The sequence below is a fragment of the Peribacillus sp. NPDC094092 genome, assembly GCF_050279365.1.
GTDB lineage: Bacteria > Bacillota > Bacilli > Bacillales > DSM-1321 > Peribacillus.
The window spans coordinates 1-57,671 of sequence record NZ_JBNNUC010000001.1; the positions used below are offsets into that span (position 1 = coordinate 1).

General features: G+C 38.7%; 48 protein-coding genes, 1 other RNA gene and 1 pseudogene (1 of these 50 running past the window's edge). 39 read left to right on the plus strand and 11 right to left on the minus strand.

Features of this window, described 5'->3' with window-relative positions; all coding sequences use genetic code 11:
* From ACQKNS_RS00005 to ACQKNS_RS00015, 3 genes are all read left to right on the plus strand, one after another.
* The coding region (locus tag ACQKNS_RS00005) for a fumarylacetoacetate hydrolase family protein (RefSeq protein WP_427640552.1) at window positions 1-369 on the plus strand (369 nt) is incomplete at its 5' end.
* 278 nt (window positions 370-647) lie between these two features.
* The gene (locus ACQKNS_RS00010) at window positions 648-995 is read left to right on the plus strand and encodes a PadR family transcriptional regulator (protein WP_427640553.1); all 348 of its coding nucleotides are present in this window, start codon (window positions 648-650) and stop codon (window positions 993-995) included.
* Window positions 982-1,971: an HAAS signaling domain-containing protein gene (locus tag ACQKNS_RS00015; RefSeq protein WP_427640554.1), complete on the plus strand. Its 990-nt coding sequence runs from the start codon at window positions 982-984 to the stop codon at window positions 1,969-1,971. Before ACQKNS_RS00010 ends, ACQKNS_RS00015 begins: the two co-directional genes overlap by 14 nt.
* A 175-nt stretch (window positions 1,972-2,146) precedes the next feature.
* Here ACQKNS_RS00015 and ACQKNS_RS00020 read toward each other — a convergent pair whose 3' ends face one another.
* Window positions 2,147-2,680, minus strand: coding sequence for an IseA DL-endopeptidase inhibitor family protein (locus ACQKNS_RS00020; RefSeq protein ID WP_427640555.1), 534 nt, complete (start codon window positions 2,678-2,680; stop codon window positions 2,147-2,149).
* A gap of 656 nt (window positions 2,681-3,336) precedes the next feature.
* Here ACQKNS_RS00020 and ACQKNS_RS00025 point away from each other — a divergent pair.
* The 5 genes from ACQKNS_RS00025 to ssrS all read left to right on the plus strand — a co-directional run bounded on the left by ACQKNS_RS00025 (window position 3,337) and on the right by ssrS (window position 8,360).
* Window positions 3,337-3,729, plus strand: coding sequence for a sporulation protein (locus tag ACQKNS_RS00025; protein ID WP_427640556.1), 393 nt, complete (start codon window positions 3,337-3,339; stop codon window positions 3,727-3,729).
* A gap of 21 nt (window positions 3,730-3,750) precedes the next feature.
* Window positions 3,751-4,632 (plus strand): mechanosensitive ion channel family protein, encoded by an 882-nt coding sequence (locus tag ACQKNS_RS00030; RefSeq protein ID WP_427640557.1) that lies wholly within the window; start codon window positions 3,751-3,753, stop codon window positions 4,630-4,632.
* 458 nt (window positions 4,633-5,090) lie between these two features.
* Window positions 5,091-6,344 carry an MFS transporter gene (locus tag ACQKNS_RS00035; protein WP_427640558.1) on the plus strand — a complete coding sequence of 418 codons (1,254 nt, stop codon included), beginning with the start codon at window positions 5,091-5,093 and terminating at the stop codon, window positions 6,342-6,344.
* A gap of 207 nt (window positions 6,345-6,551) precedes the next feature.
* Window positions 6,552-8,054, plus strand: a complete 1,503-nt coding sequence (locus ACQKNS_RS00040) for a UDP-N-acetylmuramoyl-L-alanyl-D-glutamate--2,6-diaminopimelate ligase (protein WP_427640560.1) — start codon at window positions 6,552-6,554, stop codon at window positions 8,052-8,054.
* Window positions 8,055-8,173: 119 nt separating this feature from the next.
* Window positions 8,174-8,360: non-coding RNA, 6S RNA (gene ssrS / locus ACQKNS_RS00045), on the plus strand.
* A 159-nt stretch (window positions 8,361-8,519) separates the two neighbouring features.
* On the opposite strand, the gene ACQKNS_RS00050 is transcribed toward ssrS, so the two are convergent.
* Window positions 8,520-9,062, minus strand: coding sequence for a ribonuclease H-like YkuK family protein (locus tag ACQKNS_RS00050; protein WP_427640561.1), 543 nt, complete (start codon window positions 9,060-9,062; stop codon window positions 8,520-8,522).
* Between the two features lie 669 nt (window positions 9,063-9,731).
* On the opposite strand from ACQKNS_RS00050, the gene ACQKNS_RS00055 reads away from it, so the two are divergent.
* The 4 genes from ACQKNS_RS00055 (at window position 9,732) to cobA (ending at window position 16,437) form a co-directional block, all read left to right on the plus strand.
* Window positions 9,732-10,937, plus strand: coding sequence for a nitrate/nitrite transporter (locus ACQKNS_RS00055; protein WP_427640562.1), 1,206 nt, complete (start codon window positions 9,732-9,734; stop codon window positions 10,935-10,937).
* Between the two features lie 48 nt (window positions 10,938-10,985).
* Entirely contained in the window at window positions 10,986-13,298 is a 2,313-nt protein-coding gene (nirB, locus tag ACQKNS_RS00060; protein WP_427640563.1) for a nitrite reductase large subunit NirB, read from the plus strand.
* A 100-nt stretch (window positions 13,299-13,398) separates the two neighbouring features.
* Window positions 13,399-15,549, plus strand: a complete 2,151-nt coding sequence (nasC, locus tag ACQKNS_RS00065) for an assimilatory nitrate reductase catalytic subunit NasC (RefSeq protein ID WP_427640564.1) — start codon at window positions 13,399-13,401, stop codon at window positions 15,547-15,549.
* A 117-nt stretch (window positions 15,550-15,666) separates the two neighbouring features.
* Window positions 15,667-16,437, plus strand: a complete 771-nt coding sequence (gene cobA / locus ACQKNS_RS00070; RefSeq protein WP_427640565.1) for a uroporphyrinogen-III C-methyltransferase — start codon at window positions 15,667-15,669, stop codon at window positions 16,435-16,437.
* A 187-nt stretch (window positions 16,438-16,624) separates the two neighbouring features.
* On the opposite strand, the gene ACQKNS_RS00075 is transcribed toward cobA, so the two are convergent.
* Complete coding sequence (locus ACQKNS_RS00075) at window positions 16,625-16,981, minus strand: MerR family transcriptional regulator (RefSeq protein ID WP_427640566.1); 357 nt, start codon at window positions 16,979-16,981, stop codon at window positions 16,625-16,627.
* Window positions 16,982-17,156: 175 nt separating this feature from the next.
* On the opposite strand from ACQKNS_RS00075, the gene nirB (ACQKNS_RS00080) reads away from it, so the two are divergent.
* The 7 genes from nirB (ACQKNS_RS00080) to ACQKNS_RS00110 all read left to right on the plus strand — a co-directional run bounded on the left by nirB (ACQKNS_RS00080) (window position 17,157) and on the right by ACQKNS_RS00110 (window position 24,003).
* The gene (gene nirB, locus ACQKNS_RS00080) at window positions 17,157-19,574 is read left to right on the plus strand and encodes a nitrite reductase large subunit NirB (RefSeq protein WP_427640567.1); all 2,418 of its coding nucleotides are present in this window, start codon (window positions 17,157-17,159) and stop codon (window positions 19,572-19,574) included.
* Between the two features lie 16 nt (window positions 19,575-19,590).
* A complete protein-coding gene (gene nirD, locus ACQKNS_RS00085) occupies window positions 19,591-19,908 on the plus strand; it encodes a nitrite reductase small subunit NirD (protein ID WP_427640568.1) in 318 nt (105 codons plus the stop codon).
* A 190-nt stretch (window positions 19,909-20,098) separates the two neighbouring features.
* Complete coding sequence (locus ACQKNS_RS00090; protein ID WP_427640569.1) at window positions 20,099-21,718, plus strand: family 14 glycosylhydrolase; 1,620 nt, start codon at window positions 20,099-20,101, stop codon at window positions 21,716-21,718.
* A 525-nt stretch (window positions 21,719-22,243) separates the two neighbouring features.
* Complete coding sequence (locus tag ACQKNS_RS00095) at window positions 22,244-22,669, plus strand: OsmC family protein (RefSeq protein WP_427640570.1); 426 nt, start codon at window positions 22,244-22,246, stop codon at window positions 22,667-22,669.
* 335 nt (window positions 22,670-23,004) lie between these two features.
* The gene (locus tag ACQKNS_RS00100) at window positions 23,005-23,325 is read left to right on the plus strand and encodes a hypothetical protein (RefSeq protein ID WP_427640571.1); all 321 of its coding nucleotides are present in this window, start codon (window positions 23,005-23,007) and stop codon (window positions 23,323-23,325) included.
* Window positions 23,326-23,536: 211 nt separating this feature from the next.
* Window positions 23,537-23,866, plus strand: a complete 330-nt coding sequence (locus ACQKNS_RS00105; RefSeq protein WP_427640572.1) for a hypothetical protein — start codon at window positions 23,537-23,539, stop codon at window positions 23,864-23,866.
* Complete coding sequence (locus tag ACQKNS_RS00110; RefSeq protein WP_427640574.1) at window positions 23,827-24,003, plus strand: hypothetical protein; 177 nt, start codon at window positions 23,827-23,829, stop codon at window positions 24,001-24,003. Before ACQKNS_RS00105 ends, ACQKNS_RS00110 begins: the two co-directional genes overlap by 40 nt.
* A 204-nt stretch (window positions 24,004-24,207) precedes the next feature.
* On the opposite strand, the gene ACQKNS_RS00115 is transcribed toward ACQKNS_RS00110, so the two are convergent.
* Complete coding sequence (locus tag ACQKNS_RS00115) at window positions 24,208-24,408, minus strand: hypothetical protein (protein WP_427640575.1); 201 nt, start codon at window positions 24,406-24,408, stop codon at window positions 24,208-24,210.
* A gap of 679 nt (window positions 24,409-25,087) precedes the next feature.
* Here ACQKNS_RS00115 and ACQKNS_RS00120 point away from each other — a divergent pair.
* From ACQKNS_RS00120 to ACQKNS_RS00165, 10 genes and pseudogenes are all read left to right on the plus strand, one after another.
* A pseudogene (locus tag ACQKNS_RS00120) lies at window positions 25,088-25,321 on the plus strand (ArsR/SmtB family transcription factor); the annotation flags it as partial.
* A gap of 93 nt (window positions 25,322-25,414) precedes the next feature.
* Complete coding sequence (locus ACQKNS_RS00125; protein WP_427642084.1) at window positions 25,415-25,807, plus strand: SRPBCC family protein; 393 nt, start codon at window positions 25,415-25,417, stop codon at window positions 25,805-25,807.
* Window positions 25,808-25,865: 58 nt separating this feature from the next.
* Window positions 25,866-26,453: a YdeI/OmpD-associated family protein gene (locus tag ACQKNS_RS00130; protein ID WP_427640576.1), complete on the plus strand. Its 588-nt coding sequence runs from the start codon at window positions 25,866-25,868 to the stop codon at window positions 26,451-26,453.
* A gap of 735 nt (window positions 26,454-27,188) precedes the next feature.
* Window positions 27,189-29,069 (plus strand): transporter substrate-binding domain-containing protein, encoded by a 1,881-nt coding sequence (locus ACQKNS_RS00135; protein ID WP_427642085.1) that lies wholly within the window; start codon window positions 27,189-27,191, stop codon window positions 29,067-29,069.
* Window positions 29,070-29,093: 24 nt separating this feature from the next.
* Complete coding sequence (locus ACQKNS_RS00140; protein WP_427640577.1) at window positions 29,094-30,470, plus strand: sigma-54-dependent transcriptional regulator; 1,377 nt, start codon at window positions 29,094-29,096, stop codon at window positions 30,468-30,470.
* A 162-nt stretch (window positions 30,471-30,632) separates the two neighbouring features.
* A complete protein-coding gene (locus ACQKNS_RS00145; protein ID WP_427640578.1) occupies window positions 30,633-31,637 on the plus strand; it encodes a TAXI family TRAP transporter solute-binding subunit in 1,005 nt (334 codons plus the stop codon).
* Between the two features lie 19 nt (window positions 31,638-31,656).
* Window positions 31,657-32,757 (plus strand): ABC transporter substrate-binding protein, encoded by a 1,101-nt coding sequence (locus ACQKNS_RS00150; RefSeq protein WP_427640579.1) that lies wholly within the window; start codon window positions 31,657-31,659, stop codon window positions 32,755-32,757.
* 46 nt (window positions 32,758-32,803) lie between these two features.
* The gene (locus ACQKNS_RS00155) at window positions 32,804-33,934 is read left to right on the plus strand and encodes an ABC transporter ATP-binding protein (RefSeq protein WP_427642086.1); all 1,131 of its coding nucleotides are present in this window, start codon (window positions 32,804-32,806) and stop codon (window positions 33,932-33,934) included.
* Entirely contained in the window at window positions 33,898-34,842 is a 945-nt protein-coding gene (locus ACQKNS_RS00160) for an ABC transporter permease (protein ID WP_427640580.1), read from the plus strand. The genes ACQKNS_RS00155 and ACQKNS_RS00160 overlap by 37 nt, the downstream gene beginning before the upstream one ends.
* Window positions 34,842-35,648 carry an ABC transporter permease gene (locus tag ACQKNS_RS00165; protein ID WP_427642087.1) on the plus strand — a complete coding sequence of 269 codons (807 nt, stop codon included), beginning with the start codon at window positions 34,842-34,844 and terminating at the stop codon, window positions 35,646-35,648. Before ACQKNS_RS00160 ends, ACQKNS_RS00165 begins: the two co-directional genes overlap by 1 nt.
* Window positions 35,649-35,710: 62 nt before the next feature.
* On the opposite strand, the gene ACQKNS_RS00170 is transcribed toward ACQKNS_RS00165, so the two are convergent.
* Complete coding sequence (locus ACQKNS_RS00170) at window positions 35,711-36,352, minus strand: hypothetical protein (RefSeq protein ID WP_427640581.1); 642 nt, start codon at window positions 36,350-36,352, stop codon at window positions 35,711-35,713.
* A gap of 109 nt (window positions 36,353-36,461) precedes the next feature.
* Between ACQKNS_RS00170 and ACQKNS_RS00175 the strand changes: the two genes are divergently transcribed.
* Together ACQKNS_RS00175 and ACQKNS_RS00180 are read left to right on the plus strand one after the other, a co-directional pair.
* Complete coding sequence (locus ACQKNS_RS00175; protein WP_427640582.1) at window positions 36,462-37,868, plus strand: FAD-binding oxidoreductase; 1,407 nt, start codon at window positions 36,462-36,464, stop codon at window positions 37,866-37,868.
* Window positions 37,865-39,196, plus strand: coding sequence for a (Fe-S)-binding protein (locus ACQKNS_RS00180; protein WP_427640583.1), 1,332 nt, complete (start codon window positions 37,865-37,867; stop codon window positions 39,194-39,196). The genes ACQKNS_RS00175 and ACQKNS_RS00180 overlap by 4 nt, the downstream gene beginning before the upstream one ends.
* A gap of 285 nt (window positions 39,197-39,481) precedes the next feature.
* Here the strand turns inward: ACQKNS_RS00180 and ACQKNS_RS00185 are convergent, their stop codons facing one another.
* Window positions 39,482-40,111, minus strand: coding sequence for a homoserine/threonine efflux transporter (locus ACQKNS_RS00185; RefSeq protein WP_427640584.1), 630 nt, complete (start codon window positions 40,109-40,111; stop codon window positions 39,482-39,484).
* 136 nt (window positions 40,112-40,247) lie between these two features.
* On the opposite strand from ACQKNS_RS00185, the gene ACQKNS_RS00190 reads away from it, so the two are divergent.
* The 4 genes from ACQKNS_RS00190 to ACQKNS_RS00205 all read left to right on the plus strand — a co-directional run bounded on the left by ACQKNS_RS00190 (window position 40,248) and on the right by ACQKNS_RS00205 (window position 44,552).
* Window positions 40,248-41,075, plus strand: a complete 828-nt coding sequence (locus tag ACQKNS_RS00190; protein WP_427640585.1) for a TrmB family transcriptional regulator — start codon at window positions 40,248-40,250, stop codon at window positions 41,073-41,075.
* A 589-nt stretch (window positions 41,076-41,664) separates the two neighbouring features.
* Window positions 41,665-42,477: a methyltransferase domain-containing protein gene (locus ACQKNS_RS00195; RefSeq protein WP_427640586.1), complete on the plus strand. Its 813-nt coding sequence runs from the start codon at window positions 41,665-41,667 to the stop codon at window positions 42,475-42,477.
* A gap of 469 nt (window positions 42,478-42,946) precedes the next feature.
* A complete protein-coding gene (locus tag ACQKNS_RS00200; RefSeq protein WP_427640587.1) occupies window positions 42,947-43,645 on the plus strand; it encodes a GntR family transcriptional regulator in 699 nt (232 codons plus the stop codon).
* On the plus strand, window positions 43,635-44,552 hold the full coding sequence (locus ACQKNS_RS00205) for a DMT family transporter (protein WP_427640588.1): 918 nt from the start codon (window positions 43,635-43,637) through the stop codon (window positions 44,550-44,552). The genes ACQKNS_RS00200 and ACQKNS_RS00205 overlap by 11 nt, the downstream gene beginning before the upstream one ends.
* A 347-nt stretch (window positions 44,553-44,899) precedes the next feature.
* On the opposite strand, the gene ACQKNS_RS00210 is transcribed toward ACQKNS_RS00205, so the two are convergent.
* On the minus strand, window positions 44,900-45,271 hold the full coding sequence (locus tag ACQKNS_RS00210; RefSeq protein ID WP_427640589.1) for a cyclic-phosphate processing receiver domain-containing protein: 372 nt from the start codon (window positions 45,269-45,271) through the stop codon (window positions 44,900-44,902).
* A gap of 394 nt (window positions 45,272-45,665) precedes the next feature.
* Here ACQKNS_RS00210 and ACQKNS_RS00215 point away from each other — a divergent pair, with 394 nt between their 5' ends.
* Window positions 45,666-45,845 (plus strand): hypothetical protein, encoded by a 180-nt coding sequence (locus ACQKNS_RS00215; protein ID WP_427640590.1) that lies wholly within the window; start codon window positions 45,666-45,668, stop codon window positions 45,843-45,845.
* A gap of 180 nt (window positions 45,846-46,025) precedes the next feature.
* On the opposite strand, the gene ACQKNS_RS00220 is transcribed toward ACQKNS_RS00215, so the two are convergent.
* The gene (locus ACQKNS_RS00220; protein ID WP_427640591.1) at window positions 46,026-46,814 is read right to left on the minus strand and encodes a FadR/GntR family transcriptional regulator; all 789 of its coding nucleotides are present in this window, start codon (window positions 46,812-46,814) and stop codon (window positions 46,026-46,028) included.
* A gap of 510 nt (window positions 46,815-47,324) precedes the next feature.
* Here ACQKNS_RS00220 and ACQKNS_RS00225 point away from each other — a divergent pair.
* The 3 genes from ACQKNS_RS00225 (at window position 47,325) to ACQKNS_RS00235 (ending at window position 50,990) form a co-directional block, all read left to right on the plus strand.
* Window positions 47,325-48,713, plus strand: a complete 1,389-nt coding sequence (locus ACQKNS_RS00225) for an FAD-binding oxidoreductase (RefSeq protein WP_427640592.1) — start codon at window positions 47,325-47,327, stop codon at window positions 48,711-48,713.
* Between the two features lie 4 nt (window positions 48,714-48,717).
* Window positions 48,718-49,692, plus strand: a complete 975-nt coding sequence (locus ACQKNS_RS00230; protein ID WP_427640593.1) for a bile acid:sodium symporter family protein — start codon at window positions 48,718-48,720, stop codon at window positions 49,690-49,692.
* Between the two features lie 659 nt (window positions 49,693-50,351).
* A complete protein-coding gene (locus ACQKNS_RS00235; protein WP_427640594.1) occupies window positions 50,352-50,990 on the plus strand; it encodes a glycosyltransferase in 639 nt (212 codons plus the stop codon).
* Window positions 50,991-51,468: 478 nt separating this feature from the next.
* Here ACQKNS_RS00235 and ACQKNS_RS00240 read toward each other — a convergent pair whose 3' ends face one another.
* From ACQKNS_RS00240 to ACQKNS_RS00250, 3 genes are all read right to left on the minus strand, one after another.
* Window positions 51,469-52,206 (minus strand): exosporium leader peptide-containing protein, encoded by a 738-nt coding sequence (locus ACQKNS_RS00240; RefSeq protein ID WP_427640595.1) that lies wholly within the window; start codon window positions 52,204-52,206, stop codon window positions 51,469-51,471.
* A 2,563-nt stretch (window positions 52,207-54,769) separates the two neighbouring features.
* Complete coding sequence (locus ACQKNS_RS00245) at window positions 54,770-55,747, minus strand: NAD(P)H-dependent flavin oxidoreductase (protein WP_427640597.1); 978 nt, start codon at window positions 55,745-55,747, stop codon at window positions 54,770-54,772.
* A gap of 72 nt (window positions 55,748-55,819) precedes the next feature.
* Window positions 55,820-57,671, minus strand: partial view of a sigma-54-dependent Fis family transcriptional regulator gene (locus ACQKNS_RS00250; RefSeq protein ID WP_427640598.1) — the 3' portion only. 35 nt of this gene lie beyond the right edge of the window; only the last 1,852 of its 1,887 coding nucleotides appear in the window; its start codon lies off the right edge, out of view — the gene reads right to left on this strand; its stop codon occupies window positions 55,820-55,822.

The window sequence follows — 57,671 nt, forward strand, 5'->3', positions numbered from 1 at the left end:
TATGTGTTCGGTTGCACGATCTTTAATGATGTTACAGCAAGAGATCTTACAAAAAAAGATCCACAGTTTACGCGGGGCAAAGGATTTGATACATTCGGGCCTTTGGGACCGTGCATTGTTACTGGGGTAGATCCGACTAATTTGCGGATTGTGACCACTTTAAACGGCCGTGTTGTCCAAGACGGAAATACCAATGAAATGTCTCTAAGCATTCCGTTTCTAATTAGCTGGCTTTCACAGGTAATGACACTGGAGCCAGGTGACATTTTGGCCACGGGGTCACCATCTGGCAGCTGCCCGATCAAGTCGGGGGATGAGGTCGTCGTTGAAGTCGAGAACATCGGTCGATTAAGTAATGAGGTTCGGTAAGATTTTCCAGAATTTTGAAAGTGGCGGATGCCTACAAAGCTCAAAAGGCGGCAACCTTAATACAAGGAGTGTTCCGATTATCACGACGATGATATTGTGGGTCATTCTTGTGTCATATTAATAAAGGAAAAACGGAGAGGCGTGAAACGCTTCTCTTTTTTTTTATGCTTAAAATATAATATATTTCCATTTTTATGGTGTTGTAAGAACTAAAATAGTGTATGATGCATAGTATAAGGTATGATGTACGTCACATAGTATAGAGAAGAGGTGATTGGATGAGCACTTTATTGAATTCATTAACAACAGAGCTGCGCAGAGGAACTTTGACGTTAGCAGTTCTTAGTCAGCTCAAAACCCCTCAGTATGGGTACTCGCTTGTCCAGCGTTTAGAGAAGTCGGGAATTACCATTGATCAAAGTACTTTATATCCCTTGCTTCGCCGCCTGGAAAAACAAGAATTGGTCACCAGCAGCTGGGATACCTCTGAAAGTAGACCGCGCAAGTACTATTCTTTAAGTGATTATGGGGCAGAAATCTTCACTCAGTTAAAGGAAGAATGGGAAAAAACTTCTCAAGAGCTTTATATATTATTAAAAGGAGAGGGAGAAGATGGAACTGATTGAACTTTATATTCAGGAAGTGACCCGCAGGCTGCCAGAAAAAAACCGGGAGGATATTGCGCTTGAGCTTCAATCTACAATCGAAGATATGCTTCCGGAGGACTATACGGAGGAAGACATGAAAGCCGTCCTTTTAAAATTAGGAGATCCGGTTACACTGGCAAGTCGTTATCGCGATCGGCCGATGCATCTGATTGGACCGCGTTATTTTGATGTTTATATCTGTCTGTTGAAAATGATTTTACCAATCGCCGCAGTCATTTCATTGATTGGATTAATAGGGGATAACCCTTTTCGGGATATGGGAAATACGATTGTGGACGCAATTTTAATAATACTCGGGAAAGGGATCGCGGGTATCATCAGTACAGGTATCCAAGTGTTTTTCTGGTTAACGATTTCATTTGCCATTTTAGAACGCCTGGATACTTCAAAGGACCAGTCGCCTTTAACAAAAGACTTGAAACCATGGACACCGGAAAACCTAAAAGATATTCCGAACATTTCAAAGAAAAAAGCGGTTCCTATGATCGAGATTTATGCAAGTTTGTTAGGTCTTTCTGTCTTCGCGGCCCTTTATTTCAATGCAGCAAACCTTTTAGGAGTCTATGAAAAAAGAACTGGCAGTCTCATTTTCGTGACACCTTCTTTCAATCAAGAAGTCTTGAATTCCTATTGGCTGCTGGTATCATGCGTCGTCATCATTGGGGCGCTCTTGGCGATTTATAAATTATTTTTAAGGCGATGGACCATGAAACTAGCTTTATTTCATGCCATATACCAGCTGTTATCGACCCTGACTTTCATCGTCATAATCAGTAATCCAGATTTATTGAACCGGGAGTTCCTTGTGTACCAAAAAACACTATTTTCAACAGATGAATGGAAAGCCTCTATTTACTGGGGCCTCATACTCATCTCCATCTTTTTTGCCGTATACGATTCCTATCAAGGATTCCGTAAGGCCAAAATCCGTTAATGCACAGCATCTAGCTGTGTTTTTTTGTTTGAAAGTTCCCTGAATTGAAAAGTGAGCTGCTTCAAGTATGTAAGATTCTTTCGTTAACTACAGCGGAAAACAGAAAAACACCTCATATGAAATATAGTTTTAACTAACTATACTGCATATGAGGCGTTATATTTAAACCATTTTTTTATTGAACTGCATCGAACTGATTAACTTTCCAAGTGGATCCTGACTTATAAAAGGTAACTGTTCTTTTTACTGAATCACCGTCGACTGTAGGTACAGTTAAATTGTAGGATCTAACGTTAGTTTTTTGATAGACCAATTTAATTTTTGCTTTTCTCCACTCTAACATGCTGTAGCCGTCTCCGATTGGACGGGCTAATTTCCCTTTATGGGTAATGTAACTATATTTGTTCAACCCTTTTTCAACTGCATTATTAGTGAATGTCTCTGCTAAGTAGGTAGTCAATTTATCTTTTGTATTAAACTCTTGGCAAAGGTATGAATACTCTGTCCCTTTATAATTGAAAGTTTTTTGTGAACATGAACGGGTTTTGTAACCATGTAAAGCATTCCAAAAATGTTTGCTGGCATTATCGGCTATCTTTAAGGCATTTGTGTCAGATAAATTCTGTGATGTCGTTTTTGCGGTAACCTGACCACTTAATGTGAAAAACAAAATGATAATGGATAATAGCACACCTGAAAATTTTTTCATATTTTATCTCCCCAATCCCTAATAGGATACTTATGTAACGAAAGTTTAATTAATATTACAATTGTTACATTTATATTACAACATGATTGGCGTAAGTAAAAGAGAAATCTTGTTAATTTTTAAATAAAATTTTATATATACATAGTTTGATCACTTTATTCCTTTTGAAAGGAGCGTTCGACCATTTGTAAGGACTTGGCTGTTACATACTTATTCCACCAACTGGCCTATTTAAACCCTTGCAGAGAATTCTTTTGCAATAACGGGACAAGTTAATTCATTATATTTTCATTATTATCAAGATATGTACAAAGAATCCGAATTTCCCGGACAGAGTCCAAAAATAATAAAATATAAAGGTTTGACAAACTTTCTAATCCTACCGTATTATAAATTATATACTTGAATACATTCTCCAAAGGGGAGTAGCTTTTACAACAATGTCGTCATTACGGAGCTCTTTGCTCTCGGTGTTGTTGGCAGCATAATGTTGTTAGCCAGACCTTACCTATTGGTAAAGGTCTATTTATTTTTAGTAAACCTTTACCAAAATGGTAAAGGTTTTTTTGTGCAGAATCATGCAGCCACTAAGGAAATGTATTAAATATATTGGGGATAGTAGAATTACAAATAAATTTATAAATGGAGTGTATTCTTTGATACTTAGAAAATCTTTGTTACTTTTAGGGATAGGTTCGGCACAAATAGATTTAATCCTTCCGAAAAACACGTATAAATCTGGTGAATGCATAAATGGATATTTCTTGATTAAGGGTGGTACCATTGCGCAAAGAATAAGGAGGATCGAATGTGATTTAATTATGGATACTCATTCTACCGGAATGGACGAAATTCTTAAAACGAGCACAATTTTGTCTTCCAGAGAGATAAATTCAGGGGAAAGTAATGAAATTCCTTTTAACTTTTGTCTGCCTATATTGAAGGATCCTTATAAGCGAGAGGTTTCCTATCGCCTTAAAACGAGACTAATATTGGATAAAGGGATAATAGGCAAGGATGATGACTGGATTTTTATCGATTCTGAATAAAGTGGAAATGGAGGTGGGAACATGAATTTCTTGAAATTCACTGAGCTTGCCATGGATTATTTAGAAGAATTTTTATTATTGAGGCTTTTTATATTAGCTTTACTGTTATTGGCGGTTTATTATATTTTGAATAAAATGGTTGAATGGTTCTTTAAGAGGTCCCATTTTTTTGAGGAAGAAGTCGAAAAAACGATACAGGGGGTTACTCGTTCTTCCCTTAGGTACGGTATTTCCGCGCTTTTCCTTATTTATTTGATTGGACAGTTTATAGACCTAAAAGGAATTTTAGCTGGAGCTGGGATTATAGGGGTCGTTATCGGATTTGCCGCTCAGCAAATGCTTAAGGATATCCTATTGGGATTCGTAAGGCTTTCTGATAATGAATTTCGAGTGGGGAATTTCGTGACATTCAATGGAACAAGTTCTGGGACGATAGAGGAAATCGGGATCAGGTTCATGCAGATCAGGGAATGGTCAGGAAAATTGCTGACAATTCCACATAGTGAAATCAGGACGATTCAAAATTTTAATAAAGGGAGAATGCGAATCATTGAACGCATTACAGTAAGTTATCAAGAAAATCCTGAAAAGGTAAAAAGGCTGTTGGAGGAAATATGCCTAATATGCAATGAGAAGTATGGTGATACACTTCTAAGGCTAGAGGATGGAACACCTGAAGAGGATTTTAGATATATTGGCATCACGGATTTAAATCCGAATCTTAAATATGTTGGTTATGAACTATGCTTAGTGGGACTTGTAAATCCTGAACATTATTTTGAAACTGCAAGAAGTGTGAGGTTTGAAATGATGACAGCTTTACATGAGCATCAAATTATTATGCCATCTGCCCATTTGCTTGTTCAGGGCACTCCTAATCAAGAGCGTATATTGGAGAACTGAAAGAAAAAACAAACAATCGGCGGAAATGGAGTGGATTACTGAAATCAACTGGAACGTTTTTAAATAGAAAAACCATAGACAAACTCGCTTTTCTTCGAGCTTGTCTACAGTCTGAGGGCTTTCTTTTAAAGTGGGCCCCTTTTTTATACAATCCGTCGAACAATCCTGCCCAAAAAATGGGTTAGTTTTATGGATTTCAGCTTGATTTATCAGATTAAATAGATTATTATAAAATTAACATAAAATGGAAGGGTGACCTTTAGACAATGATCATTTAATCCTATTCTTCAAGAAAAAAATGCGTGCTAAATACGAACTTTTTTCTGGATAGGATTAGTCTGTACATTAAAATACAAACTAAGATCATTGTGTTCCGTCCATCAGGGATATTTTGCTCAGTTAATTTTGTATTGTACTGCACTGCCTCCTGTCCAGATATCTCACAGGAGGTTTTTATATTGGGGGAAAACACATCCGTAACATTGAGTAATAAGGAACCTAATATATTTAAAAATCGGGTATTCCGGGCCATTATCTTTTCAGGCTTGTTTTTACAAATAGGGATATGGGTACGGAATTTTGCCGTTTTGTTATTCGTCATGGAAAAGACAAACGGGGATGCCTTTGCCATATCCATGATATCAGTAGCGGAATTCGCGCCAATTTTTATTTTTTCATTTATTGGAGGGACGTTTGCTGACCGCTGGAGTCCGAAAAAAACGATGGTTTGGTGTGATATATTAAGTGCAATATCCGTATTTGCTGTGCTTATCTCGCTTATCTTCGGCAGTTGGAAAATGGTATTCTTCGCAACATTGATCTCGGCGATACTGTCTCAATTTTCCCAGCCATCAGGGATGAAGCTATTTAAGATGCATTTGCCAGAAAGTCAAATTCAGACAGGGATGTCTGTTTATCAGACCGTCTTTGCAGTCTTTATGGTTTTAGGTCCGATTCTCGGTACATTCGCGTTCCAATCATTCGGGATAAACATTTCGATTGCGATTACTGGTCTGGCATTTTTACTTTCAGCTGGGGCACTCGCCTTTCTTCCAAAAGATCGTAAACTGAATGAAGAGTCCGCAAAAACAACGATATGGCAGGAAATGAAAAGTGGAGTGAAATATGTGTTGCGAAAAAAGGAACTAAGTTTGCTTGGTTTATGTTTTTTGGCAGCCGGGCTCGGACTGGGTTTCATTCAGCCGCTCTCTATATTCCTTGTTACAGAACAACTGGAACTGCCTAAGGAAAATCTGCAATGGTTATTTATGGTGAATGGGTTTGGCATGATTTTAGGTGGAGCCGGTGTGATGATTTTTGCCAAAAAGGTGGAACCTCAAAGATTATTAGCTTTCGGAATGCTTGTGAATGCCATTGGATTAGCGGTAATGGGGTTTTCAACAAATCTTTGGATTACACTTACTGCCGAGTTCTTTAATGGTCTAATGCTGCCTTGTATTCAAATCGGGATCAATACTTTGATATTACAGAGGACTGAAGGCGAGTTCATCGGAAGGGTCAATGGAATCTTAAGCCCGTTATTCACAGGATCGATGGTGTTGACCATGAGTGCAGCAGGCGTGCTGAAAGAGCAATTCTCACTCGTCGCCATATTTGAAACAGCCGCTTTCTTTTTTATTCTAGGGATGTTTTTCATTTTGCCATTGTACAATCAAAAAACCGAAACAAAACCTTTGGAAATTCAACCGTAATGATCTTGCAGTGTGCCAACAACTAAATATAGCTATTGCCATAAGAAAAGCAGCCAATTTTGGCTGTTTTTCTTTCTTTTTTCCTACTGACTGTTATTGCAACTAACAAAATCTGGATTGACAAATATTTTAGTGTACTGGTTAATACTAAAAATGGGCTTATTGGTACTTATGCATTTAATTTCAAAAGTCAGGTGAATAGCTTACATGAAAAAAGGAGAAAAGTTAATGATCCTTAAAGACATATTGAAAGAAGCAATAAACGGGGATTTGCCGAAGAACGTTGAACATATATCCATCACAGGTGTAACCGATAACTCTAAAGATATTAAAAAGGGATACCTTTTTGTTGCTGTAACCGGATATAAGTCCGATGGCCATCATTTCATTAAAGATGCAATTCGTTTAGGGGCATCGGCTGTTATTGGCAATCGCGATATTAAGGGATTGGAAGTCCCATATTTACGAGTGGAGAACAGCCGAAAAGCATTAGGGCTAATTGCCAAAAGGTTTTATGGGGATCCCAGCAATCAAAAAATAATGATAGGAATTACGGGCACAAATGGAAAAACCACAACCAGCTATATGCTTCAGCAAATATTAGAGGAGAATGGGGTAACCTGTTCGGTCATTGGTACGATACAGCAAATTATCAATGGAAACAAAGTCGATTCCCATAATACGACTCCAGGTACCATGGAACTTAATTCCTTGCTGGCAGCCAGCCAGGACATGGTTGTCATTATGGAAGTGTCTTCTCATGGATTAGCTCAATACCGATTAGAAGGAATTGAATTTGATTTCTGCGTGTTCACGAATTTGTATCATGACCATCTCGACTTCCACGGTACGATGGAGGATTACTTCCTGGCAAAATTACTGCTTTTTGAAAAATTGAAACCAAATGGTCTTGCGATAATCAATGGGGATGATTTTTGGGGAGAAAAACTGCAAGAATACTTACGTGAAAAGAATGTCAGTGCTTTTGTATTTGGAAAATCCAATCGCTGCGATTTGACCATCACCAACTATAATACTGCAACGAATCCCTTTATTTTATTGAATGAGAATCATGACTTTGTGAAAATCGAGTTACCTTTACCTGGACTTCATAATTTATATAACGCAACTGCTGCCTATTCCGTAGCGAAGATGTTTCCAATTTCAAAAGGGGAAATTCTCACTTCACTGAAACGATTTTCCGGTGTGCCAGGAAGATTTGAAATGTATAGGAAAGAATTTGGACCGACAATCGTCATCGATTATGCACACACTGCAGATGCCATTCAACATATGCTTCAGACAGCCAAAGAAAGCGGGGCCAAAAAGATTTATCATATCTTTGGTTTTCGGGGTGGGCGGGATAGAACCAAAAGAGCCGAAATGGTTAAAGTATCATCGCAACATAGTGATGTTTCGATCTTGACGATGGATGATCTGAATTCGGAGAGAATAGAGGAGATGGAATCATCACTAAATAAACTCCAAAGCGATTACTCTGCTGGAAATGGGAAGGTTATTCCAGATCGGACACTTGCTATACAGGAGGCGTTGCAAGCAGGAAAGGAAGGGGATTGGATTATCATTACCGGAAAAGGAATTGAGAGGTATGAGAATAATTTCGGACTGCCTACCATCTCTGACAAAGAAACGGTACTATATCTGCAAAATAAAGACCAGGGGGATTTTATCGGTTATTTTGATCAATAGTCTTAGTCTAACGAATGCTTTTATAAAGGGTTAATACGGATCTTTCTTCTACAGCCATAGACGATTTGTATGGTGATTATTAACATTGTAACTTATGAGGAATTCAGGTATTATATCAATACAAGCTGCACTGTTCGTAATGATAATAAAGTTTTAACCTTTAAGCTGTAATAGGGAGTTTTATATTGAAACAGGAATGTTATGCCTCGTCACTGACTTGGACAACAGGATTTTTTCTGCAAACACCCACTTTGAGGAGTGGTGGTTTAAAACTTTCTTACTGAATACGGCAATGGCGGCTTATATCTTTAAATGTTCAAGCCGGTCTCGTTCTGAGGCTGGTTTTTTGCTGTTTTTCGAAAGGCATTGTATGTACCTATTATCCATATTTATCTAGCATTTTCATTTTGATCAGCCTAAAAAATCCATTGTTGAGAACTCTGCTTATTAAATGTTTTGGAGACATCACTCTTGCTTTGTATATCGGTTGGCATAACTTGAAGCGACGAAAGCATTGGGTTTGATTTTCGGTTCCACGCCCATGGACTCCATCCTGGCTACCATTTCTTTTACAAACTCACTGGTTTTGTTCCGCTTTCCAATTCCGATATCAATGTGCCCTTCCATTGTGAACGTTGCCCCTTGATATACGGCAGGCAGTACAATATCGATTAACTGATTTTTTCTTTCTTCCGTAAACAGTGATACGATCTCCTCTGTTAACGACAGTTCTTGGGAAATCCGTTCATGTAAATGCAGCATCCTTCTAGGAATCATCACTTTTCTTATACAACCCCAAACACCATTTCCGACCTGCCGTATCACGATGCCTGTAATGAATACCGTATGTTTTTTATGTACTTGCGAATCTGTACCGACCATTAATCGATAGTCACCGGAAGGATTTAATTTCATGAACTCAACAATATGAACAAATACCTCTTCAAATGACATGTCTTTTTTCTGAAGGTTTTGAAATGGAATGTTATGAAATGGATATTGCCCCATATTATCGCACCCAACCTTTCTCCGGATATAATCAAATTATTGAATATCTCATGACGCTCATAACACATCATATGAAGGAGATCCTTGTTTCGTGCGGCGGGAAGAACCCGCAAACTATTGAAACATTTAAAGTTGATCTAGCTGAATAGATTTTAAACACAAAAGAATTTTATCTACATGTTAAAACAAAGTTGATTGGAACGGGTGTAAGAGACTCCTGCTTAGAAAAGCGCGTCCAGGGGGAGACGACCGATGTGCAAAGTGCCGAGGAGGCTCCCGGACCGCCCTCGAAAATGAGTGCCTGGAGTGGAAATTAACCGACAAATTAAAATGGTGTACAAACTCAATCATAGAGAGGAGCTAAATCATTAGCTGTCTCTTTTTTTGTATGGAGAATATTACGAAATAGTTTATTGACTTCGCCATATCTTCTTCCGTTACTAAAAAGTTAAACTTTACTTCACCTAAGTAAACCACAATACCATTCAATTTATATAAGAAAAAGGAAATGAAAGTATTAAATTTTAACCAATAACTCCTTTATAGTATTACATTTAATAACTCACAAAAAAAAGTGTGTGATGTTTTCTTACATAAACAAAGAAATCTTGCTTTTATAAGAGTAAAATAAACGAATATTCAATTAATAAAGTATTGGAGAGATGAAAAATGAAAATATCTGAATTGAAAAAAAGCGGTCATGCTCCGTCATTATTAGCTTCATTCCTTTATTTTGATATCAGTTTTATGATTTGGGTATTATTAGGTGCACTCGGCGTCTATATTACAAAGGATTTTGGACTCTCCCCAGCCGAAAAGGGGTTGATTGTAGCGATTCCGATTTTGGGCGGCTCGTTTTTTCGAATCGTCCTTGGTTATTTGACTGATCGAATTGGACCTCGCAAAACAGCGATCGGCGGGATGCTTGTTACGATGATTCCGCTTTTTTGGGGATGGTTATTCGGAGAAAGTTTAGCCGAGCTCTATTTAATTGGGATTTTACTCGGAGTGGCTGGTGCAAGTTTTGCTGCAGCACTTCCTATGGCTAGTCGCTGGTATCCACCGCATTTGCAGGGTCTGGCGATGGGCATTGCGGGAGCCGGTAACAGTGGAACCCTTTTTGCGACATTGTTTGGACCGCGTATTGCAGAATCTCTTGGCTGGCATAATGTTATGGGATTAGCTTTGATTCCTTTAACCATCGTGTTCGTCATCTATATTTTAATTGCAAAAGACGCACCATCCCAACCGCCTGCAAAACCGTTGAAGGAATATTTCAACGTCTTTAAACTAACTGACACTTGGTATTTCTGTATTCTTTACAGTGTAACATTTGGGGGCTTTGTCGGATTCACTAGCTTTTTAAGCATCTTTTTTGTTGATGAGTATGGGTTAACACGAATAAGGGCAGGGGAATTTGTTACATTATGTGTCATCGCCGGGAGTTTTTTTCGTCCTGTCGGAGGATTTATTGCCGATAAAATAGGAGGAGTTAAACTGCTTATGTTTTTATTCGCTGGACTCACAATATGCATGTTTGGTATTAGTTTTCTTTATTCTCTTACTGTCGTTACGATCTTACTGTTCATCGGAATGCTATTTCTCGGTATGGGCAACGGGGCTGTCTTTCAATTAGTTCCACAGCGTTTTTCTAAAGAAATTGGTTTTATCACTGGAATTGTAGGGGCTGCCGGAGGTGTTGGCGGATTCTTGGTTCCAAACATACTAGGTACGTTGAAACAGATTACTGGGACTTATGCTACGGGATTTTTAGTATTTTCCGCAGTTGGAATCGTGGCATTGCTTATCTTGGGCCTTGCTCAGCTTTCATGGAAAAAAACTTGGGTACTTGGTAAAAATTCAGTTAAGATCTAAATTTACTGTTTTATCGGCTTGTTACAGTACTTGTTTGGGGGGGAGAAAATGAATAAACAAAAACTGGTTTTAATAGGCAACGGCATGGCAGGCTTACGCTGTGTTGAGTCAATTATAAGTAAGGAACCGACTGCATTTGAGATTACTATTTTCGGAAGTGAACCACACGTTAACTATAACCGCATCTTATTGTCGACTGTGCTTCAAGGCAATACTTCGTTTGAAGATATTGCGATCAATGATAGGGACTGGTATACAAAGAATAATATCCAATTGTTCACAGGGGAAACGGTTGTGAAAATCGATAATGAGGCTCGGAAGATAAAGACAGACAAAGATCGGGAAGTTTACTACGATAAGCTAATAATTGCCACAGGTTCTATCCCATTCATTCTTCCTGTTACCGGTATTGATAAAGAAGGGGTCATTTCATTTCGGACGATTGAAGATTGCCAAAAGATGATTGAAACTTCGCTCAAGTATAAAAAGGCAGTCGTCATCGGAGGCGGATTATTAGGTTTAGAAGCAGCAAGAGGGCTGTTAAACCTTGGTATGGAAGTGAATGTCGTTCATATTGCTGACCATTTAATGGAAAGGCAGCTTGATTCAACGGCTTCAATTTTGCTGCAAAAAGAGTTGGAAAACCAGGGAATGAACTTTCTTTTGAAAACGGAAACGCAGGAGATAATCGGTAACGAGCGTGTAGAGCGTGTCCGTTTTAAAAATGGAACGGAGCTTGAAGCAGATTTAGTCGTTATGGCTGCGGGAGTCAGACCGAATATTCAGTTGGCCAAAGAAAGCGGAATTGATACAAATCGTGCCATTATTGTGAACGACTATTTAGAAACCAGCATCCCAAATATATATGCGGTTGGTGAATGTGTTGAACATGAAGGAATTGTTTATGGACTGGTGAAACCCCTATATGAACAAGGTGAAGTGCTGGCAAATCATATTTGTGAGATGAAATGCAACGGATACCAAGGTTCGGTCCTTTCGACCCAGTTGAAAATATCAGGAGTTGAGTTATTTTCAGTTGGAGATTTCCTTGGTGATGAAACAACGAAATCGATCACAACTTTTGATGAATTAGATGGTGTTTATAAAAAGGTGGTTTTTCAAGGAAGAAAAATCGTGGGTGCTGTTCTTTATGGAGATACAAAGGTCGGTTCACGATTACTCGATATGATTATAAAGCGGAAAGAAGTAACGTCAGAGGAAAAGCATGTACTGTTCCAATCACCAATTACGGCTGAGGGATTAATCGCTTCTATGGCAAATAATGAAATCATTTGCAATTGTAATGCTGTTTCAAAGGGGGCAATCATTGGAGCGGTCCGAAAAAAGGGATTAACAACCGTGGAACAAGTTAAACAATGCACAAAGGCTTCGGGTTCTTGCGGTGGATGTAAGCCCGCAGTGACCGAGCTTTTGGCATATATTCAAGGTAATCTTTCCAATCAGGCTAATGAACAAACTGCAATTTGTTCATGTACGACATTAACGGAAGATGAAGTCGTGTATAAAATGCAGCTCCAAGATTTAACATCCATCCAAGAAGCGATGGATGTTCTTGGATGGGAAAATACAGGAGGTTGTTCAACCTGCCGGCCAGCCCTGAACTATTATTTAGGGATGATTCATCCAGAGTACGAGATCAGACAGCAAACACTCTTCATAAACGAACAAATGAATGCATCAGTTCAAGGTGATAACCAATACTCTGTTATCCCGCAAATGTACGGCGGGGTGACGAATGCGAACGACTTACGAAAAATTGCAAATGTTGCAGATAAATATGATATATCCCAGGTGGCTGTAACAAGTGAACAAAGGATTCATTTAATGGGTGTGAAAAAAGAAGACCTCCCGGGTGTGTGGGCTGATTTAGATATGCCGTTAAGCTCGAAATATGGCAACACCGTGCAAAACGTCAAAACATGTATCGGTGAACATGTTTGTTCTTGTGATAAAAAGCAATCTCTTTTACTTGCTGTAGATTTGGAAAAAAGATTGGAACATGTCTCAACACCTTACCGTATAAAGATGGGCATATCTGCTTGTATGCATAACGGTGCAGGATCAACAACGAAAGATATAGGTATCATGGGCATTGACAGGGGCTGGGAAATATATGTGGGCGGAAGCAGCGGGCGTAATGTGCGTGCCGGTGAACTGTTATGTGTAGCTGGGACAGATGAAGAAGCAATTGAAATCATCATCGGCTTTATTCAATATTATCGGGAAACAGCCAATTACTTGGAACGGACTTGGCAATGGATTGAACGAGTGGGTTTAATTCATGTTAGAGAGGTATTGTTTGATAATGAACTTAGTCAGCAACTAACTCAACGATTGTAATGGCCTAGGCCAGAGAGAACGGGTGGAAGTACCTTTTGAAGCACGTATTGAACCAACGGGAAAATGAAATAAGAAATCCATGAGTAAAGGGTGGAGAGCCTTGACCGAATTATTATTGAAGTATTTCCGCACAAAGCAACAAGAGATCCAATCAGAGAAACGCTATGATACACAATGTCCATTTTGCAGCATGCAATGCAAGATGCAGTTGTTGGAACAAACAATAGTTACAAGAAAAAAGTATATGACGATTGGAAAAGATAATCCAACCTCAGAGGGACGCTTATGCATTAAAGGAATGAATGCACACCAACATGCTTTGCATAAAGATCGAATTAAATACCCATTAATTAAAAAAAATGGTGAATTTATTCGAATAACATGGGAGGAAGCATTAAACCACATTAAGGAGAATTTCACTAAAATTCAAGCAGAAGATGGTGTAAATGCTTTATCTGTTTATGGGAGTGCATCCATTTCAAATGAAGAAGCATATTTGCTTGGGAAATTTGCAAGGGTAGCATTAAAAACAAAGTATATAGATTATAATGGCCGTTTGTGCATGTCCGCAGCTGCTTCGGCAGCAAGCCAAACGTTTGGAATGGACAGAGGCCTGACCAACAGCTTATCAGAGGTTCCATTCACAAAGTGCATTATCTTGGCAGGCACGAATATTGCGGAATGTCAGCCGACAATCATGCCGTACTTTGAGAAAGCGAAACAAAATGGTGCATATATCATTGCAGTAGATCCACGAGAAACAACTACTACGAAAATGGCAGACTTACATCTAAAAGTAAAACCAGGGATGGATGCCGCCTTGGCAAACGGATTATTGAAAGTGATCATTGAAGAGGATTTTATTGATGAAGCATTTATCCGGGAACGTGCAAATGGCTATAGCGAAGTTAAAGAGTATGTAACATCTTTACAGCTGGATGAAATTGCCGAATTGACAGGGGTTCCTAGCGACCAAATACAAAAAGCGGCTGTCATGTTCGGGAAAGAAGAATCAGGAATGATTTTTACAGCAAGGGGCGTTGAGCAGCAAACTGATGGTTCAGCCGCCGTTCGTAATTTTCTTAATATTCTTGTTGTTACGGGGAAAATCGGAAAAGAGAATTCGGGCTATGGAGCAATTACTGGACAGGGGAATGGGCAGGGAGCAAGAGAGCATGGCCAAAAGGCAGACCAGCTGCCGGGGTATCGCATGATTGAAAATGAGGAACATAGATTACATATTGCTAGAATATGGGGAATCGATGAGGCTGATTTGCCACGTAAAGGCGTATCAGCATACGAAATGATAGAGAAGATAAATGAAGGTGAAATTACCGGCATGTTTTTAATGTGTTCCAATCCCATTGTTTCAAATCCCAATGCTAACTTTGTGAAAAAGGCTTTGGAAAAATTAAAGTTTCTTGTAGCAGTAGATATGTTCGTTTCTGAAACTGCCAGATTGGCTGATTTGATTTTACCTACTTCGTCTTATTTAGAGGATGAAGGAACAATGACAAATATAGAAGGACGGGTAACGTTGCGGGAAGCAAGTTTTTCGTTGCCAGGAGAAGTGAAGCATGATTGGCAAATCATTTGTGATATAGCAAAAGCACTGGGAAAAGGGGAGTATTTCCCCTTTCAATCTGCAAATGAGATTTTTGAAGAATTAAGAGTCGCAAGCAGCGGGGGAACCGCAGATTACTATGGTATAACGTATGATCGATTAAGAAAAGAAGGAGGCATTTTGTGGCCATGCCCATCCATTGACCATAAAGGGACAAAAAGGTTATTCGAAACGTCTTTTGCCCATCCGGATGGAAAGGCAGCCATGGCTGCGGTTAATAATGTGCCTTTTATTCCAAAAGAACAGCCTTGTTCGGATTATCCACTTTATTTAACAACAGGAAGAATCATGTCACATTATTTAACAGGAGTACAAACGAGAAAAAGCTCATCATTATCCGCACGGAATTTTGAATCATATATGGAAATCCATCCGGAAACAGCCAGGAAATATCATATTCCAGACAATACTTTGGTGAAAATTGAATCAAGGCGGGGAAGTATTGTTGTAAGAAGCAAGTGGTCAACAACCATTCGCCATGATACTATATTCGTTCCTTTTCATTGGGCAGACTCACAAAATGTCAATCGCCTCGTTTCACAAGATTTAGATCCCGCATGCAAGATGCCTGGCTTTAAAGTCAGTGCTGTAAAAGTGCATCCTATAGTAGAGTTAACATCTAATTAGAGGGAGTTTTCTCTTCCATTTCGTCATAACTTTTTTAGGTTCAATAATGGTAAAGCTAACCACACAGCATTCCATATCAGATGGATTTTACATGACTAAAATAAAAGGGGATAAAGGATGGAAAAAGGTAAGGTCTATATTGTTGGTGCAGGACCAGGTGATCCGGATTTAATTACTGTCAAGGCAACCAAATGCCTCGCGGAAGCGGATGTCATCTTGTATGATCGATTGGTAAATCGTGAATTGCTTAAATACGGTAAGCCTGATGCTGAATACATTTATTGCGGTAAAGCGCCTGGTAATCATGGTGTCCCTCAAGAGGACATTCATCAATTGTTAATTAGTAAATCAATAGAAAGTAAAACGATCGTTCGACTAAAAGGGGGAGATCCTTTCATCTTTGGACGAGGGGGCGAGGAAGCAGAAGTGCTAGTTAAGCACGGAATTCAGTTTGAAATTGTTCCTGGAATTACATCTGGAATCGCTGCACCAGCTTATGCTGGAATTCCCGTGACTCATAGAGAATGGGGGAGTTCTTTCGCAATTGTCACAGGACACGGTGTGACCGGCAAGCCTGATAACATCAACTGGCATCATTTGGCACATGGTGTTGATACCATTGCGATTTATATGGGTATTAAAAACCTTCCATTTATCTGTAAACAACTACGCTCCTGCGGGAAGAAGGCTGATACTGCTGTTGCTGTCATCGAACAAGGAACGACAGGTTTTCAACGAACTTGTACAGGAACAATCGATTCAATAGTGGGGATTGTTACAAGAGAGCAGGTTTCCAATCCCGCCATGATTATAATAGGAGAAGTGGTGAATTTATCAACGGAATTATCATGGTTTTCAGAGAAGACAAAAGATATGGAATTCGCTTAAATGAGGAATAAATTGTCGGAAAGATTTAACGGGTATTAAAATATAAAACTGGACATGTAGGTCATCATGTCCAGTTTTACAATGTTAAAAGTGCAAGGGGAAATTGTGAACTATTTAATAGGAGTCTGAAATATTGCCATTAGAGCACTTGTTGAATCGGTTAATAAGTGCGGTTGCTTTGCGAAAATCAATTACGTAAGCCAAAGTGAGCATTCAATTGGCCCTGCAGCATTTTTTTTCGCATTTTTTCCTGTTCAATCTTCCTGTTTTCTTTTAATTTTTCCTGTCTGATTTCATTGGTTTGCACTCCATCCTCTATTTTATCGGCGATTTCGACCAATGCCTTGACGTCGGAAAAAGAGTATTTACGGTTCCCCCCCTTAGACCTTTCGGGGAAAACGAGTTTTCTTTCTTCATAATACCGGATTTGTCTATCGGATAGTCCGGTTAATTCCCTGACCACTCCTATGGAAATTACTTTTCTGTCTATATAGGATTCTTTTTGCTGGACGATGAAAATCACCTCATTTTTTGATTTAACCAAGATTAATAAGGTTATTATATCCTAATTTTCTGAATATTTGTAATAAAAACTAACATAAATCATTAATTTTTAAAAATCATGTAAGATTATATAACACACTTATTGTTATAAATAGTGACCTAACCTATAATCAAACACATAATCCTTTCAAAAAAATTTTATTGGAGGACAAAATATGGCAAAGCAGAAATTGGCGCTCATTGGGAATGGCATGGCTGGAGTAAGATGTATAGAAGAAATTTTAAAAATTCAACCAGAAAGGTTTGAGGTGACTGTCTTCGGAAGTGAGCCACATCCGAATTATGATCGAATCCAATTATCGAATGTATTGCAAGGGGCTACGACGATAGATGATATTACAATAAATGATTGGAACTGGTACAAAGAGAATAATATTACACTTTTTTCAGGTGAAACGGTTACGAACATCGACACCTCAAGGCAAATAATATTCTCAGACACAAATCGTGAAGTCGAATATGATCAATTAATTTTAGCTACCGGGTCAATCCCTTTCATTCTGCCGATAAAGGGTGCGGATAAAAAAGGAGTGACCGCCTTTCGAAATATTGAAGATTGTGAAAAAATGATCGAATATTCAAAAAACAACAAAAAAGCTGCAGTCATTGGTGGAGGATTGTTGGGTCTTGAAGCGGCCAGGGGCCTTTTAAATCTAGGTATGCAAGTAGATGTTATTCACCTTTCTGAATATTTGATGGATAGGCAGTTAGATCCAACTGCAGGTAAAATGCTGCAAAGGGAACTTGAAAGCCAGGGAATGAATTTTTATCTCGGGAAACAGACTCAGGAGGTTTTAGGTGAAAATGATGTCAAAGGATTACGCTTTAGTGATGGTGAAGAAATCAGCGCCGATTTAGTGGTCATGGCAGTTGGGATTAAGCCAAATGTGACAATGGCCCAAAATTGCGGCATCCATGTCAATCGAGGAATTATCGTGAACGATTATATGGAGACAGGAATCCCGAATATTTATGCGGTTGGTGAATGTGCGGAACACCGGGAGATGGTGTATGGTTTGGTCGCTCCCCTTTATGAACAGGGCAAAGTATTAGCCAAAAGGGTTTGCGGGCTGGAAGACAAAGCTTATGAGGGTTCAGTGCTTTCTACTAAGTTAAAAGTATCTGGTGTTGATGTATTTTCTGCTGGGGAAATTTTCGAGGATGAACAAGCTAAATCAATCAAGGAATTTAATGAATGGAATGGTACTTACAAAAAAGTAATGATTCGAAATGGGAAAATTTCTGGCGCGGTATTATTCGGGGATACCAAGGAAAGCAATAACCTATTGAGCATGATCAACAAAAATGCCGAGGTTTCCGAATACCTAAAAGTTGGAACGAGTGGAGAACCCAATGTCAGCCTTGTCACTTCGATGACAAATGATGAAATCGTCTGTGGTTGTAATGGTGTAACGAAGGGCGATATTGTGACGGCTATCGAATCCAAAGGGTTAACAAGTATTGAGGAAGTAACAGGCTGCACAAGTGCTTCTAGGTCATGCGGGGGATGCAAGCCATTAGTCGGTGATATTCTCGAGCTGACATTAGGCGCCGATTTCAGTAAGTCAAACGAAAAGGAATCCATATGCACATGCACCACTTTATCAAGAGATGAGGTCGTTGCTGAAATACGCGAAAAAAATCTGACCCATACCCGGGAAGTCATGAATGTTCTCGGCTGGAATACAAGTGATGGATGCTCGAAGTGTAAACCGGCACTGAACTATTACTTGGGCATGATCCATCCGGTTGAATATGAGGATGAAAAAGAATCCCGCTATGTCAATGAAAGGCTCCATGCAAATATTCAAAAGGACGGTACATTTTCTGTTGTGCCAAGAATGTATGGCGGCGTCACTAATCCCGATCAATTACGGAAAATAGCAAATGTTGCCGATAAGTATAATGTTAAGTTACTCAAGGTTACAGGCGGACAAAGAATAGATATGTTCGGCGTTGAAAAAGATGACCTTCCAAGGGTATGGGCCGACCTGGATATGCCTTCTGGATATGCTTATGGAAAAACCCTACGAACTGTGAAAACATGTGTCGGTGAAAACTTTTGCCGCTTTGGCACCCAAGATTCAATTGGATTGGGCATTGCCCTGGAGAAGAAATTTGAACGTGTAGGCACTCCGCATAAGGTTAAGATGGCTGTGTCTGCATGTCCGCGTAATTGTGCTGAATCCGGTATAAAAGATCTTGGTGTTGTCGGCGTGGACGGTGCATGGGAAATTTATATTGGCGGCAACGGCGGAACCCATTTAAGAGCCGCGGAATTATTATGCAAAGTGAAAACAAGTGATGAGGTAATTGAAATTGCAGGTGCATACCTCCAACATTATCGGGAGACTGCCAATTATTTAGAAAGAACGTCTGTATGGGTTGAACGTGTAGGATTCGATACCATTAAGTCGATTATTGGTGATGTGCAAAAAAGGGTTGAGCTTAATCAACGTTTAAATGAGGCCCTATCGGTATTACAAGAACCATGGAAAGAAATCATTGAGAGCAATGCGATCCAAACCGGTTTATTTCAGAAAGTGAAAATTCCAGCTTTATCAAATAAATGAATAGGGGGAAGCCTAAATGGGGAAAACGCTTCAAAAGATAAAGGTCTCAACGGTTAACGAGATGCCCAAAAACCTGGGGAAAACAATAACCATAGGCTCTCATGAAATTGCTCTTTTTCATTTGGCAAATGGTGAATTCCGAGCTATTGAAAATCGTTGCCCACATAAAGGCGGGGTTCTGGTGGAAGGTATTGTGAGTGGCGATCACGTCTTTTGCCCGATGCATGACTGGAAGATCAGTGTCATGAGTGGAAAAGTCCAAAAACCAGATAACGGTTGCGTTAAAACATTCAATGTTGAAATAGAAGATGATAATGTTTTTATTGTTTTATAAAAATATTGATGACCCGCTGAAATGGATAGTCTCTAAGACTATCCATTTTTTCTTTGACCTGACGGATTAATTGATAAATATTTCCAAAGGAAATATACTTTCTAGTAAAGGAATGTCTTTATTAAACGAATGGAATGTATAAGATTTCATTGCTGAACAAATGAATTATAGGGGAAAGGTTGGCGTTTTTATGAACAAATTATCTGTTGGCGTTTTTACCTTTATGCTGTATTTTGTTCCATTATCTAGTACTTCACCTGGATTAGCAGAAGAAAAACCAGATTACAAGCTTTATGTAATGGCCCCATTGGGCGAAATAACAGATTGGGAGGCATTTGAGGCACAGTTAAGTCAGTTGAAGGAAAATGGAGTATATGCAATAACGACAGATATTTGGTGGGGATTAGTCGAAAGTAAAAAAGATAATCAGTTTGATTGGTCCTATTATAAAAAATATGCGGAAACCGTGAAAGCTTCCGGATTAAAATGGGTGCCCATTTTGTCTACACATCAATGCGGAGGGAATGTAGGGGATGATTGTCACTATTCCATCCCGGGTTGGCTCTGGAATAAAGACACTCTGGAAAACATGGCATTCAAGAGTGAAAGTGGTTTCTGGAATAAGGAGGTACTTGCTCCATGGTGGGAAGGTACAGCCGATCAATACAACGAATTGTATAAATCCTTTGCAGAGAACTTTGCTGATAAGAAGGAATTAATAGCTAAAATATATTTAAGTGCAGGACCCGCTGGGGAACTAAGATATCCCTCCTATCAAAATGCCGATGGCTGGGAATATCCAGAAAGAGGCCAGCTTCAAGTTTATACAGAAGGTGCGAAACAAGACTTCAGGTTAACCATGAGGGAAAAATATTCAACGATAAAAAAATTAAATGCTGCGTGGGGCAAAACGTATAAAAACTGGAATGAGATTCAGCCGCCAGGAAACGGGGATGAATTTTTCACCAGGGGCGGAGCAATCGATACACAATTTGGATACGACTTTATGCAGTGGTACCAAGGAGCACTCGAAAAGCATCTTTCAAAAATCTCTAAATTCGCCCATAAACATTTTGATAAGGTCTTTGGCGTGCCAATTGGAGCTAAAATCTCGGGAGTACATTGGAAAATGAATGATCCAGTACAGCCGCATTCAGCAGAGTATAGTGCAGGGTACTATAACTACTCCCAATTATTGAATCAGTTTAAGAAATCGAATATGGCCCTCACGTTCACCTGTTTGGAAATGGGAGATCAAGACGCACATAAGGCCCCATCCTACAGCGCACCTAAAACGTTGGTTACCCATATTGCTTCATTGGCTAATGAAAAAGGAATTTCATTAAACGGGGAAAACGCCCTCCCGCTGATCAACAATGAAGGGGGCTTTGACAATATTGCAGAAATGGTTTTTAACCATGCTTTTGATGGATTTACCTTGCTAAGGATGTCCTATTTATTCGACGATGAAGGAAAACCAACTGATGAGTTCAGGATGATGACTGATAAATTGGAAGGCATGTCCATTCCAGTTACATTCACAGTTGAAAATGTACCTCCTACACATGGAGTTTACTTAATTGGGGATAGAGGGGAAATCGGCAGGTGGAATCCTGAAGATTACGAATATAAACTCACTCAAAGCACAGAAGGCAGTTGGAGTGGAACATTTCGCTTAGCCGCAAACCGATTCTATGAATTCAAGTTCGTCCTGAAAGATGAAAATGGCAATATCACTTGGCAAGAAGGGGAAAATAATAGTTATAAAACTCCTTTGAATGGAGAAGGAAAGTATCAAACTTCATGGTAGATGAGGAAATGGGTGTCTTTCATTTTTTCAAGCCTAACGGTTTCTATCTAAATATTTAAAACCCTCAAAAAGCAATTCAGGTGATTTCAGAAATCCGCTCAAAGCAAGCGTCTGGTAGGGTATCGGCTAGCCAGTTTCTGCAGGAGTGTCGCAAACTTCTTCAATCTATTCAGGGTTTCAGCCAGTTTACCTTTAGAACAAGGTTTTGAGAGCTTTCCCAACCGCCATCACTGGCGCAAGGAGCGCCGATGGGAGACCGCCTGCGGAAAGCGGGAACCTGAAGGCAACAGTCGAATTTTACAGGATGACTAACTAAGTAGTACTTATGGGAAGAATATAAAGGATGGAAAGTCATCACAAGTCAGGATCATAATACAAATCCTGAAGCCAAGTTTCTGTAAATTTGCGCACCGACCGAAATATTTTAGGGAATAATATTTTAAGACTTAAATGATCTGTACTTACATTAAATAAACAAGGACCATTTTTTGAACCAAACGACAAGTAAAGGAGGAATTGAAACAAATGAAGACAATGATTACATGGACAGGGGAAATGGCCTTTTCCGGCACAACTCCGTCGGGACATGAAATAAAGATGGATGCTGCCGAAGATGTAGGCGGAAAAAATAGCGGAGCAAGACCCACTGAGTTACTTTTGCATTCTCTTGCCGGATGCACAGGCATTGATATTGTAATGATTTTAAAGAAAATGCGATATGAAACAATGGCCTTTCAAATAGAAATAGAAGGAGCACGTTCAGAAAATCATCCAAAGCGATTTACCGATTTTCATATCCACTATTTATTGGAGGGTGATCTGCCTGAAGATAAAGTGATCCGTGCGATTCAATTATCCAAAAATACGTACTGTTCAGTATATCATTCATTAAATGCCACTATTAAAATCAGCTATTCGATAAATGGTGTTAAAGGAAAACAAGAATTATGATGTAATGGCTTAAACTCAAAGTTGATTATATATTTTTCATAAAAGAAGTACAGCCTTCATTTCATTAGTAAAGGGAGGCTGTTTTCGACTGGAATGAATATCCTTGTTCATGGATAATCATCTATACCAAAACGTGTAAACACCAGAAAATGATCCCTCTACATGTTAATCCTAGGCATATTCTTAAGAAAAACAGGTAACAGTGCTCCAATTTTGGGAAGGAAAGGATTTATTTAGCCAGTTAGTAATCAAACTGTAATCGTTTGTCATTGGAATGCCCTTGATGTTAGGAGTTTATCCATATAAACTTTAGATACTATTGAGGAGTGGTTAAGTTGAAAGAGATAACAATTGACAAATTAATTCTTAAAAATCATTTATCCATGATTGAACAATATTCATTGAAAGATTTCATGTTTAAGTGGCTTGGAAGCCCCGAAGAAGGTTTAGATGATCTTCTTCCGCTTACATACACAGATCAAGTTTTTGCAAAAATGGAAACGACATTGGAGACAAAAATAAAGATCCACGGAGAAGAAACCTTCAGATATGTCACCATTACGGAAGATAATCAAATTGTTATAGGGGGCTTAGACTCTAATCAGGAGTTAAAGTTTAGAATTGTTTCCCTGGAGGAGCGTTTGAAAAGCTACTAAAATTTTAGACATAGCATTTTCAGACAGAAAAATAAAAAGGCCATTCCTTAATTTAAGGAATGGCCTTTTTATTTTTCCATCACGTTAAGAGCACCTACAAAACCACTATATATGTATTATTGGATTAATTTAACAAAAAAATAAACAGTTATCAATTTGTCTTAGTGTATTATTAAGGTATAAGTCGATTAAACACTTGGGGGGAATTGAGATGAGTGAGACGTTGGCAAGTTCGATAAAAACGCTTTTGAAAGAAACGTTTGAAGGACCGACAAGTGATTGGAGCTATTATACGAATTCAAGACCGAATACAGGGATTTTTGGGGCACTTGATGGATTAACCTCAGAAGATGCTTCACGCTCCATAAATGGATCAACCATTGCCGCTCACTCTGACCACATTCGGTATTATTTGTGGGTAATCCGCACAATGATTAGTGGTGCAGACTTTGAAAAAGATTGGGACGCAAGCTGGACCATTGCTACTGTTGATGAGGTGAAATGGGGGAAATCAAGGAGGGCTTACATAATGAATATGTAACTCTTTTCAAAGAAATCGATACAATCGATTTAGAAAAATGGCTGACAAATATAAATGCGACGATTGCCCACTCGGCTTATCATCTTGGAGCGTTAAGGCAATTGTTAAAAAGCCTTGAAATTTCAAAAACAGTTTAACATATTGAGGATACTCCGCGGGCTGCCCGCCCGCGGCCTTCTTTGCGCCATAGATGCCCCTTGGACACGATTTTCCCGCAGGAGTCCCGAACACCGCTCCAATCAACTGGAATGTAAATTAAATAAAAAACTGCAGCTGAACTCGATTTACATTGACTTTGTCGAATTAATGGAAATGGTCTCATCCTGAGCCCCTAGGGTTTTTTACCACGTTTTTAAATATCCTTGATGTAGTTTTACTGTTTTATATAAAAAATCTCCGGAAAATTTTGCGACTCCCAGCCCAATCTGCACAGATACTTGCAGGGAGGAGACTTGGGCAGCCTGACCGCGGAAGGGAGCGGATTTCTCAAAAAAAGCGGGAACTTTTTTTAGTGCTTGTAAAATTTGATTGTTAATTTCCATTTTACTTACGTCGTCCGAATCTAAAGATGCTATTCTATTCCTTTAGCCTGTAGATTTTTATTTTGCTAACCTATATATGAAAGCATTTTAAAAAAAGGTTCGCCATTATTTTTCCAGCATCACCCCATGCCTCTGGATTTGCTACCATCAAAAAGTTGTCTCATTTTCAGTTCCACAACAACTGCGTTCAGATTTCGAGTTCCAATCCGGTATGCCCCATCATAATCTCTACCCAATCTATCTAGTGAATCAAGGATTAAATGCGGTTGTCGAATGATTAAGAGCATTCCTTGATAGTATGGCCGGTTAAAAATCTTTTCCACTTTGCTTACTGATGAGGACATATCGTTCTTCATTTCCAAGATCACGAAATTTTTTAAGCTGCGGTACTGAATTTTGACCTTTTGCTGAAACGCAAGCGTATCCAATTTTAAAAAAATACAGCTAACATTTGTTAATTTTGTAAAAAACACTTTAACTAATGGGGCAGATTAATTGTAAAAGGATTTAATAGTTTGAAGCTTAATCCATTGAACTAATAACTAAAGTGGGAATCTATATTCTTGATGATGGGAGAATAAAACAAATACGCTCATGTCAATAATAAAATTGACATGACACCAATTAGTGTCATATAATAAAAGACACCATTTAGTGTCCAATTAAAAGGGGGGGGATTTTGAACGAGAAAAGTCAAGATCGTGATATTTATGTAGCCATCGCTGACCCAACAAGACGTAAATTGTTAAGTTTGTTGACGGATGCGGAAGAATTGCCACTGAATGAGTTAACTGTTCATTTTGAAATGGGCCGTACTGCGGTTTCGAAGCATTTGGCCATCCTTAAAGAGGCAGGTCTCGTAATAAGCAGAAAGGTCGGCAGGGAAACGCGTTATCGGCTGAATGCCGCTCCATTGAGAGAAATTGAGGAGTGGGTATCGTTTTACAGGAGATTCTGGAGTGAAAGAGCCATACTTTTAAATCAAATATTACAGGAGGAACCAAAAATGAATCTAACAGTATCACAAGAGTTTAATTTTAAGAGCCCGATCGAGAAGGTATGGTTCGCCCTAACGGATGCAAATACTCTTACGAAATGGGTAATGGCTAATGATATTAAACCTGTCGTGGGGCATAAATTTCAGTTTCGGAATGAACAGTGGAATTTAATTATAGATTCCGAAGTTCTAGAAGTGGAGGAGCCTTATAAGTTATCTTACACTTGGGTAGGTGGCGGGATAAACACTACCGTCACATGGACATTAAAGCACGAGGATGGAACAACTTACTTACATCTTGATCAAGCAGGATTCGAAAAAGAAGATCAAGCGTTCAATGGTGCTAAATATGGTTGGGCGAAAATGGGCGAAGATCTTAAAAAAGTATTAGGGGAAATGTAAGACCAAAACTTTTGAACGAATAATAAAACAAACTGCTCGGAAAGAGGAGTGCTCCGTGATGACAAATAGTAAAATGAATCTTAAGGTTGATGAATTTTTAAGTAAAGCTAAAAAGTGGCAAGTAGAATATGAGACGTTGAGAAATATCGTTCTTGACTGTGACCTGACTGAAGAATTTAAATGGATGCATCCCTGTTATACGTTTGAGAAAAAAAACATAGTTTTAATCCATGGATTTAAAGAGTATTGTGCGCTTTTGTTTCACAAAGGTGCCTTGTTAAAGGATACCCACGGGATTCTAATCCAACAAACGGAGAATGTACAGGGGGCGCGGCAGATTCGGTTCACCAATGTTCAAGAAATAGTTGCAACGGAAACCATTCTGAAAGCCTATATCCAAGAAGCCATTGAAATTGAAAAAGCAGGTTTGGAATTGAATTTTAAAAGAGAATTCATAGTTCCAGAAGAACTTCAAAATAAATTCGATGAAATCCCTGCCTTGAAAAATGCTTTTGAAGCATTGACCCCTGGACGGCAAAGAGCATACATTCTTCATTTTTCTCAACCCAAACAATCCAAAACTCGAGAATCAAGAGTTGAAAAATGTATGCAGAAGATTCTGGATGGAAAGGGATTAAAAGATTAGTCTATTGTTGAGAAAATGGATTAATCAAATTTAAGAAATGACCTCACTTTGCGTTCATCCGACCTCTTTTTTGGAACGCAGGAACCACTCAATCAAATAATCAAGATGGACACCATAAGTGATCCGTAGAGCATTAGAAAACTACAGGCTTTCGCATTCCACCTAAAAAAAGATAAATACTCCATACAAAAGTGTACCCTTTGGCTTTTTGCTGAAGGTACGCTTTTCTTGAATTGACGGGTGCTTATGTTGAATATAGTTCAATCAAAGTTCTTCATTAAAAATCTTATAAAAATAAAGCGGTATTCCATTATAGGAAGCATTAATGGAGAAACAAAATACTCCATTTCTCAATTTTATACAGAGAAATTTTGCTTTTTTATTCAGGGATTTCGATGTAGGAAAATGGCTTAAAATTTTAATTCCTTATTCCTAACCTAAACCCAGCAAAGGTTGCTGGGTTTCTATTTATTTGGTTAGACAGAATCACATACTTTTTGTAGGTTATTGTTGGATTGTGTCAGATTATACTAAGAAATTAAAGGGTTCAAGTCCTGATTGGAGAAGTATATTATCATGATGTTTTTAGCCGAGGAATCATGACTGAAGGATTTTGACGTAGAAGGAGGGCTCTTAATTAAAAGGCAACTGTTTAAACCAAGTATATTTTTCTTTATAATCTTTGTTCAAACGTTTTGGTCTCCCACTGTTTTTGCTGAACAAAAAACATTTATAATTGCTGGGGAAAGTGCTCTTCCTCCATTTTCATTTGAAAATGATGCTGGTGAACTGACAGGCATCAATATTGATTTAATGGAGGAAATAGCAAAATATAATGGCGTAGATTTCAAATATATTCCGATGAGGATGGAAGAAGCCGAGAAAGCCTTAAGTAATGGAACAATTGATGCCATTGTTGGAAGTACCTATAATACCGAAAAAGAAAATCAACTTGATTTCACTCAATCCTATTTTACAATGTCCCAATCAATAATCATTCCTAGTAAAAGGAAACAGGATATTCATACGTTAACGGATCTGCGTGATTCTCATGTTGTCCTTGACCAAAACACACCAGTAATCAGTACATTTCTCAATATGAGGAATACAAATTTAACGACCGTTTCGAATCAATACTCGGGTATTTTAACCTTATTGAACAACCGTGCAGATGTATTTATCGGAAACAAATGGACTGCAGATTTCTATTTGAAAAAGTTCCGCCAAGAAAAGAATTATATCATTCTCGATGAAGTCATTGAACCAGCGGATTATACGATTGCAGTGAAAAAAGGAAATCAAACGCTTCTTTTCATGTTGAATAATACGCTCACAGAACTTAAAGCCAACCGAAATATCAATGGGATAATCGATAAATGGGTCATGCCGCAATCCAATCAAAAAATTGCCAGGCTGGAACAATTCATATTCTGGTTAATCATAATCCTAACTGCCGTGGCCCTTATTCTTCTAATCATTTACATATGGAATCAAAAGCTAAAAAAATCCGTCCATAACCAGACGTTGAAATTACATTTATTAAATAAGGATTTAGAGAAACAACGGCAAAGCATCGCTAATGCTGAAGCGTTCAAAGATCAAATCTTAAACAATATCAATAATGGAATCATAACTTTCGATCGCGATTTCATGATTACCAGCTGCAATGCAAAGGCAACAGACATTCTTAACATTTCCAAGGAAATGATTCTGAATCTTGTGAATCATTCGCAATTAATGAAGAATTTCGGAGCTTTACATCAAGAACGAAATGAGTATAATCGTACAGGTTCTTTTCGGATCTTGGTATATGATGAAGAAAATGAACAGAAGGTGATTTCATATTCGATGCATAAGATGTTCAATTCTGAAGATTTACAAACCGGATACTTACTTTCCATGAATGATGAGACGGAAAAGAAAACTTTGGAGAAAAAATTGGTCACACAAGAAAAGCTGCACGCTCTTGGTCAACTAGTTGCAGGTGTCGCTCATGAAATAAGGAATCCTTTGACATCGATAAAAACATTCATTGATTTACTTCCAAGTAAATATGATAATCCACAATTCCGACAAGTTCTAATGGAACACTTGCCTACTGAAGTTAACCGTTTGAATGCGATTGTTACCGATTTAATTGAATTTGCACGTCCGCGTCCGCCAAATATTACAAATTGCCACGCTCATGAACTTATATCATTATTAGCTTTTCATAAGGTGACAATGGAAAAAAAACAAATAAATTTCGAACAGTTGATTGAGGAGGACCTTATTTTTTATATAGATTTACAACAAATTCAACAAGTACTTCTTAACTTGGTGTTGAATTCGATTCATGCCGTAGAAGAAACAAAGGAAAAGACCATTAAAATCACCATTGATAAAGAGAACGAAAAGACAGGGCGGATTACCATATCCGATACGGGAAAAGGGATGAAACAGGAGGAACTGAACCATATTTTCGAGCCTTTTTTCACAAATAAAGAAAAGGGCGTCGGTTTGGGACTGACGTTATCGTATAGGTTAATTAAAGAAAATAACGGAGATATCCATGTGAAAAGTTATCCTAATTCAGGTACGAAATTCACCATTTCACTCCCTTTATATATTGAATAGAAACCTGGAAAGAGGAGGAGTAATATGAAAATGCATGTATTGGTGATTGATGATGAACCTGCTATTTGCACGGCTCTCAGCTTTGCATTGGAAGATTCCTATCAAGTCGTGACAACCACTGACCCGGATGAGGGGCTCCGGAAGATCGACAATCAGCCTTTTGATATTGTATTGCTTGATTTGAGAATAGGAAATAAAAGTGGACTTGATGTCCTGCAGAAAATTAAACAAATAGAACCTAACATAACAGTCATCATGATGACTGCCTACTCATCCATTGAAACTTCCATCGAGGCCATTAAAAAGGGGGCCTACTACTATATTGAAAAGCCAATTAATATAGAAGAACTCTCTTTGCTCTTGATGAGGGCAGCCGAATTCAAACAGATGTCCAATCAATTGGAGACATTACATGAAGAATTGGAGATTCAAAAGGGATTTGGTAACTTCCTAGGCAACAGCAAGGCGATGCAGCGTATTTTCTCAATGATCGAAAGAGTGAAAGATATTGATTCAAGTGTTCTTATCACGGGTGAAAGCGGTACTGGAAAGGAGCTTGTAGCCCGGAATATCCATACGCTAGGTAGAAGGAAAAACAATCCAATGCAGATTGTCAATTGTGCAGCCATTCCTGAGATGCTACTGGAATCCGAATTGTTCGGATATGAGAGGGGAGCATTTTCCGGTGCAACACAGAGGAAGGAAGGGAAATTCGTTGCTGCTAATGGAGGCATCCTTTTTCTTGATGAGATTAGTGAAATGCCCCTTCCTCTTCAAGCCAAATTATTACGAGTATTGCAGGAACGGGAAGTGACGCCTCTTGGGTCCAATGCTAAAATCTCATTGGATGTCCGTATTATAAGTGCAGCAAATAAAAACCTTGAACAAATGGTGATGGAAGGGGAATTTAGGGAGGATCTGTATTTCAGGCTAAATGTCATTCCCATCTCGATGCCGCCTCTAAGAGATAGAAAAGAAGATTTGCCAATCCTTATGGATTATTTTATTAAAAAGCACGCTAAGGATATGAATCGTGAAGATAAGACGTTCTCGGCAGCTGCACGTCGGATTTTACTGGATTATCATTACCCTGGGAATGTCCGTGAGCTTGGTAACATCATAGAATATGCTGTCGCCCTATCACACTCGAAAAAAATGGAGGATACCGACTTGCCGCAATATGTTCAAGAACAGAAGTTCATTCTCCAGCCGGGTGGCAATGACGACGATTTTAATAGTTTCAAAATCCCTATTGGCATATCCATGAAAGAGATAGAAGAAAAAGTCATAACGGCCACTCTTCAATACTGTAAAAACCATCGGCAAAAAACAGCTCAAATCCTAAAAATTTCTGAAAGAAGCCTTCGTGATAAAATCAAGCTCATTTCAAAAGGAGAATAAAAGGTAAATCGTGTTAATCGGCATTTTTTTCTGGGTAGCCGGCAAAAATTGCCGATTTATACGAATATATCATGCAATAAATCGGCAGGATTTGCGTTTTAAAGCAGAAAATCGACTTGGCATGATATTTGCATCTAAATACATTAAGAAAGGAGGGCCACGATGAAGAATGGAGCACTCTTTATAAAATTCGTTTTGTTATTTTGTTTCATGACAGGATGTTCTTTTATGAATGAGCAGCAGGAAATATCTAAACCTGCTACTACCTTGATACAAAGTCAACTAACTTCTGAAGGACAGGATTTAAATAATAGGATGCTAATCATTGGAACTGGAGATATGACAGGTGTTTATTTTTCGTTAGGACAAAGGTTATCAAATATGTATGAAAAATATAATGGAACTGTTTCAGGTACCCAGGTAACCCATGCTTCCATCGAAAATACGGATTTGGTTAGCCGCCATCGTGCAGAAATTGGTTTTACCACAGTGGATGTACTGGATTTGCCTGAAACGGATAAATCCAAGTTAAGAGCTTTAACGGCCCTATATTCCAATTATGTACAAATTGTTACTACTAAACAAAATGATATCGATTCCTTAGAAGATTTAATTGGTAAACGCATAAGTGTGGGAACGGCAGGGAGCGGTACAAGGCTTATTGCAGAGCGGATACTGTTAGAATCTGATTTACCGACTGATCAATTGAATTTATCCTATCTTTCTTTTTCTCAATCTGCAGAGGCATTACGAAATGGTAGCATTGATGCAGCTTTCTTTTCTTCAGGAATTCCGAATAATGAAATCGCTTTCATATCCAAGCAGACCGAACTATCTTTTATTCCAATCCCGGGAGAAATCATTGAAGGCCTTCAAAAGCAATATGGTGTTTATACTCGTGATGAAATTCCCAGAGATACATACGGAATGAAAAAAAATGTCCAAACGATTTCAATTAAAAATGTCCTGGTAACCTACAAGGAAATGTCTGATCCTCATGCATACAGTCTTGTGAAAACATTATATGAACATCTGCCTGAACTACAGCATACACATCCAGCTGCTTCTGATATTTCAATAAATGAAGCAACTAAACAAGTTCCACTTGATTTTCATCCAGGGGCCATGAATTATTTCAATGAACAAGGAATTATTGGAAGTCAATGAAAAACGGGAGGTAATGACCATGAAAAAACTGTTGAGTCTTTTATCAATAATAGTATTGATCGCTCTTGCGGGATGTGGTAATCCCACTCCGCAAAAACCGGGGGAATCCGTCCAAACGGGTGCGAGTGAAAAAGGAGAGAAAAAAATAACGATTGCCGGTAATGGCGGTGTTATTGAAAGTGCCATCAGAGATGTGATCGCACCAAAGTTCAAAGAAGAAACGGGAATCACTGTTAATTACATTTCCGGTTTATCAGGTGAAATCCTATCCAAAGTGGAATTACAGAAGAATGCTCCGCAAATAGATGTTGCCCTTTTTGTACCGGTTGATGTAATTCGAGCGAAGGAAAAGGAACTGATCGTACCAATTGATGAGTCTAATGTTCCCAATATGAAATCGGTGGATCCACGTTTCATTCCGGTTGAAAAGGCTGCCGCACCGGCATTCGGTTTAGTCATTGCGCCAGCTTATAATACGGAAACCTTTAAGAAGAAAGGGTTAAAATCAATTGAATCATGGAATGATCTTGTATCACCTGATTACGAGGGTAAAACAGCATTTTCGGATATAACGAATGACTGGGGTTTCAATACCCTTAATGGCCTGGCGATTTCAAACGGAGGAAGTACGGAAGACATGGAACCAGGTCTTGAAAAAGCAAAAGATCTTGCAGCTTATTCCAATACCTTTTATAAAAACTCTACCCAAATGATGCCAGCTGTCCAACAAGGAGCTGCTGACGTAACCGTCATGGGAAGTTACTCCATAGGTGAACTAGCCGTTTCAGGTATTCCCATTAAAATGTCCGTACCTAAAGAAGGTGTACCACTTCAAGCCTTTAGTGCCGGACTTGTGAAAAATACACCTAATAGCAAAGAAGCCCTTGAATTCATCAACTATGTAATCAGTGAAGAAGCGCAAGCATTAATTTCCGAAAAAGGATTTTATCCGACGGTAGAAGGAATGAAAATCCCAGAGAAATATGAAGAGTCAATCGGCCTTAAAGCAAGTGATAAAACATTCAAACCTGATTTCGCCAAGTTTGCAGAAATCCGCGCCGAGGTGTCAGATAGATGGGCGAAAGAGGTTACTCCTGAATTAGGGAAAAAACTCAAATAAAAAGGAGCGTGTTGATCACATGGAAGTATTAAAAAAAGATATGGATATGAACAGGCAACACCTGGAGGCAGTTCAGGGGTTTTGCTCGAACAAAAATGATGTAGAGATAAAAGGCGCGTTTAAACAATTTGGAGCGAATGTTGTCCTGAATGGCATTGACCTGGAGGTGAAACAAGGAGAGTTACTTACTCTTCTTGGGCCTTCGGGGTGCGGAAAGTCCACAACCTTGAACCTAATTGCAGGGTTCCTCGATGCAGATCGTGGTGAGGTCCATATTAAAGGCAATAATGTGACGAAGGTTCCTCCTTATAAGCGAGATTTAGGAATGGTTTTTCAAACTTATTCGCTTTTTCCTCATATGACAGTCTATGAAAATCTTAGTTTTGGTTTGAAGCTGCGCAAAGTTAGTAAAGCTGAGCAAAAAAAGAAGATAAGTAAAGCGCTTGAATTAGTGAAAATGTCAGGATTGGAGAATCGTTATCCAAGGGAATTATCAGGAGGTCAGCGTCAGCGTGTTGCAATTTCCAGAGCACTTGTAGTTGAACCGGAGCTCCTTTTGCTTGACGAACCGCTTTCAAACCTTGATGCAAAGTTGCGCCATGAACTCAGGGCCGAGATAAAGCGTTTACAAAAGGAAATTGGCGTAACGACCATTTTTGTGACCCATGATCAAGAAGAAGCTCTTTCCATGTCAGATCGAGTCGTGGTCATGAATGCTGGGAAAATTGAACAAATCAGTACTCCTACTGAGATTTACAATCATCCCAAGACTGAATTCGTATTTCAATTCATCGGGAAATCGAATTGTTTTGAAGGGAATGTGTCTGCTGTGGATAAGCGGAAAGTTTCAGTCAAGATAGGGCCTGATATCACCCATGTCGATGCAAACAACATCATGGGAAATGATAGTGATTTGAAAGCCGGTGATGAGGTGAAGCTTTATATTAGGCCGGAAAAACTGCAAATTGTTTCTCTTGATGAATCAACCTCTCCATTGGATTTCCAGCATGCTAAGATCAGCCAGATTAACTATCTTGGTACCTCTTGGGAAATTAATGTTCTATTACATGGGAAAAGTATTCAAGTGTTGACTTCCGCTTTTGATTCATCATGGCAAAATGGAAGTGAGGTGTTGATTGGATGGAGCCCATCAGAAGTTATGCTAGTCAAGAAATAGAACATGAAACGAATCCTATTGAACCGCAAAAGGAACCTAAAATCAAGAAAAGGAAAGTCTGGTTTCCGGGATTACTCCTGTTAACGCCGATTCTGCTTTTCATATTTGGATTCTTTGTCATACCGATGTTATACATTTTATATTTAAGCTTCATATCAACGGATAATCTTGGAGGAGCGGATGCAGTTTATAGCCTAAAAAACTATACACAATTATTTACCGATAGCTATTACTTATCTTCTTTATGGCTAACAGTGAAAATCAGCTTATATTCGGTTTTGGTTGCTTTATTTCTTGGATATCCGGTAGCTTTGACGATGGCCAAAAGTTCAGCACGGATCAGGGGGTATATCACTCTCTTGATTGTGTCACCGCTCTTGGTAAGTATAGTTGTCCGTAATTTTGGCTGGTACCTTTTGCTTTTGCCTAATGGAACGATTAATCAAACCTTGATGGCGCTTGGCATAATAGATGCACCATTGAAACTATTGTTTTCGGAAATCGGAGTGGTGATTGGGCTATCCAATGCATATCTTCCTTTCATGATCTTATCCATCGTTGCCAGTTTATATAATATTGATCCTTCCCTGGATAAGGCAGGAGCAATACTTGGGGCAAGCCCATTCAGAAGGTTCTTTTCGATTACTTTACCGTTAAGTATCCCAGGTATCGTATCTGGCTGCATTCTCGTATTCAGTTTATCAATGAGTGCTTATGTTACGCCTGCACTGATGGGAGGAGCCAATGTGCCGGTGATGCCTGTTGTCATCTATGATCAAATAAATAACTTGCTGCATTGGACATTCGGATCTGCTCTTTCTTACATTCTATTAGCAACCACTGTCATATCAGTGGCCGTCTTTACCAGAGTGTTTGAAAAAGGGAAATTCAAGGAGGTATTCCGATGATGAAAACATTTGGCGGCCTTCGGATTGCCGTAGCCGTGTTGGCAATTATCTATATTTTGATACCTCTCATTGTCGTTATTCCCGCTTCTTTTACAAGTGCCAATTATCCAAGTTTTCCGGCTGAAGGCTTCTCACTGCAATGGTATGCCAAGATTTTGGAACGTCCTGAATTTTTGGAAGCCTTTTTGAACAGTGCGAAGTTCGCAGCTTTAGCTGCCCTTTTTTCCGTCATATTCGGAACTTTGGGTGCCCTTGGCATCGCAAAGTATGATATACCGGGAAAATCGTATATTACGGCCCTTTTAACTTCTCCATTAAGTGTGCCGCAATTAGTCTTGGGAATTGCACTTTTAATGTACTTTACACCAATGATGCTTGCAGGTACGTCTACGGGATTTTTAATTGCCCATATCGTCATTTGCATACCATATGTTATGCGGCTCGTATTAACCGGTTTAAGTGGATTTGATTATAATCTCGAACGTGCCGCGGCCATTCTGGGAGCGAATCCATTCACAGTATTCATGAAAGTGACACTGCCGCTAATTGGATCCGCGGCCATATCAGGGGGATTATTCGCATTTTTGACCTCATTTGATAATGTAACGGTCTCTCTCTTTATGGTATCACCGGAAATGAGAACGCTGCCGATCGAAATATTCTCGCAAATGCAGGATGCCTACAATCCAATCGTTGCATCCGTGTCAAGCGTGGTTATTTTCATATCAGTCCTACTAATCGTCATACTTGAAAAAATTCAAGGTGTCGGAAAAGTTTTTGGTGGTTCCCATCATACTAACGGTTAAAAACGAGATGAATGATGTGACAAACGATCCTGCTCGAAATGTTCTGATTTAACGAAGAAAACTCATCCAAACGTCCCATTCAAATGAGCCAAACACCTTTTAGCAGCCAATAGTGGAGCCGTTAGGACAGGGACAGAAGGATTAACCTGCTTTGCGATATGTTCCATACTATATTGTGAAAGCAAAATCACTTCTGTCTTCCCATCCAATTGTTCCACCATCTTTTTAACCCGGTCGTCATGCTCCTTTCTTCTTCCTTGTGATAATAAATGAATGATCCCGGGATCCACCAATGACTCGATCATACAGTCGGGATTTTTATTTAATAAGTAATTTTGGAGGGCAATAGGAGTTTCTTTTACGGTTGACACCAGGCCGATGCTAGCATAACGAAGCGCTTCATCGAGCATGGCCTCATCAGAACGAAACAACTTTACAGGGTATAGAGGTTGTAAAATTGAAGTGATGTCATTAAACGCAGAGCAAGTAAGTTGGATGCATGAAACGTCAGAATCATAGGCTATATTCACTAATGAAGAAAACCGGCGGATGATTTCCGGAGTCAACTTGCCGCTCTTTTCCATCAAGGCGAGAAGACCTGTGTCCATGAAATGAAGGAGTTCAATGTTTGGAGCAACAGTCTGAAAAGCCGCTTCAATTGGTTGTAATGCAGTTGTGGTTGCGTGTATCAGTGCGATTTTCAAAAAAAAACCTCCTTTTCTTTCAACATTATACTAGCAGAATCATAAAATTCTATTATTTTACATATAAATAGTTCTTTTCCAATTGATTATAAGAAAGGAAGTGAGAAGCATGGAGAAAGAAGCCCTGGACGACCTTAGGCAGATAATTCCAGATGATAGAATGTTCCTTGATCTGGCAGAAAGGTATTGTTATAGCTATGATGCTTCTTTTGGGGAATATTTACCTGAAATCGTAATTCAGCCAAAAAATGCAGAGGAAATCAGTGAAGTGATTAAATTGGCCAATACTCACAAAATACCTGTTTACCCTAGGGGATCTGGAACTTCACTAAGTGGAGGCCCATTACCTGTTAAAGGGGGGATGGTTCTTGATATGACCCTTTTAAGGGATAAATTGATCATTGATCGTGAAAATATGCTAGCCATTGTCTCTCCAGGTGTAATTACGGCAAATATCCATAAAAAGGCTGAAGAAGCAGGCTTGTTCTATCCGCCGGATCCAAGCAGTTCCAATGTTGCCACAATAGGAGGGAATCTATTAGAAAACTCCAGCGGCCCAAAGGGATTGAAATACGGAACGACGAAAGAATATGTGATAGGCCTGGAGGTGGTCACCCCGACGGGAGAAATCATTCGTACTGGGGGAAAGACCGTAAAAAATGTTACAGGGTATGATTTGACCCGATTGATCGTAGGATCGGAAGGTACCCTGGGCATCGTTACTGAAGCAATCATCCGCTTAATACCAAAACCTCAATCAAAACAAACATTTGTGGCCCACTTCGATCATTTGATAGACTCTGGCCATGCCATTACCAGCATTTTATCGTCAGGGATTCTACCATCTGCCCTGGAACTGATGGATAACGCGTGTATCCGTGCTGTCGAAAGCTATCGGCCTTCAGGATTGCCTCTACAGGCAGAAGCCATTCTGATCATAGAAATAGATGGTCACCCATTGGCGATTGAAGAAGAAATCAATAAATGCGCCGATATATGCAAGGCGGAAGGTGCTTCCTACGTCAAGATAGCGGAGACAGAGGACGAACGCCAAACTATTTGGAGTGCGCGTAAATCTGTTTCACCGGCCATTACACAAATGGGTCCTACAAAAATTTCTGAAGATGCGACCGTTCCACGCAGTCAAATACCGGCGATGATGGAGAGATTAAACATTATCCGGGAGAAATACGAGTTGAACTTGGTTGTATTCGGCCATGCAGGTGATGGCAATTTACATCCGAACATCATTACCGATAAACGAAATGTCACGGAAATGAAAAAAGTGGAGCTTGCAGTCAGTGAAATTTTTGAAGCCGCAATCGAACTAGGCGGAACACTTTCCGGGGAACATGGTATCGGTACTTTAAAGTCACCTTATATGGAAATGGAATTAGGAATAACAGGGGTGAATATGATGAAAAAAATTAAAGAAGCATGGGATCCCAATAATATCTTGAATCCAGGAAAGATTTTTCCTGAAAAAGGCCAGACAAGGGTCGTGTTGGTTACATGAATCTACCCGTCAAACCGAACGAGACAAATGCAGTGGCCCATAATTTATATTCAGATGCCTATGATTGGACAAACCAATGTGTGAAATGCGGTTACTGTTTACCAGCTTGCCCTACATATGAATCAATGGGAGTGGAATCCGCCTCTCCACGCGGTCGAATCAATCTAGTGAAAATGGCTGCCGAAGGCAAAATAGATTTTCAAAAAGATTTAGCTGAACCGATCGACCTCTGTTTAGGATGCCGTGCTTGTGAAACTGCATGTCCAGTCGGTGTGCCATACGGACATATACTTGAAGCGGCAAAGGAAGCCATTGAAAACTCCCCGTCAGCCAACCAAAAAAACAAAATGAACAAGATCAAAAAACTGGCATTGGTTCATCTTTTTCCATATCCTAAACGGATGAACAGGATTGGAAGTGCAGTACAGTTCTATCAAAAAACAGGATTATCCAAGCTTATCCGTTCATCGAATGTACTGCAAAAGGTTTCTCCTGCCCTTGCACATTTAGAACAAGCACTTCCAGCCATCGAGTCGTCCTCCAAACGAATCCGGACAGGTACGATAATGCAGGCAAAGGGAGAAACGAAATTAAAAGTGGCCTTTTTTTCTGGGTGTATCATGGATTCCATGATGTCACGAATAAATCGTCTTACCATTGAGCTGCTCACCTTAGCAGGTTGTGAAGTCATTCTTCCTGAAAATCAGAATTGCTGCGGTGCACTGCATTCCCATCAAGGTGAAACAAATCAAGCGAAAGCATTGGCAAAGAGGAATATCCAGGCCTTCATGCAATCAGATGCCGATGTAATTGTAAATAACGCAGGAGGCTGCGGCTCTTCGCTACTTGAATATGGACATTTATTGGCAGATGATCACGAATGGGCTGGGGCGGCAAGGGCTTTCTCGGAAAAATCAAAAGACATCAGTCAAGTTCTTCATCAATTGGGGCCGCTCCCCTTTACTGAAGAATGGCAAGGCATCGTTTCCTATCAAGATTCATGTCACTTACGCAATGTTCAAAAGGTCCAAAAGGAACCTCGTTTATTATTGCAATCCATACCAGGTGTTTCCTATGTGGAAATGGAAGGGTTTGACCGTTGCTGTGCATCTGGAGGTATCTATAATCTGCTCCACTTTGATGAATCCATGAAAATTCTTGATGAGAAAATGAAGAACCTTAAAGAAACGAAAGCAACTACCATAGTTACGGTTAACCCTGGATGCCAAATGCAAATGAGCATCGGCATCCAGAGGGAGGGAGCGGCAAACCAAATAAAAAGTATGCATCTTGTTGAAGTACTTGCCAAGGCTTGCGGCTTGGATTAATAAAAAGGAATTGAAACTTCATAGGTTATTACCCGTCAGTATTTTTTCACTTTTGTGAAAATACTGGCGTTTTTATTTTCAATTAATGAATGACCTTGTTAGTGATCTTAATGAATGTCTTTGTAGATTCATCATGCAGTGCCATATGTAATAATGAAAGATTGATTAGGTGCAACTTACAGTGCGGGTCAGTACACAGTATGTGAATTGCATGTACATACAAACGAAAAAAACCGTTCAATTTTCTGAACGGATAGATTCAAATTATATGTGTTAGTAAATGACCTAAATTCCTGTTTTAATGCCAAAACCTATTAAAATTAAGCCAGTTGATTTTTGGAATGCTTTCTGGAATTTGGAGTTGTTCATCCATTTTTTTGCGTAATCAATTAGAAACACAAGAAAAAGAAACCACAATACAGCGAGCAAGGTTAAGATGAAGGCTAATATAATCAATTGCTGGTTTACATTTCCGCTCAAATTGATAAATTGCGGCATGATGGTTATATAAACTAAAACGGTCTTTGGATTAAGAATATTATTAAGTAATGCTTGCATAAAGGAATCTTTATTATGCCGGCTTGAATACTTCGTAGGTGTATTTGCTTGTGCTTGAATTTCTTTTAAGGAAAAAACGCTTTTAGCAAAAAAACTTTTTATCCCTAAATAAATTAAGTAGGCGGCTCCCAAATATTTGATTGTACTGAAAAGAATCACAGACTTTGCAATTACAACAGATAGTCCAAGAATAGCAATAAGCGTCCAAAAAGAAAGTCCCGTTGCCATTCCGAGAACGGTATAACGTCCAGCTTTTGGACCATAGCTTAGCGTGTTTTTCACTAAGAGCATTGTATCTGCTCCAGGTATAATAACCATCATTGCAACGATTGATATGTATGTAAGTAAGCTATCCATACTATTTCTCCTTTCCTTTAGATAGTGGTTACTAAAGTAACTACTTGTAAGTATATTAGATGAAAATGGAAATCGTCAACAGATTTTGCTAAAATATTAGTTACAAAGGTAGCGACTACGGTTGTGTGGAGGGTATATGAAAGAAAACATTTTAGACACATTAAAAAATCTAAATTTTACCGAATATGAAGCAAAAGCATATCTTGCCTTATTGGAAGAATCGCCATTAACAGGCTATGCAGTTGCAAAAAAATCCGGTGTACCACGTTCAAGAATCTATGAAATCCTGGACAGTCTCGCAATAAGAGGAGATATTCTAGTTAGTCCTGGAAACACACCACAGTATACTCCCGTTCCTGCAAGGGAACTAATAAAAAACCGCCGCATGAAAGCAGAAGAAAATTTTGAACTGGCAGAAAAATCATTAGCGGAGTTTGAACGTTCTGCAAATGATCGTGAAAACATCTGGAATATCATGGGACGTAATGAAATACTCGATAAGGTAAAAGCTTGTATTTTATCTGCTAAAAAAAGAATACTCTTAGAGATTTGGGAAGAAGAATTCGAAGAATTAGAGTCTGAGCTAAGACAGGCAGCAAATAAAGGAGTCAATGTTACGATTATTGCCTACGGGGAAATCGTCTGTGATTTTGCTAATGTATATCTCCATTATATGGGGCATGAAATTACAGAAGAATATGGCGGACGATGGCTTGTTATTAGTGGAGATGATTCAGAAGTGGTAGCAGGTATTGTCTCGCTTGGTAAAGATAGCCGTGCAGCATGGACCATGCATGTGGGTTTGGTAATGCCTATTACAGAAGTCATGATCCATGATTTGTATCTCATGGAAATCATGGAGAAACATAGAGACCTCTTAGAAGAAAGCTTTGGTGTAAACCTCGTTAATTTACGCAAAAAATTTTCTATCCATCCAGATTATAAAAAACATTACGTGGACTAGATTTGTGCCATTATTGCCTTTTTTACAACATAATAAGAAAGCGTACATTATTGTTAACAATAAGGCATGAATCCAAGCAGGCTTTATGCCTTTTAATGATGAGCATATGTGCGGCAAGCTTGTTGGGGCAAACACCGCACTACACTCGACTGATTGATGATAAGCAGATGATTAAGAAGTATAACTATATTAAAATATGGAAACAGGTATAATAAAGAATGGAATAAACCATCGTCATTCTCACACATATCATGAAAAATGATTCTGTATATAAAGCTCAAGAGGCCGCATAAATTGAAAAGAATAGGCGAAGATGTCCAATTGACAGCAAGGAAAAAGGCCGAATTGGTTAAAGGATTGACCACTGCTTTATCGATTAGATAAAAGGTCGTTACTAAAAAAGAGGAGCGAAGTTTTTGCTCCTTCTTCTTATGGCGAAAACAATCGCTTTAACTGGCGTATGATACTACGTTTAAAAAAAGGAAGTATTTGGATGGATAGCTATCTTTCAATTTGAAATCAAACGTTCATACACCACACCAGAATACGGTGAAAACCGGTAAATACATACGAATTCAGGGGAGAAAAGATGACTGATTATATTGAACTTTGGAAACAGGCAATGGCAGATCATACAGGGAAGATACCAACCAGGCTAAAAGATGATGCAGCAGAAGAAGCTTTTTGGTCTTCCAAGATGGCAGGGAAAAAACAACATAAATCGGATCCATATGCAAAAACTGTCCAGAAAGAGTTATTGGCATTATTAAAACAGGATGATCATGTATTGGAAATCGGCCCTGGATGGGGCAATTATACATTCGATATTGCTAAAGAAGTCAGGAAGCTTACTTGTATAGATAGTTCCAAAAGCATTATCAGTTTTTTGAAATCCCAGGCGAACGAAAAAGGTTTCGAAAACATGGAATTGATTCATGATAAGTGGGAAAGTGATGCCAAAAGAGACAGATATGATGTAGTATTTGGTTTTAATTGTTATTACCGTATGACAGAAATCGGTCAAACCTTATTAAAAATGGATGAGTCTGCAACCCGGTTAGTGATAGTAGGTATGACAACCGGACCAGAAAAACCTCATTATATGGAATTGAAGCAACGGGGATATACGATCAATTTAAGAAAGCGGGATTACATACACATCTTGAATGTTTTGTATCAACTCGGAATACTGGCGGATTGTAAGATCGTTAAATTGAAAAGCAAAAAAACCTATTCCACATATGAAGAAATGATTCGCGATAATACAACAAAAATTCTCGATGAAGATTTTTCCTATGATGAAGTAAAAACAATCCTTAATAAATATGTGGTGGAAAAAGAGGGAGTTTTCGAATATGAATATCCGTTTCATGCAGCTTTGATGTATTGGAATCCGAGGTGAAATTAACTTTCCGGTACCATTTTCTCTAAATTCATTATCTTCTTTTTTAAGTCCTTCAGGAAAAAGGTATTTTTTCTGAGGGACATTCGCAAAATAATAGTAACAAGGCTACAAAAAATTGATGGGAAAACGGAGTGAGAATGATACATGAAAGAAATATCCGAAAAGAGATTTTGTGAAACTTGTAAAAAAGAGACAGTACATACAGTTACTGAAGATGCATTAGAAATAGAATATGCCTGTAATGAGTGCGGTCAGCACGAAGACATTTTCAAGACATTTTTTTAGAAAACATTCATTCTTGGCTTGTTGACAAGGCCATCAAGAACGAGCCTAACGCCATGTGGTGGAGCAATTATGAAATCATTTGAAAAAATGCAGCGGTAAAATTTTCTCGTTTCTATTTCAACGGCATGCATTGTGTGATATATTGCATATTATATATTGGTAACTCAAGGAGATTAAGCCGTTGATACATTCAAGTTCATCACAAAAAATTAAACGTACTTCTGTACGTGAAGAAGCATATATGATTTTGCGGGATTGGATTGTACAGGGAGACCTAACGCCAGGCCAACAATTACGTGACAAAGAATTAGCTGAACAATTGGGAGTAAGCAGAACCCCCATTAGAGAAGCACTTTTAAGGCTTGAGGATGAGGGATTTGTAGAGACCAAGCCTAGCCGTTCAACTATTGTTGCCCCTATTCAATTCGAAGGGGTATTAAATTTATATTCCATTGTTTGGACACTGGAAAAGTTGGCAATGGAGCAGGCTTTTGCTTTCATTGAAGAAAAACACTTAATGGAGATGGAAGGCATCAATCATGAGGTCAAAAAAGCAATCAACGAAGGAAATCAAATAGTGGCCGTTCAGAAAGATGATGAATTTCATTCCATTTACATCAATCTTTCTAGAAATGATGAAATAAAGCGGATTCTATCAGGACTCAAACAAAAACTTATACGAATGGAACTGTTTTATTTCAAACAGGTAAGTGATGTTCATCTTACCGTTGATGAGCATGATCAAATCATACAGGCATTAAGGGATGGAAATCTCACTTTGGTACTTAATATGATAGAAAAGAATTGGAAAGAAAGTTACTATAGAATTCAAGCACATTCGGAACGTGTAAAAAGTGGTGAAGATAAATATGAGCAATGATACTTTAGTGGCTATATCCACTTCAAGAAATAAAGGGATTGCACTCGTACTGACTGGAGCTGCGTTATGGGGAGTATCAGGAACGGCAGCTCAATATCTATTTCAGCATCAAGGTTTTAGCCCTGAGTGGCTCACTGTTGTACGCTTGTTGCTTTCTGGAATCATCTTATTGGGGGTCGCATATAAGAACGAAAGACTGAAAGTTTTTGAGATTTGGAAAACTAAAAAAGATGCGGTTCAAATTATCCTTTTTTCAATTTTGGGAATGCTTGCCGTTCAATACACATATTTTGCAGCAATTGAACATGGCAACGCAGCCACAGCTACAGTCCTTCAATACTTGGCACCGGCCCTTATCACTTGTTATTTAGCCATTCATTCCAGACGTTTTCCAAGCATTACTGTGAGTGTAGCTGTGATCATAGCGATTTTAGGCACTTTTTTGCTTGTGACTGGAGGAAGCATACATACACTTTCCATTTCCGGGTGGGCAGTATTTTGGGGAGTAACATCAGCCTTTGCATTGGCATTCTATACATTGCAGCCTTCTAAACTCCTAACTAGGTGGGGTTCAATGATTGTTGTGGGATGGGGCATGTTGATTGGGGGCATATGCTTTAGCATGATTCATCCTCCATGGGCATTCGAAGGCAATTGGACGTTCCCTTCATTTTCGGCGGTTTTATTCATCATCATTTTCGGTACGATCATTGCTTTTTATTTTTATTTGGAAAGTACAAAATTCATCTCTGCTTCAGAAGTAAGTCTATTAGCTTCAGTTGAGCCATTATCGGCAACCTTAATTTCCGTTTTCTGGCTGAATGTAACATTTGGTTTTGCAGAGTGGCTCGGCACACTCTGCATTATAAGCACCATTACGATTTTATCTATCGTAAAAAACAAGTAACGTCAGTTGTAAACCGGGCAAAAAAATGGAATTTCTGCTGTAGAATATAAAGTGATATATAAACTGCGATGAAGCTCGAGCATACATGAAAAAAGCAATTACACTCCATGTGAATTGCTTTTTTTCATTTTACGAATTTTACGCATGCATTTAATCATTAAAAAGACATTGATTTTTAGAAATGCTTTTATACCCTGAGCAACTTTTACATGTTACGGCAGTTGGCGAGATGGTCAAACTCATTAACAGTAACGTCTTCAAGTTGATTTAAGATGAAAATGATCGTTTCTGCAATACGATTTCAAAAGCAGTGTATCAATCTTTTATGAATTATTATAGAGAAGAGTTTATCTTATATCTATATAATGTTGCAGAACCTTTGACGGGAAGAATTTGAGGGGCAGGGGGCGTAAGGAAACAATAATGGCAGGGGGCATTGTTAAATTCCGTTGTGCTTGCTTTAAACAGGTATACATCGCTTTACCGCCAACTGAATTAGCAGAGTGAATAGTGATGCGGTTAGCAAAAAGTTTTTCTTTGACCATCTTTTGAACAAGCATAAAACCATTTCTAGTTTTATTTAATAAATCATGGTCCAAAGAGAGGTGTTCAATATCAAAGTTTTGCAATAGCTCTATACATTCGTCAATAGTCTCGACCAACACATAGCCATCGGGAGCTTTCCGATAGTCATCCAGAAAAACGCTGATTTTCTCCATTTCTTCTACTCCTCCTTTATACAAGTGTGATTAATGAAAGTCAAAAAACCCCAAGAAAATATGGTTTTCTATATTAAGTCTAACACAACAATGTATGAAAGGGACATATTCGACGTTAAAGGCTACTTTACGACAGCCTTTTTTTATAATTTCTTTTCCTTAACGTTGTGCTTCTTCAAAAAATGGGTCTTTACTAAAAGGATGAACTGTAACTGTGCATCCCCTTATGATACTAATTTGTATGGTTTCTTTTAAACTAGCATATCGTCTTCCTTCAGTTAAATAACTCCCTCTAAATATCCCTTGTGAAATATGATACAAAACATCCTCTCAAAAGTTAATAATTGTAAAAACTAGGGTAAAAGGTAATATCTTAACTAAAAGGAGAAGTGATATGTTACATCCAGAAGAGATTTTCCTAGTAATAAGGGACAAAACATTGCTGTTGGAATTAAAGGAACAAATAAATGACTATCATATTTTCTACCTATCAATGATTAATGATCAGCTTTCATTGATTGATAATGCCTTAAAAGAATGTAACGTTGATTCCTGCACTATTTCAAAGAGATAAAACTGACATTCACTGTCTTATATATAAAGGGAATCAAATTTAACTATTAATAACCAATTTTAGCGCCCTCTGAGAAAGGCGCTTTTTAATGTCAAATTTAATTGGTCTCCGACAATAAATCAATTAGCCATGATTCAAGAGATATACCTCTAAATTCTGGTTAGTTATATCGCAAGCGGCTTATTTATCACCGTCAGCATTACGATGATGGTCTTTTTCATTTTGATATGCAACAATTTTGGCATCATCTCCAATGCTTTCAAGTGTAGCCGTTGCCATCTGTTCTCTAATGCGAATGATATGGGCGTCCATTAGTTGCTTGGCTTTATCCGCTTCCTTTAATGCGATAGAATAGTAGATTTCTTTGTGTTCTTGAAGCGTTTCTTGAAAATGGCCTGGTTTTGCGAAACGATGCCGTCTAGTGGCACGAATTGTTTCTTTCATTTGGTCACTAAGGGTATGGACCAATCCAGCAAATATGGAATTGTTTGTGGCTTGTGCGACACTGTAGTGAAACAGCAAATCTGCTCGCAAGCCTAATTCTTCATCATGTTCGGAACGTGCCATTTCTTCTAAAGCGTTAAGAATATTTTGTAAATCTATAGAGTTTGCTCTCTGTGCAGCAAGAAACGCACACTCGGTTTCAATTACTCGACGGACTTCAAGCATTTCAAAGACCATGTTGTCTTTAGCTTTAATGATTGAGTTGGATAGCTGTTCGATCAGAAACTTAACATCGGATTGTCTGATAAATGTCCCGTCACCTTGTCTGACCTCTATGACTCCGTTAATCTCCAATACACGAAGGGCTTCTCTGATAGATGTTCGACTCACTTTAAAACGATTGGACAACTCCCGCTCAGGGGGTAATTTATCTCCAGGTTTCAATTCACCGCTCATAAAAGATTCCTTAATTTGATTGAAGATGATTTCGTACACTTTTGGGGATTTAACTGGTATAGAATCCATTACTTCCTTCACATCCTTCAATAACAACAAGTGGGTACGACTATTAGTGGAATCATCTTAACAAGCATTCCTTAATGAAGCAAGAGGATAATTTAAGACATCAATATTGGTTAGACCAATTTTGAAAATATAATATTACTTAATTTCAGTCTAATCCGTTCATTTCGCAATTGAAGGCGATTGTTTTTTTGTTAGAAGGTAGGAAAAACAACAATAACCACTTTCAGAAATACCAGTCATTTATGGAGAAATGGAATAGACGTTTAATTGTTGAAAAAGTCAAAAAATTTAGTATAATGAAAATTGGTTAGACCAATTATGAAAAGAACATCATTGGTCTAGGTCTAACTATTCACTAATGGAAGCGATATCATTTTAATTTTTGAGGGGGAAAACATTTATCAATTCAACAGTTGAAGTTTTGAAGTAGAAACTTAATCTTGGCATAGGTACGACCAAAGCTTTCGATATGACAAAAACGGATGCTAAAGCAGAAAGAAGGAGAATTGAATGGAAACGGCTAGTATAAATTTGATCAACGCTTTAAAGGGAGTCCTTTCGGAAAATCAAGTATCAGTAAACCAGACAGTAAGAGAATTGCATGGACGAGATGAATCATATCATACTGTAAGTCTTCCCGACATTGTTGTATTTCCGGAAACAACAGAGCAAGTTAGTGATGTTGTGAAATTGGCCAATATGCTTAAAATTCCAATGGTTCCTTTTGGGCTGGGATCGAGCCTCGAGGGGCATGTCATACCGTACAATCATGGCATCACTATTGACTTTTCACTAATGAATAAAATTCTTGAAGTGCGTGAAAACGATTTTCTCGTAAAGGTTCAGCCTGGCGTAACGCGTTCGCAACTAAACAAAGAATTGAAAAAATATGGTTTGTTTTTTTCCGTGGATCCTGGAGCTGATGCTACCCTGGGCGGAATGGCGGCAACAAATGCCAGTGGAACCACATCAGTTAAATATGGTGTGATGCGTGACCAAGTCCGTGACCTGGAAGTGGTACTTGCAGATGGTTCGATTATACATACTGGCAATTTGGCAGCTAAATCGTCATCAGGTTACCATCTAAACGGTATTTTTGTTGGTTCTGAAGGAACCCTCGGCTGCTTTACGGAATTGACGTTGAGAGTATACGGAATTCCTGAGCACGTTATGGCGGCAAGAGCATCATTTCCGGCGTTGAACCATGCGGTAGAGGCTGTTGTATCCATTTTGCAGTCAGGTGTTCCAATTGCAAGGGTGGAGCTAGTCGATGAACCCTCAATGAAGCAGGTCAACCTCTATAGTGATACAAGCTATAACGAAGCGCCTACACTGTTTTTGGAGTTTCATGGTAATGAAGCAGGGTTGAAGCAAGATGTAGAGTTCACTAAAGAAATAGTAGCAGAACATCATTGTCTCGATATTGAATTTGAGGCAGATAATGCCGCCAGGAACCGCCTATGGGAAGCTCGCCATAATCTTGCCTATGCTTATATTCATGGCTATCCTGGAAAAAAACTGATGGTGACTGATGTCTGTCTTCCGATTTCAGAACTATCTGGTGCAATTCACCATGCAAGGGAGGCCGTTGATTGTCTGGGTCTTACCGGTGGGATTGTCGGCCATGTAGGCGATGGAAACTATCACGTACTCTTAATGATTGATAACAAAAATCTTGAAGAGATTAAAAGAGCAGAACAGCTAAATGAACAAATTGTCCTATATGCCCTTGAGCGGAAGGGAACATGTACTGGGGAGCACGGTGTTGGTGTCGGTAAACAAAAATACCAGAAAAAAGAACATGGGAACTCGCTGTTTGTGATGGAAAAAATCAAAGTAGCCCTTGATCCAGATAATTTATTAAATCCAAGTAAAATATTTATGCAAGAAAGAGTGTGATGAAATGAAGGTATTAGAAGCGTTCAGTGCATTAGCCGGAAAATATTTTGCTGTTTGGGTTATCTTGATTTCCGTCATTGCCTTTATTTTTCCAGAGCCATTTTTGGGATTGGGAGGCTATATTACGATATTGCTCGGTGTTGTCATGTTTGGAATGGGGCTTACTTTGAAGGCAGTGGATTTTAAAATCGTCATCACTAAACCACTGCCCGTGATAATTGGAGTTTGCGCCCAGTTTATCATCATGCCATCTGTGGCATTCCTTATTGCGAAACTTTTGAATTTGCCAGCGGAACTAGCTGCAGGTCTGGTTTTGCTCGGCTGTGTACCAGGCGGAACTGCCTCTAACGTTATGGTTTATCTTGCAAAAGGTAATGTACCCTTGTCGATAGCTATGACCTCGGTATCAACTTTACTGGCTCCAATCATGACTCCGTTGCTTCTGCTTTTGCTGGCAGGACAATGGATGCCGGTCGATTTTTTTGATATGTTTAAGTCCATTATACAAGTCATCCTTCTACCGATTGTATTAGGTTTGGCCATTAAGCGGTTTTTCCCGGTAATAGTCGAAAAAAGCTTAGCCGTTTTACCACTTATTTCGGTAGCAGCCATTATTACGATTGTAAGCGCAGTAGTCTCAGGCAATGCAGCTAGCATTGCTACATCCGGGTTCCTTATTTTTACTGCAGTGATGCTTCACAACGGATTTGGGCTGCTGTTTGGTTACTTGGTAGCAAAAGTGCTTGGACTTGATGAAATGAATAGAAGAGCGATTTCGATTGAAGTGGGAATGCAGAATTCCGGGTTAGGCGTTGCGCTTGCTACTGCACATTTTGGCCCGCTGGCAGCACTTCCAAGCGTCCTGGCTGCTGCATGGCACAACATATCAGGACCAATCCTTGCGACTTACTGGTCAAAAAAACCGGCTGGCGACAGTATAGAGGAAGCTCCGGTCCATCCGGTAGAGAACAAGCTTTAATCATATTCAAATGAAAAAAATCCTATGCTCCCAGCAAGGATTTTTTTTGCTGCTACAATATTTTCTAGGAAGGGAAGTGGAAGGGCAAATAACCATGCTGCTTGAAAATATAGAATTCATTTGGGAAAAAGAGAGTCATTCTGTTCATGCTCTCCTACAGCAAGCATGAAGTAGCGATAGCCCTAACAGGCAGAATACAATTATCAAAAAAGAAAAAATTGAGAAGTTCTAGAACAAAATTATAAATTAATTAGTGATCTTTTTATAGGAGGTTCCAGGTGACAGAATCTTTCAAAGAGACATTAAGATAATGAGAAGAAGGGGGAAGGGAGTCTAATTTCCTTTTACTCTTACTAAACATCGTTTGATTTTCTAATTTTAACTTGTTCCCATATTATATCCACTATTTCTTGGCGTCTCATTTTTGAAGTTTCAAGTAATTTAAACATTAATTCATCATATTTAAGCACAAATTGCGAAGTTGTAGTGTCCGTGTATTAATACTATGTTGGATGACCTAACCTTATACAAAACAGCGTACATTGGACGATGTAACTTCATCTAAGTCCAATTTATAAGTAGAACCATTATTATGAATATTAAAATCCCATATATGAATAATAAAAAGGTGTTTCTAAACTTTGGAAGGAGATGCAGTTATGAAAAAATTATTGTTGATGGGATTTATTTTTTTATTTCCTCTAAACATGGTGGCTGGAACAACCAGTACATACGCCAAACCTCAGACACAAAGTGTTAGTCAATCCGAGGTAAAGTTCGCAAATGAATTCAGGAAACTTTGGATTGATCATGTATTGTGGACAAGTAATTATATTACAAGTGCTACAACAGCTGGAGCGGAGGATCAAAAACAGGTATTGGCCAGGCTTCTGAAAAATCAGGAGGATATTGGTAATGCTATAAAGCCGGTATATGGGGAGAAAGCTGGGAACAAACTTACAGATTTGCTTAAGGAGCATATTGTTATTGCGGGAAAGATTGTTGATGCGGCTAAAAGTGGAAATGATGTCCTGGTGAAACAGCTTAACAAAGAATGGTATAGAAATGCTGATGAAATAGCAGCATTCCTTAGCGGCGCCAACCCCTATTTAAAAAATGAAGATCTAACAAATTTGCTGTATATGCATCTGAAATTAGTGACAAAAGATTTAACTTCAAGCCTAGCAAAAAATTGGAACGAAAGAATCGCTTCAATCGACGAAGGGGTCACACATATAATCCGAATGGCCGATACTATCTCTGCGGGAGTTGTAAAGCAGTTTCCGGATAAGTTTTAAAAATAATCCTTAGAATCCTCCAACGTTCTGTTGGAGAATATTTCATTCGCTTATCAAATATACAATTTTAGTCCGAAGACAGCAGATTTGTGTCATTAATCTAACGACACAAATCTGCTGTCTTTTAATTTTTTGACATAAAACCGTTGTCTTTGTATTTTACAAATTTAATGGGAAGAGCATAGGGGGTAAAATCAAGATATGACTCCACGAGTGTTGCCCGAAGAAACGAGAGACGATATTATTTACTTTCATTGATCGCAGAGATAACAGTTCAAGGCCATATTTATACATCATATGAAGAAGTTGCTTATTGAACAAATGGGGCATGTTAGTTGAAGAAGGAATGAGACTTCGTTTAATTTACCTGAGTAACCAAAACCACCACCGTCATTAAGCATAAGAATGTTGTCAATCGGAAAAAGCCCACAACATTTAGGTTGGGGCTCTTCTTGCTCCTATTAACTGACTTTGGCAGCTAGTTGGCGATTTTTGTGACTACTAATGAGGGATACCTATATGTTACATTGGCAGATGCAGTAATAACTCTAATACTTAGCCTATCGTTTGCGGATAATCGAAGTTGGATTGTTCTTCCTATCGTGTTTCTAGTTTCAACTTGCGATGGTTGCCCTCCTGGCCCGCCTGAAATTCGATTAAAGGATTCAAAAGTACTTTCAAGAACTGGGGTTGTGTCATTGATGAATAACCTGAACTGCACTTCGGTATTAAACGTTAAGTTAGAAGCATTAATTAGTCTAGCTGTTAAATCCATGCTTATCTCATATACCCCACCAGTCAGAACCTGAATATCAGTAAAAGGACCAGTACCAGGAGGAAAAGGAGTTGTTCCTAATAACGGACCAGGAGTTGTGAAAACAACCTTCTGCCCCAGAGCAGGGGGACTTACTGGAGTCACTGTGACAAAATTCCCAGACGGATCGTACAATGATCCATAAGCCAAAGCACCCCCTGGTCCTGGAGGTCCAGCTTCTCCCTGAGGTCCTGGAGGACCTGGAAGTCCTTGAAATCCTTGAGGTCCTTGAGGTCCTCGAGGACCTTGTTCACAATCCTTACATTTTTTATGATCTTTTTTATCTTTATGATCTTTTTTATTAAGGAAATCATCTTTTTTATTAAGAGAATCATCTTTTTTACACTTATAGGTCGTGTCAACAAATCTACGACCTTGAATTGGCTTTTCTATTTTACTCACCCTTTTCCTTTCTTCATTGTTCACTTTCCGAAAAGTCGAGCAATGAAGCTTTTTTCTGTTTTTCCGCTTCTCATTCTGCTTTAATAGTTTCTATTTCCTCTTTAGCAGAGGATATTTAAACTAAATTCTAGGAAATCAAAATTTATATGACAAAATTCCCAGAAGCTGTTTTCCCCAATGTGATTCTTTGCAATACTTGTACTTCTTTTTATAATACTGATACTTTTTATCGTGATCGGACATGTAAATCACTCCTTTCTACACCTATATATGCCGATATAAAAAAATGGTTTGGATTTTTAAGTTTGTTTTTTAATTCAGGCTTTATTTTTAGATGTTAATAAAAGTATAAGACCGGTTCTTGATGTTAGAATGTGTAACAACGTTAATACACGGGCAGAAAATCTAGGTACAGGAGTTTTACGGTCAGTTGTATTTGCTATGTTAAGCATGTAATCAATAACGTTCACAGGATTGGATGTAAGTTATCAACTATAGTACACCGATGTATTTTTTTTGATTATAAAAGATCGGTTCACTATAATGTTTTTACAGCTCAAAAAGAGTTTCTTTATAGTGAAATATCGGTAAGACAATGGGATGAAGGGGGGAGGCGTTCTTTTTTTCCCTTTCCTCGTAAAATCATTTGATATTCTAAATTAACTTGCCCCCATATTAAATCAACTAATTCTTGACGGCTCATTCCTGTTTTAGCAAGTAGCTTATACATTAATTCATTTCTATTTCTTTGGGGTCGCGGATCATGCTCAAAATATGTAAATAACTTTTGAAGCTCCCTGTAAGGTCATATATTTAGGTAAATTCTTATCACTTTAGGTGCGTGAATACCTGCTGTGAAGTCAGACTTCATGGAATTTTCTCTTAGACAATATTCACCAAATGATTTTAAGCACGAAATGCGTCTTTGTAGCGTTCTTGATCTTGAACAAACTGGATTCACACTGGACGACGTGAGCTTATTCTAATTCTAATGATCGGTTATAAGCAGTTAAAAACTCACCGTAGCTTAAAATCGAATGCATAATCTAAGTACATGAGTTAATCATCCGAAGCTTGAAGGTAATTCATTATTATCAGACCTTCTGGGAATTATTCAATCAAAGCCAAGAGAATTATGTTTGAAACCATTAATGGAAACCAGCAAACTTATAGGAAGAAAGCCAGAAAGTTATAGGAAGCAGCGCTGAATATTAGAGTCGACTTGAGCCAAGTTAGGGGGCAATCATGAATCATATGAGAACTTGGGGATGAGACCACTGAATACTAATATTTTTGTATCTAGTTTACATAATATATATTATAGGAAGTTATATTTTTATTGTTAATTTTATCTCATATCTTAAGAATACTTAACTTAGTGAGACGAGATGCGAATTTTTAAAATTTATCCACTGATATTAATTATTATTGTTTTTTTCTAATTACTCATTATTAATAAAAACTTTTAGTAAATATTGTTCAATTTGCATTGGGATTTAATAATTAGTTAAGTCTCATATTTAATTAAATTTCTCATTTTCACGCGTAATTTATCTGTTAATTAATAAGATTTTTCGTTTTTGGCTATTTTGTTATGTTACGCTTAATCACTTTATCATTTTAGTTCACTTAACCTAGTCATTTGACTTTAGGGATCTCAAATCATGTTGTTATATTAATTCTATTCTATATACGGTGGACCTTCACTTTCTTCCTTATTCCGTCCATTCATTACGGAAATAATCCTTGTCTATTTGGGATTCCGTTGTCATCAGAAATCATTGCATCATAACTACTCCTATCTGAACCAATTCTAAATTTCCGATACAAAGAATTCGGATACATGAAGTAATAAACGCTGCCCCCCTTCTACCACAAACGCCGCTCTTCTTAGTGCCACACTAATCTTTTTATTCATGTTGCCCATTAAAAATTCTATTGTCATCAAAAGCATTATGCTTAACGGACTTGATTACCGATTTTGTTATTCTGAAATATAAAAAACAAGGCAATATGAGAAAAATTACGGGTTAACACTTCTGAAAAATTATATTGATATATTTAAAACCATGGTAACTCCAAGGGTTTTAAACTTAAAATTTCCGCTTTTTCTTCCTAAAAATGAAATTAGACTCCTCTCTATTTAGCAGCATAATCTCTCTTTTACCTTATAACTGCCTATAACATGAATAACCATAATTAAGGCTGCGATTTTAAGGAACAGCTTTCATAAATGCAACAACATGCAGTGAATCAATGTGAACTGCCAACGTTTATAAAAAAACTTTCAAACCGAATTTGTATAAAAATATGACTACCTTCAGCAATCAGTTCTTTCGTATCATGAATGCACTTCATTTATATGTAAATCGTAAAAGTCGATTTTTACATAAATGAATTAAAAGTTTTAGAAATCAAGGCAGATTATAAGTTAATGCGAAATGACAACATATTTTAATAAAACTGAATAATCATGTTATGTAAACTCATTTTCCTTCAACATGCCTAATAGATGAAAAAGGAACACGAAATAGCACTTGATCTCATGTTCCTGATACATTATTCACGTTGGAATGGATTCGATACGGCTCTGGATGAATTCGAACGAGGTTTTTGCTTCTTGTACGATTTGTTTTATTAGTTCATTGACGGTCAATATTTCTTTTATCAGTCCTACGGATTGACCGCATGACCAGATTCCTCCGTCTAAATTTCCTTCAAAGTATACTTTCTTGCTTCGTTGTCCCGTAATGAGTGGGATCAATTCCTCTATAGTGGCACCTTCATTTTCAAGTTTGTCCACTTCTTGACTGACCGCATTTAATGCTACACGTGACGGACTGCCTATACTCCGTTGAATGACAACCGTGTCCATTTCATTTGCGGATACCATCCACTGCTTCACGTTATCATGGATCGGTGCTTCTTGCGTTGCCATAAAGCGAGTTCCCATGACGATGCCTTCAGCACCAAGTGACAAGGCACTAATCAGCCCTCGTCCATCCGAAAATCCTCCGCCTGCAATTACTGGGATTGTAACGGACTCAACGGCTCTAGGGAGCATGACAAGCGTTCCTACATCCCCCATGCCTGGATGTCCGCCTGTTTCATTCCCTACAATGATAATGGCATCGACCCCTAATTTCTCTGCCGACATTGCGTTTTTGACGTTTGCTACCTTATGTATCACGGTAAAGCCGTGCTCTTTAAGTTTGGGCATTAAACTTTCTGGGCTTCGGCCACTCGTTTCAACAATTCTTACATCTTCGTCAATTAAAATATCGATGAACTCATCATTCGGGGTTGCCGTTTGACTTGGAAACAGGTTCAGGTTGACTGCAAACGGCTTCTTGGTCAAAGTTTTCACCTTGCGTATTTCATCACGGAGACCTTCTGGTGTCACCTGTGTTTTCGAAGTTATGATGCCTAGTCCCCCCGCTTCTGAAACGGCTGCTGCCAGAGGGGCTCGGCCAACTTGAAACATCCCTCCGCAAATAATCGGATATTCAATCCTCAATAATTCGGTAATTCTTGTTTTCATTTGCCATACCCCTTTCATTTTCCGTGGATTTCTATCAATCTACTCTTCTTACATAATGTTTTCAAGCCATGTCTATATACCAAACTTATGGAGCCGCTTGTAAAATGTACTTCTTGGTATATCCATCAACTTTGCTGCAGCCGTTACATTTCCTCTTGATTTTTGTAATGCCTCTATCATTAAATCCCTTTGAATTTTTTCACGGATCGTCAGTTCTTTTCCCTTTATGCCTTTATTACCAGGTTCCTCCCATGAAGGGAAATCATCATGCCGGGTAACGGGATGTGAATGCATGGAGTTCAACACTTTAACATAATCAAGAGGTCCTTCTGCAAGTAAGATGGTCAATCGCTGAAGTACATTCTGCAATTCTCTAATGTTGCCTGGCCAATTGTAATCCTTTAAACGATCCAATAATTCTTCCGTTAATGGAATATTCCAATTATTCTTCGAACACAAGTAGTTGACTAGATAAGGAATGTCTTCAATCCTTTCCCTTAAGGGAGGTACATGAATGGGGTAAACGTTCAAACGATAGTATAAATCCTTCCGAAAGGATCCTTCATTGACGAGCTCTTCTAGATTACGGTGTGTTGCAGTGATAATGCGAACATCCAATGAATTGCTTTTTGTGCCCCCGATTGGAACGATTTTTCTTTCCTGAAGTACACGCAGTAAGGCAACTTGCATCGCTGGAGGGATTTCACCGATTTCATCGAGAAAAATGGTCCCTCCATTTGCCTGCTCGAACTTCCCTTTGTGCCCTTGCCGTTTAGCCCCTGTAAAAGCACCATCGACATACCCGAATAATTCACTCTCCATTAAATCTTTAGGTATGGCTCCGCAATTGATCGTGACGAACGGTCCTTTTTTACGGAATCCATTTTCATGAATGGCCATGGCAATAAGCTCTTTCCCGACCCCCGTTTCACCAGATATATAAACATTGGCTTCTGTCGGTGCAACAAGCTTCACTTTTTGTAATGTGTTATGAAAGGATTCGCTAATCCCTCTTTCCCCTTTGAAGTCAAACCTTTCTGCAGGCATGGAAGCAGGGAAAAGCCTATTGGTTTCATGACCGTGATTCTCTGATAAGAATAAACACTTACCTGAAATCCTATTATCATTTTTGGATAAAAGCGGATTTTCCTTTACGATTCGATATCCATGATTTAATAGATCGGCCAATGCCATACCAATGGATTGAGGAATTTTTTTGCGAATCTGTTTACTGGCGGAGATTATCATTTCTTTATGATTACAGACGATAAAAGGTAAATCCGGATAAGTCTCTGCAAGTTCTATCGAGTGCTGGATCAGTGCCAGCTCCTTCTTATAGGAACGCACTCCCATTTCCTGTTCGATCGTATACGCCAAATTGGCTACCATACCCAGCATGGAGGGATGGAAATAATCTACTGGACATGATATATCCAAAACTCCCAATATCTTACCGTCTTCATTTAAAATGGGCATGGCAGAGCAACTCCATTTGTGTGAGGCAATTGAATAGTGCTCGGTACCTTGGATCATTACGGCTTCACCTGTTTTCAACGCTGTTCCAATTGCGTTCGTTCCGACCTCACCCTCCGTCCAGCATACGCCCTCCACAAAATTTATTTTGCCTGCCTCCTCGAGGATTTTCTCGTTTCCGGAAAGTGAAAGGACATATCCATCCGGATCGACCAATAAAGCCATCATTCCTGATTCTTTTATCGATTGATTCATCCTAGTTAATTGGGGTGTTGCCACTTCTAACAGGAAGGAGTTTTTTTCTCTTTGTATGTCCAATAATTCATTCGTCAAAATGTGTTGGCCTTTATTAAGGTATGGGTTGACTTGTTCTTTTTTGCAACGATGCCAGGATTCCATTATTCGCTTGTTCAGACGATTCGAATCGAGAACCCCTTCACTGACAAAGCGT

Bases quoted from the DNA above. Each gene is read 5' to 3' on its own strand.
- ACQKNS_RS00175 (WP_427640582.1), top strand. From the start codon at position 36,462: ATGGAGAAAGAAGCCCTGGACGACCTTAGGCAGATAATTCCAGATGAT.
- ACQKNS_RS00110 (WP_427640574.1), top strand. From the start codon at position 23,827: ATGGGGGAAATCAAGGAGGGCTTACATAATGAATATGTAACTCTTTTC.
- ACQKNS_RS00130 (WP_427640576.1), top strand. From the start codon at position 25,866: ATGACAAATAGTAAAATGAATCTTAAGGTTGATGAATTTTTAAGTAAA.
- ACQKNS_RS00195 (WP_427640586.1), top strand. From the start codon at position 41,665: ATGACTGATTATATTGAACTTTGGAAACAGGCAATGGCAGATCATACA.
- ACQKNS_RS00020 (WP_427640555.1), bottom strand. From the start codon at position 2,680: ATGAAAAAATTTTCAGGTGTGCTATTATCCATTATCATTTTGTTTTTC.
- ACQKNS_RS00235 (WP_427640594.1), top strand. From the start codon at position 50,352: ATGAAAAAATTATTGTTGATGGGATTTATTTTTTTATTTCCTCTAAAC.
- nirB (WP_427640563.1), top strand. From the start codon at position 10,986: ATGAATAAACAAAAACTGGTTTTAATAGGCAACGGCATGGCAGGCTTA.
- ACQKNS_RS00160 (WP_427640580.1), top strand. From the start codon at position 33,898: ATGGAGCCCATCAGAAGTTATGCTAGTCAAGAAATAGAACATGAAACG.
- ACQKNS_RS00145 (WP_427640578.1), top strand. From the start codon at position 30,633: ATGAAGAATGGAGCACTCTTTATAAAATTCGTTTTGTTATTTTGTTTC.
- ACQKNS_RS00155 (WP_427642086.1), top strand. From the start codon at position 32,804: ATGAACAGGCAACACCTGGAGGCAGTTCAGGGGTTTTGCTCGAACAAA.
- ACQKNS_RS00010 (WP_427640553.1), top strand. From the start codon at position 648: ATGAGCACTTTATTGAATTCATTAACAACAGAGCTGCGCAGAGGAACT.
- nirB (WP_427640567.1), top strand. From the start codon at position 17,157: ATGGCAAAGCAGAAATTGGCGCTCATTGGGAATGGCATGGCTGGAGTA.
- ACQKNS_RS00015 (WP_427640554.1), top strand. From the start codon at position 982: ATGGAACTGATTGAACTTTATATTCAGGAAGTGACCCGCAGGCTGCCA.
- cobA (WP_427640565.1), top strand. From the start codon at position 15,667: ATGGAAAAAGGTAAGGTCTATATTGTTGGTGCAGGACCAGGTGATCCG.
- ACQKNS_RS00040 (WP_427640560.1), top strand. From the start codon at position 6,552: ATGAAAAAAGGAGAAAAGTTAATGATCCTTAAAGACATATTGAAAGAA.
- ACQKNS_RS00090 (WP_427640569.1), top strand. From the start codon at position 20,099: ATGAACAAATTATCTGTTGGCGTTTTTACCTTTATGCTGTATTTTGTT.
- ACQKNS_RS00030 (WP_427640557.1), top strand. From the start codon at position 3,751: ATGAATTTCTTGAAATTCACTGAGCTTGCCATGGATTATTTAGAAGAA.
- ACQKNS_RS00180 (WP_427640583.1), top strand. From the start codon at position 37,865: ATGAATCTACCCGTCAAACCGAACGAGACAAATGCAGTGGCCCATAAT.
- ACQKNS_RS00150 (WP_427640579.1), top strand. From the start codon at position 31,657: ATGAAAAAACTGTTGAGTCTTTTATCAATAATAGTATTGATCGCTCTT.
- ACQKNS_RS00245 (WP_427640597.1), bottom strand. From the start codon at position 55,747: ATGAAAACAAGAATTACCGAATTATTGAGGATTGAATATCCGATTATT.
- ACQKNS_RS00215 (WP_427640590.1), top strand. From the start codon at position 45,666: ATGTTACATCCAGAAGAGATTTTCCTAGTAATAAGGGACAAAACATTG.
- ACQKNS_RS00115 (WP_427640575.1), bottom strand. From the start codon at position 24,408: ATGGAAATTAACAATCAAATTTTACAAGCACTAAAAAAAGTTCCCGCT.
- ACQKNS_RS00050 (WP_427640561.1), bottom strand. From the start codon at position 9,062: ATGGGGCAATATCCATTTCATAACATTCCATTTCAAAACCTTCAGAAA.
- ACQKNS_RS00205 (WP_427640588.1), top strand. From the start codon at position 43,635: ATGAGCAATGATACTTTAGTGGCTATATCCACTTCAAGAAATAAAGGG.
- ACQKNS_RS00165 (WP_427642087.1), top strand. From the start codon at position 34,842: ATGAAAACATTTGGCGGCCTTCGGATTGCCGTAGCCGTGTTGGCAATT.
- ACQKNS_RS00105 (WP_427640572.1), top strand. From the start codon at position 23,537: ATGAGTGAGACGTTGGCAAGTTCGATAAAAACGCTTTTGAAAGAAACG.
- ACQKNS_RS00230 (WP_427640593.1), top strand. From the start codon at position 48,718: ATGAAGGTATTAGAAGCGTTCAGTGCATTAGCCGGAAAATATTTTGCT.
- ACQKNS_RS00210 (WP_427640589.1), bottom strand. From the start codon at position 45,271: ATGGAGAAAATCAGCGTTTTTCTGGATGACTATCGGAAAGCTCCCGAT.
- ACQKNS_RS00190 (WP_427640585.1), top strand. From the start codon at position 40,248: ATGAAAGAAAACATTTTAGACACATTAAAAAATCTAAATTTTACCGAA.
- ACQKNS_RS00220 (WP_427640591.1), bottom strand. From the start codon at position 46,814: ATGGATTCTATACCAGTTAAATCCCCAAAAGTGTACGAAATCATCTTC.
- ACQKNS_RS00225 (WP_427640592.1), top strand. From the start codon at position 47,325: ATGGAAACGGCTAGTATAAATTTGATCAACGCTTTAAAGGGAGTCCTT.
- ACQKNS_RS00125 (WP_427642084.1), top strand. From the start codon at position 25,415: ATGAATCTAACAGTATCACAAGAGTTTAATTTTAAGAGCCCGATCGAG.
- nirD (WP_427640568.1), top strand. From the start codon at position 19,591: ATGGGGAAAACGCTTCAAAAGATAAAGGTCTCAACGGTTAACGAGATG.
- ACQKNS_RS00140 (WP_427640577.1), top strand. From the start codon at position 29,094: ATGAAAATGCATGTATTGGTGATTGATGATGAACCTGCTATTTGCACG.
- ACQKNS_RS00095 (WP_427640570.1), top strand. From the start codon at position 22,244: ATGAAGACAATGATTACATGGACAGGGGAAATGGCCTTTTCCGGCACA.
- ACQKNS_RS00055 (WP_427640562.1), top strand. From the start codon at position 9,732: ATGAAAATATCTGAATTGAAAAAAAGCGGTCATGCTCCGTCATTATTA.
- ACQKNS_RS00185 (WP_427640584.1), bottom strand. From the start codon at position 40,111: ATGGATAGCTTACTTACATACATATCAATCGTTGCAATGATGGTTATT.